This window comes from Lentilactobacillus kribbianus, from assembly GCF_013184075.1.
Classification (GTDB): Bacteria; Bacillota; Bacilli; order Lactobacillales; family Lactobacillaceae; genus Lentilactobacillus; species Lentilactobacillus kribbianus.
The window spans coordinates 517,325-574,995 of record NZ_JABEQQ010000001.1; the positions used below are offsets into that span (position 1 = coordinate 517,325).

The 57,671-nt window shown below is 39.3% G+C and carries 54 protein-coding genes, 1 tRNA gene and 2 pseudogenes (2 of these 57 running past the window's edge); 15 read left to right on the top strand and 42 right to left on the bottom strand.

Features of this window, described 5'->3' with window-relative positions; translation table 11 throughout:
- Positions 1-218: the 3' end of an ABC transporter ATP-binding protein gene (locus tag HII32_RS02735; RefSeq protein ID WP_172188060.1), read on the top strand. Its footprint begins 727 nt before the window's first position; only the last 218 of its 945 coding nucleotides appear in the window; its start codon lies off the left edge, out of view; its stop codon occupies positions 216-218.
- Positions 219-515: 297 nt separating this feature from the next.
- Positions 516-2,144, top strand: a complete 1,629-nt coding sequence (locus tag HII32_RS02740) for a peptide ABC transporter substrate-binding protein (RefSeq protein ID WP_172188062.1) — start codon at positions 516-518, stop codon at positions 2,142-2,144.
- A gap of 97 nt (positions 2,145-2,241) precedes the next feature.
- On the opposite strand, the gene HII32_RS02745 is transcribed toward HII32_RS02740, so the two are convergent.
- The 6 genes from HII32_RS02745 to HII32_RS02770 form a co-directional block, all read right to left on the bottom strand.
- A complete protein-coding gene (locus HII32_RS02745; protein ID WP_172188064.1) occupies positions 2,242-2,343 on the bottom strand; it encodes a putative metal homeostasis protein in 102 nt (33 codons plus the stop codon).
- Between the two features lie 122 nt (positions 2,344-2,465).
- Complete coding sequence (locus HII32_RS02750; RefSeq protein WP_172188066.1) at positions 2,466-3,425, bottom strand: 2-hydroxyacid dehydrogenase family protein; 960 nt, start codon at positions 3,423-3,425, stop codon at positions 2,466-2,468.
- A gap of 131 nt (positions 3,426-3,556) precedes the next feature.
- Positions 3,557-4,489: an NADP-dependent oxidoreductase gene (locus HII32_RS02755; protein WP_172188068.1), complete on the bottom strand. Its 933-nt coding sequence runs from the start codon at positions 4,487-4,489 to the stop codon at positions 3,557-3,559.
- A gap of 161 nt (positions 4,490-4,650) precedes the next feature.
- Entirely contained in the window at positions 4,651-4,992 is a 342-nt protein-coding gene (locus HII32_RS02760; protein ID WP_172188070.1) for a carboxymuconolactone decarboxylase family protein, read from the bottom strand.
- Between the two features lie 139 nt (positions 4,993-5,131).
- Positions 5,132-6,085, bottom strand: a complete 954-nt coding sequence (locus HII32_RS02765; RefSeq protein ID WP_172188072.1) for a sugar kinase — start codon at positions 6,083-6,085, stop codon at positions 5,132-5,134.
- 131 nt (positions 6,086-6,216) lie between these two features.
- Positions 6,217-6,405 carry a hypothetical protein gene (locus HII32_RS02770; protein WP_172188074.1) on the bottom strand — a complete coding sequence of 63 codons (189 nt, stop codon included), beginning with the start codon at positions 6,403-6,405 and terminating at the stop codon, positions 6,217-6,219.
- Between the two features lie 243 nt (positions 6,406-6,648).
- On the opposite strand from HII32_RS02770, the gene HII32_RS02775 reads away from it, so the two are divergent.
- On the top strand, positions 6,649-8,019 hold the full coding sequence (locus tag HII32_RS02775; protein WP_172188076.1) for an FAD-dependent oxidoreductase: 1,371 nt from the start codon (positions 6,649-6,651) through the stop codon (positions 8,017-8,019).
- 48 nt (positions 8,020-8,067) lie between these two features.
- On the opposite strand, the gene HII32_RS02780 is transcribed toward HII32_RS02775, so the two are convergent.
- The 4 genes and pseudogenes from HII32_RS02780 to HII32_RS02795 form a co-directional block, all read right to left on the bottom strand.
- Entirely contained in the window at positions 8,068-8,961 is an 894-nt protein-coding gene (locus HII32_RS02780; protein ID WP_172188078.1) for an SDR family oxidoreductase, read from the bottom strand.
- A 121-nt stretch (positions 8,962-9,082) separates the two neighbouring features.
- Positions 9,083-9,613, bottom strand: a pseudogene (rsgA, locus tag HII32_RS07900) (ribosome small subunit-dependent GTPase A); the annotation flags it as partial.
- Between the two features lie 34 nt (positions 9,614-9,647).
- Positions 9,648-10,853 (bottom strand): hypothetical protein, encoded by a 1,206-nt coding sequence (locus HII32_RS02790; protein ID WP_172188080.1) that lies wholly within the window; start codon positions 10,851-10,853, stop codon positions 9,648-9,650.
- 168 nt (positions 10,854-11,021) lie between these two features.
- A complete protein-coding gene (locus HII32_RS02795; RefSeq protein ID WP_172188082.1) occupies positions 11,022-11,351 on the bottom strand; it encodes a nuclear transport factor 2 family protein in 330 nt (109 codons plus the stop codon).
- A gap of 111 nt (positions 11,352-11,462) precedes the next feature.
- Here HII32_RS02795 and HII32_RS02800 point away from each other — a divergent pair, with 111 nt between their 5' ends.
- The 3 genes from HII32_RS02800 (at position 11,463) to HII32_RS02810 (ending at position 13,982) form a co-directional block, all read left to right on the top strand.
- Positions 11,463-12,161 carry a metal-dependent hydrolase gene (locus HII32_RS02800; protein WP_172188084.1) on the top strand — a complete coding sequence of 233 codons (699 nt, stop codon included), beginning with the start codon at positions 11,463-11,465 and terminating at the stop codon, positions 12,159-12,161.
- Between the two features lie 85 nt (positions 12,162-12,246).
- Entirely contained in the window at positions 12,247-13,299 is a 1,053-nt protein-coding gene (locus HII32_RS02805; protein ID WP_172188086.1) for an LLM class flavin-dependent oxidoreductase, read from the top strand.
- On the top strand, positions 13,299-13,982 hold the full coding sequence (locus HII32_RS02810) for an NADPH-dependent F420 reductase (RefSeq protein ID WP_172188088.1): 684 nt from the start codon (positions 13,299-13,301) through the stop codon (positions 13,980-13,982). Before HII32_RS02805 ends, HII32_RS02810 begins: the two co-directional genes overlap by 1 nt.
- Before the next feature lie 39 nt (positions 13,983-14,021).
- Here HII32_RS02810 and HII32_RS02815 read toward each other — a convergent pair whose 3' ends face one another.
- Positions 14,022-15,257 (bottom strand): MFS transporter, encoded by a 1,236-nt coding sequence (locus tag HII32_RS02815; RefSeq protein ID WP_172188090.1) that lies wholly within the window; start codon positions 15,255-15,257, stop codon positions 14,022-14,024.
- A 309-nt stretch (positions 15,258-15,566) separates the two neighbouring features.
- Between HII32_RS02815 and pyrF the strand changes: the two genes are divergently transcribed.
- From pyrF to HII32_RS02830, 3 genes are read left to right on the top strand one after another with little or no spacing between them, the layout of a single operon-like run.
- The gene (gene pyrF, locus HII32_RS02820; protein WP_172188092.1) at positions 15,567-16,286 is read left to right on the top strand and encodes an orotidine-5'-phosphate decarboxylase; all 720 of its coding nucleotides are present in this window, start codon (positions 15,567-15,569) and stop codon (positions 16,284-16,286) included.
- Entirely contained in the window at positions 16,273-16,920 is a 648-nt protein-coding gene (gene pyrE / locus HII32_RS02825) for an orotate phosphoribosyltransferase (protein WP_172188094.1), read from the top strand. The genes pyrF and pyrE overlap by 14 nt, the downstream gene beginning before the upstream one ends.
- The gene (locus HII32_RS02830; protein ID WP_172188096.1) at positions 16,910-17,854 is read left to right on the top strand and encodes a dihydroorotate oxidase; all 945 of its coding nucleotides are present in this window, start codon (positions 16,910-16,912) and stop codon (positions 17,852-17,854) included. Before pyrE ends, HII32_RS02830 begins: the two co-directional genes overlap by 11 nt.
- Positions 17,855-17,888: 34 nt before the next feature.
- Here HII32_RS02830 and HII32_RS02835 read toward each other — a convergent pair whose 3' ends face one another.
- The 3 genes from HII32_RS02835 to HII32_RS02845 form a co-directional block, all read right to left on the bottom strand.
- Entirely contained in the window at positions 17,889-18,635 is a 747-nt protein-coding gene (locus HII32_RS02835) for a sulfite exporter TauE/SafE family protein (RefSeq protein ID WP_172188098.1), read from the bottom strand.
- Positions 18,636-18,879: 244 nt separating this feature from the next.
- Positions 18,880-19,989, bottom strand: a complete 1,110-nt coding sequence (locus tag HII32_RS02840; RefSeq protein WP_172188100.1) for a lactate oxidase — start codon at positions 19,987-19,989, stop codon at positions 18,880-18,882.
- 133 nt (positions 19,990-20,122) lie between these two features.
- Positions 20,123-20,656 carry a cysteine hydrolase family protein gene (locus HII32_RS02845; RefSeq protein ID WP_172188102.1) on the bottom strand — a complete coding sequence of 178 codons (534 nt, stop codon included), beginning with the start codon at positions 20,654-20,656 and terminating at the stop codon, positions 20,123-20,125.
- A 263-nt stretch (positions 20,657-20,919) separates the two neighbouring features.
- On the opposite strand from HII32_RS02845, the gene HII32_RS02850 reads away from it, so the two are divergent.
- Positions 20,920-21,846 (top strand): NADP-dependent oxidoreductase, encoded by a 927-nt coding sequence (locus HII32_RS02850; RefSeq protein ID WP_172188104.1) that lies wholly within the window; start codon positions 20,920-20,922, stop codon positions 21,844-21,846.
- Positions 21,847-21,983: 137 nt separating this feature from the next.
- A pseudogene (locus HII32_RS02855) lies at positions 21,984-23,149 on the top strand (DUF2075 domain-containing protein).
- Positions 23,150-23,496: 347 nt separating this feature from the next.
- Here HII32_RS02855 and HII32_RS02860 read toward each other — a convergent pair.
- The 10 genes from HII32_RS02860 to HII32_RS02905 all read right to left on the bottom strand — a co-directional run bounded on the left by HII32_RS02860 (position 23,497) and on the right by HII32_RS02905 (position 34,384).
- Positions 23,497-24,447 (bottom strand): substrate-binding domain-containing protein, encoded by a 951-nt coding sequence (locus HII32_RS02860; RefSeq protein ID WP_172188106.1) that lies wholly within the window; start codon positions 24,445-24,447, stop codon positions 23,497-23,499.
- An 18-nt stretch (positions 24,448-24,465) separates the two neighbouring features.
- The gene (locus tag HII32_RS02865) at positions 24,466-25,431 is read right to left on the bottom strand and encodes an ABC transporter permease (RefSeq protein ID WP_246224804.1); all 966 of its coding nucleotides are present in this window, start codon (positions 25,429-25,431) and stop codon (positions 24,466-24,468) included.
- Positions 25,424-26,914, bottom strand: coding sequence for a sugar ABC transporter ATP-binding protein (locus HII32_RS02870; protein ID WP_172188108.1), 1,491 nt, complete (start codon positions 26,912-26,914; stop codon positions 25,424-25,426). Before HII32_RS02870 ends, HII32_RS02865 begins: the two co-directional genes overlap by 8 nt.
- 26 nt (positions 26,915-26,940) lie before the next feature.
- On the bottom strand, positions 26,941-27,336 hold the full coding sequence (gene rbsD / locus HII32_RS02875; RefSeq protein ID WP_172188110.1) for a D-ribose pyranase: 396 nt from the start codon (positions 27,334-27,336) through the stop codon (positions 26,941-26,943).
- 250 nt (positions 27,337-27,586) lie between these two features.
- Positions 27,587-28,324, bottom strand: a complete 738-nt coding sequence (locus tag HII32_RS02880) for an SDR family NAD(P)-dependent oxidoreductase (RefSeq protein WP_172188112.1) — start codon at positions 28,322-28,324, stop codon at positions 27,587-27,589.
- 426 nt (positions 28,325-28,750) lie between these two features.
- Positions 28,751-29,557, bottom strand: coding sequence for a sugar-binding domain-containing protein (locus HII32_RS02885; protein WP_172188114.1), 807 nt, complete (start codon positions 29,555-29,557; stop codon positions 28,751-28,753).
- A 178-nt stretch (positions 29,558-29,735) separates the two neighbouring features.
- Positions 29,736-31,235, bottom strand: a complete 1,500-nt coding sequence (locus HII32_RS02890; RefSeq protein ID WP_172188116.1) for an FGGY-family carbohydrate kinase — start codon at positions 31,233-31,235, stop codon at positions 29,736-29,738.
- Between the two features lie 24 nt (positions 31,236-31,259).
- Positions 31,260-32,276: a DUF4432 family protein gene (locus HII32_RS02895; RefSeq protein ID WP_172188118.1), complete on the bottom strand. Its 1,017-nt coding sequence runs from the start codon at positions 32,274-32,276 to the stop codon at positions 31,260-31,262.
- On the bottom strand, positions 32,263-33,636 hold the full coding sequence (gene fucP, locus HII32_RS02900; protein WP_172188120.1) for an L-fucose:H+ symporter permease: 1,374 nt from the start codon (positions 33,634-33,636) through the stop codon (positions 32,263-32,265). The genes HII32_RS02895 and fucP overlap by 14 nt, the downstream gene beginning before the upstream one ends.
- Before the next feature lie 205 nt (positions 33,637-33,841).
- On the bottom strand, positions 33,842-34,384 hold the full coding sequence (locus HII32_RS02905) for a dihydrofolate reductase family protein (RefSeq protein WP_172188122.1): 543 nt from the start codon (positions 34,382-34,384) through the stop codon (positions 33,842-33,844).
- A 210-nt stretch (positions 34,385-34,594) separates the two neighbouring features.
- On the opposite strand from HII32_RS02905, the gene HII32_RS02910 reads away from it, so the two are divergent.
- Positions 34,595-34,984, top strand: a complete 390-nt coding sequence (locus HII32_RS02910) for a tautomerase family protein (RefSeq protein ID WP_172188771.1) — start codon at positions 34,595-34,597, stop codon at positions 34,982-34,984.
- A gap of 59 nt (positions 34,985-35,043) precedes the next feature.
- Here HII32_RS02910 and HII32_RS02915 read toward each other — a convergent pair whose 3' ends face one another.
- From HII32_RS02915 to yycF, 10 genes are all read right to left on the bottom strand, one after another.
- Entirely contained in the window at positions 35,044-35,784 is a 741-nt protein-coding gene (locus tag HII32_RS02915; protein WP_172188124.1) for a glucose 1-dehydrogenase, read from the bottom strand.
- Positions 35,785-35,965: 181 nt separating this feature from the next.
- Positions 35,966-36,418, bottom strand: a complete 453-nt coding sequence (locus tag HII32_RS02920; protein ID WP_172188126.1) for a GNAT family N-acetyltransferase — start codon at positions 36,416-36,418, stop codon at positions 35,966-35,968.
- 67 nt (positions 36,419-36,485) lie between these two features.
- Complete coding sequence (locus HII32_RS02925; RefSeq protein ID WP_172188128.1) at positions 36,486-40,088, bottom strand: hypothetical protein; 3,603 nt, start codon at positions 40,086-40,088, stop codon at positions 36,486-36,488.
- Between the two features lie 46 nt (positions 40,089-40,134).
- Positions 40,135-40,614, bottom strand: a complete 480-nt coding sequence (rlmH, locus tag HII32_RS02930) for a 23S rRNA (pseudouridine(1915)-N(3))-methyltransferase RlmH (RefSeq protein WP_172188130.1) — start codon at positions 40,612-40,614, stop codon at positions 40,135-40,137.
- Between the two features lie 591 nt (positions 40,615-41,205).
- Entirely contained in the window at positions 41,206-42,450 is a 1,245-nt protein-coding gene (locus HII32_RS02935; RefSeq protein WP_172188132.1) for a S1C family serine protease, read from the bottom strand.
- A 77-nt stretch (positions 42,451-42,527) separates the two neighbouring features.
- A complete protein-coding gene (locus tag HII32_RS02940; protein ID WP_172188134.1) occupies positions 42,528-43,331 on the bottom strand; it encodes an MBL fold metallo-hydrolase in 804 nt (267 codons plus the stop codon).
- Positions 43,332-43,345: 14 nt separating this feature from the next.
- Positions 43,346-44,170, bottom strand: a complete 825-nt coding sequence (locus HII32_RS02945; RefSeq protein ID WP_172188136.1) for a two-component system regulatory protein YycI — start codon at positions 44,168-44,170, stop codon at positions 43,346-43,348.
- Between the two features lie 24 nt (positions 44,171-44,194).
- On the bottom strand, positions 44,195-45,511 hold the full coding sequence (locus HII32_RS02950; RefSeq protein WP_172188138.1) for a YycH family regulatory protein: 1,317 nt from the start codon (positions 45,509-45,511) through the stop codon (positions 44,195-44,197).
- A complete protein-coding gene (gene walK / locus HII32_RS02955; RefSeq protein ID WP_172188140.1) occupies positions 45,501-47,357 on the bottom strand; it encodes a cell wall metabolism sensor histidine kinase WalK in 1,857 nt (618 codons plus the stop codon). Before walK ends, HII32_RS02950 begins: the two co-directional genes overlap by 11 nt.
- Before the next feature lie 24 nt (positions 47,358-47,381).
- Positions 47,382-48,098: a response regulator YycF gene (yycF, locus tag HII32_RS02960; RefSeq protein ID WP_172188142.1), complete on the bottom strand. Its 717-nt coding sequence runs from the start codon at positions 48,096-48,098 to the stop codon at positions 47,382-47,384.
- Between the two features lie 239 nt (positions 48,099-48,337).
- Here yycF and HII32_RS02965 point away from each other — a divergent pair.
- Positions 48,338-48,410 (top strand) — tRNA-Lys (locus HII32_RS02965).
- Between the two features lie 108 nt (positions 48,411-48,518).
- Here HII32_RS02965 and HII32_RS02970 read toward each other — a convergent pair.
- Positions 48,519-49,454: a matrixin family metalloprotease gene (locus HII32_RS02970; protein ID WP_172188144.1), complete on the bottom strand. Its 936-nt coding sequence runs from the start codon at positions 49,452-49,454 to the stop codon at positions 48,519-48,521.
- Between the two features lie 301 nt (positions 49,455-49,755).
- On the opposite strand from HII32_RS02970, the gene HII32_RS02975 reads away from it, so the two are divergent.
- The gene (locus HII32_RS02975) at positions 49,756-50,064 is read left to right on the top strand and encodes a DUF2316 family protein (protein ID WP_172188146.1); all 309 of its coding nucleotides are present in this window, start codon (positions 49,756-49,758) and stop codon (positions 50,062-50,064) included.
- 91 nt (positions 50,065-50,155) lie between these two features.
- Positions 50,156-50,395: a hypothetical protein gene (locus HII32_RS02980; protein WP_172188148.1), complete on the top strand. Its 240-nt coding sequence runs from the start codon at positions 50,156-50,158 to the stop codon at positions 50,393-50,395.
- A 47-nt stretch (positions 50,396-50,442) separates the two neighbouring features.
- Here the strand turns inward: HII32_RS02980 and dnaB are convergent, their stop codons facing one another.
- The 7 genes from dnaB to gyrA form a co-directional block, all read right to left on the bottom strand.
- The gene (gene dnaB, locus HII32_RS02985; protein WP_172188150.1) at positions 50,443-51,819 is read right to left on the bottom strand and encodes a replicative DNA helicase; all 1,377 of its coding nucleotides are present in this window, start codon (positions 51,817-51,819) and stop codon (positions 50,443-50,445) included.
- Between the two features lie 111 nt (positions 51,820-51,930).
- On the bottom strand, positions 51,931-52,383 hold the full coding sequence (gene rplI, locus HII32_RS02990) for a 50S ribosomal protein L9 (RefSeq protein WP_172188152.1): 453 nt from the start codon (positions 52,381-52,383) through the stop codon (positions 51,931-51,933).
- A 25-nt stretch (positions 52,384-52,408) separates the two neighbouring features.
- Positions 52,409-54,433, bottom strand: coding sequence for a DHH family phosphoesterase (locus tag HII32_RS02995; RefSeq protein WP_172188154.1), 2,025 nt, complete (start codon positions 54,431-54,433; stop codon positions 52,409-52,411).
- Positions 54,434-54,677: 244 nt separating this feature from the next.
- On the bottom strand, positions 54,678-54,914 hold the full coding sequence (gene rpsR, locus HII32_RS03000) for a 30S ribosomal protein S18 (RefSeq protein WP_054710713.1): 237 nt from the start codon (positions 54,912-54,914) through the stop codon (positions 54,678-54,680).
- Between the two features lie 26 nt (positions 54,915-54,940).
- A complete protein-coding gene (ssb, locus tag HII32_RS03005; RefSeq protein WP_172188156.1) occupies positions 54,941-55,471 on the bottom strand; it encodes a single-stranded DNA-binding protein in 531 nt (176 codons plus the stop codon).
- Positions 55,472-55,503: 32 nt separating this feature from the next.
- Entirely contained in the window at positions 55,504-55,797 is a 294-nt protein-coding gene (rpsF, locus tag HII32_RS03010) for a 30S ribosomal protein S6 (protein WP_172188158.1), read from the bottom strand.
- Positions 55,798-56,015: 218 nt separating this feature from the next.
- A protein-coding gene (gyrA, locus tag HII32_RS03015; RefSeq protein WP_246224845.1) for a DNA gyrase subunit A crosses the window boundary here: on the bottom strand, positions 56,016-57,671 show its 3' portion. Its footprint extends 888 nt past the window's final position; only the last 1,656 of its 2,544 coding nucleotides appear in the window; the start codon falls outside the window, past its right edge; it ends in the stop codon at positions 56,016-56,018.

Here is a 57,671-nt window from a genome sequence, read left to right on the forward strand (position 1 = left end):
TTTACAGCCATCCGCTCCACGACTATACCCGTAGCTTGCTTTCTGCGGTCCCCATTCCTGATCCCCGTCTGGAACGAGCCCGTGAAGAGATTGCCTATGATCCCGCTGCAGAATCGGATGGTCAAAAGCGCGAGTTAGTCGAAATCACCCCTAATCACTTTGTGCGGGCAGCCCCCGCTGAAGTAGCTATGTATCGTGAACGAGCGGCAGCAAAATAATCATGAGCACCTAAAGAGTGAACCAAAGTCGTCTTGGTTCACTCTTTTTTATTGAAATCAAAGAGCCCTAAGCCATCTGCTTATGAAAATAATAATCTAATTTTCCGGCCTAAAATGAGAAACCAAAATTTTTTCACAACTTTTATTTAACCTTTTACTCCCTGATTTAATTGGATTTAACTTTAACTATACCAAAATAAATGAGAAATTTTCTCATTTACAACTCATCTTTCTTACGTTACTATTATTTCAATCTTAAATGTAGTTTAAACATCAATCAGAAAGAGAGTGGTAACTATGAACTTAAGAGCAACCGTGACCTTTGGTGTTGTTGCTTTATTCGGCACTACCTTATTAACCGCCTGTGGCTCCAATTCGGCTAATACTACTAAAGCAACCCATAAAACCGTTAACGTTCAAATTGCTTCGAGCTTAACGACGATGGACATTTCCAAAAGTACCGACGTGGTTTCAGCTCAAACCTTGAATAATACCAACGAAGGACTGCTAAAGTTCGGTAAAAATAGTTCCTTGACTCCGGCTCTCGCTAAAAGTTGGCATACCGCTAATAACGGTAAACAGTACATATACAATTTACGTCCTGCTAAATGGAGTAACGGCGATGAAGTTACTGCGCAAGACTTCGTTTATTCTTGGCGACGCACGGTGGATCCTAAAACCGCCTCTCAATACGCTTACTTGTTTGACAATATCCAAAATGCCACTAAAATCAATGCCGGCAAGCTAGCCGTTAATCAATTAGGAGTGCATGCCGCTGGTAAGTATAAATTAGTAGTTGATCTAAATCACGCCCAAAGCTACTTCAATCAGTTAGTCGCTAATATTCAGTTTTATCCTCAAAATGAACGCGCGGTTAAAAAATACGGAAGTAAGTATGGAACTACTAGTCAAGCCATGGTCTACAATGGTCCTTTCAAGTTAACTGGCTGGAACGGTACCAATGATACCTGGACGATGGTCAAAAACCCCAGTTATCGGGCTGCTAGCAGTGTTCGTTTGAATAAGGTTAAATACTGGACGGTCAAAGATCCCCAAACGGCACTGTCCCAATATGAAGCTGGCAAGTTAGATATCACCAATTTATCAGGTAGCCAAGTGCAACAATATACCAAGAATAAAGATTATGTCTTACGAAACTCAGCTTCCACTTATTACTTACAAATGAATGAAAAGAAACAACCATTTTTCAAGAACGTTAAAGCCCGCCAAGCGCTTTCTCTAATCACCAACCGCGAACAGTTCGTGGATAAGATTTTAAAGAATGGTTCCACCGTGGCTAACGGCGTCGTCCCCACTAAAATGCAATATCGCGATGGCCAAGATTTTGCGACTGCTTCAGCCGACAAGCAAATGACCGCATATAACGAAGCTAAGGCTAAGCAATTATGGAAGGAAGCTTTAAAAGAAAGTGGTAAATCCAGTGTTAGCTTTGATCTCTTAGCTGATGATACTCCGATCGGTAAAAACACGACCGAGTACTTACAGTCACAATTCGAAAAGCTACCCGGACTTAAGATTACCAACCAAAATCTTCCCTTCAAGACTCGGCTCACCCGGGAATCAACTGGGAATTTCGATATGGATATTTCCGCTTGGAACGCTGACTATCCGGACGCTAGCACTTTCTTGGATCTCTTCACCACCAACAATGAATATAATAACGGCAAGTGGTCCAACAAGCAGTACGATCAGTTAATGAAGACGGCGGATGGTGCGGAAGCCAATGACGCCACTAAGCGCTGGGATACTATGTTACAGGCCAACCGACTGCTTACTAATCAAGCCGGCATCGTGCCTATCTATCAACAAGCTGCTCCTCAATTAGTTAAATCCAATGTTAAGGGAGTTATTTACTTCCCTACTGGCGCTAACTGGGATTACAGCAAGGCTTACTTAACTAAGTAAGTGCCTTCAGACCTTCTCAAATTGGTATTAAGTTAATTAAAATCACAATAAAAAAGCAGAAACCCCTTGCTAAGGTTTCTGCTTTTTTATTAGCTTATTAACGTTTTAGATCATGCAAAGTCTTCAATGCTCGTTTGCGAGTCTTAATATTAGGACTCTTGAGTTTTCTTAATGCGGTAGCTTTATCTTGTTTTTCCATGTTAGTCTCCTTTGAGTTAAATAGTAATAATTACTTTTTAGAAGTATATTCTTCTATTTAAGTGTCAAGCAATTAGAAACACCTAAAAAAAGACAATCTCTGACTAAGATTGCCTTTTTAGCTTAATTAATAACGTACTGTGGTGCTTGCTGTGCCGCTACTGCTAACACATTATCAGCAACAATATTTCCCATGGCATTTCGAGCTTCCACCGTAGCGTTTCCCAGATGCGGGGTTAAAATAACGTTTTTCATGGCCGTTAACCCTGCGGTCACCTTAGGCTCATGTTCGTAAACATCAAGGGCCGCCCCACCAATTTCACCTGCTTGTAAGGCCGCTACTAAAGCGGCTTCGTCCACAATGGGACCCCGACCCACATTAATCAAAGCAGCGGTCGACTTCATTTGTTTAAAGGCAGCGGCATTGAATTGGTGGAAATTACTATCATTTAAGGGGGCATTGATACTAATATAATCACTAGTTTGCAATAGCTCATCCATAGAAACATAGTGCGCGCCCAAACTGCGTTCTTGTGGATCAGCTAATTGGTGGTGTTGCCAATAGTTAACCTTCATGGACAGACCCCGGGCCTTTTGCGCTACCGCTTGTCCGATATTACCCATTCCTACGATTCCTAAGGTCTTTCCCGCAATTTCGTGGCCTAAGAAAAATAATGGTGACCAGCCTGGAAAACCAGTGGTGCGCATCAGCATATCGCCTTCTACAATGCGATGACTTAAAGCCAAAATTAATCCTAGCGTTACTTCCGCTACGGCGTTGGTAGAAACTAAGGGCGTATTAGTCACCGGAATCTGTTTAGCCCGGGCATAGGTAAAATCGATATTGTTAAACCCAGCCCCGAAATTAGCAATTAATTTTAACTTAGGAGCACCATCAATGATTTCTCGATCAACCTGCGTCGATAATGGTGTGATTAAAAAATCCACATCGGTTACGGCGGCTAATAGTTCAGCGTGAGATATTAAAGTCTCACCAGAATACATCGTAACGTCTAAGCCGGCTGCCTGTAACTTGTTGACGGTAATTTCTGGTAATTGGGCTGATACAAATACTTTCATCATGATAACTCCTCCTATTAACTAGTTGGTGCCTTCTTAGTTAAAGTATAAAACCGCTTTCATGAAAGTACAATCTAAAAAAGACTAATCGCTGGATTACTCCTTAATTAGCCTTTTTATTTATATCGATTAAATTATTCGGCAATATTAATAATAATTTTACCAGAAACGTGACCATCTTGACTGGAAGCCAAAGCCTTTTTAACGGCTTCTAATTCAAAATCAAATTGTTCATTGATAAAAGTTTTCACTTTTCGGTCCCGAACAGCGGCCACAATTTCAGTTAATGCTTTTTGATTAGGTTCCGTTTTGTTAAATTTAGCAGTAATGCCAAAGTTGTTCGCTTCGTCATCATCTGGCATTTGGGCAGTTGAAACCAAAACCCCGCCCTTTTTAACCAATTCATAAGTGTGATCTAAGCTATCTCCGCCCACTAAATCAAGAACGGCATCAAATGGTTCCACGCCATCAAAAGCGTGAATGTTATGGTAATCAAAGACCCCATCAACGCCAACTTGTTGCAAGAAATCATCGTGATCAGGACTTGCAGTAATATAAACTTTAATGCCACGAGCTTTAGCAAATTGAGCAGCAAAAGTACCTACAGCACCAGCTCCACCTTGAATTAAGAGACGTTGTCCATCCGTAAGATTTAAAGCATCAAGAGCTTCTAAGGCTGTCAATCCAGCTAATGGTAAAGCAGCCCCCGTCTTAAAGTCAATTTCATCAGGTAATTTAGTCGCCCATTTAGCTTCGGTCACAGCATATTCTGCATAGGTTCCTTGGTAGGATGCCACGTAAGAAATAACCCGGTCACCAGCCTTAAAATCAGTTACATCATCCCCCACTGATTCTACGACCCCCGCGATATCTAAACCAGGAGTGATTGGAAATGGTAGGTCTAACATTTCTTTCATCAAACCATCTCTAACTTTCCAATCCATTGGGTTAACACTAACCGCACTAGTTTTAATCAAAATTTCATTAGGTTGGGGTTCTGGAATGGATACATCAGCCATTTCCAAAACCGAATTGTCACCATATTCATTATATTGAATCCTCTTCATATAAACTCCCCCTAACCATTATTAGTTACTTATGCTTTACGTGTATATGCTATCACACCTGGATATAATTTGTGAACTAACTCGATTTATTAAATTTAAAATGACAGGTATTACGATCAAAAAACAGGCTCGTCAAAAGTGACTTGCCTGCTTTAATTTACTTATTTTTGAAAAAATTCATCAGCACATGCCAGCGCTTTACCACCATATACTGTGGCTGGACCGCCACCCATCATGATAGCAACGTTAATTGTTTCCACTAATTCGTCGCGAGAAGCACCTAATTTCAAAGCACTTTTAACGTGTTGAACAATGCATCCTTCACAGCGCATCGCAACCGAAATGGCAATAGCTTGTAGTTCTTTGGTTTTACTATCCAAAGCACCCGCTTGAATGGCCTCACGGTGAAGTTGTCTAAACCCATTTCCGGCGGCACCAGCACTAGCAAATAATTTTTGATTATTAGCCTTAATTTCGGTTAACTGTTCCTGGTAATCTGTCATGATGAGCCCTCCTAATAGTCTTTAATTAGCCTTAGCATACCGCAATGTAAGCGCTTCGTCAAAGCTGCGTTTTTTACTAAAAAAGCCTCACAATAACTGAATTGTGGGGTTTTAATATTTAATATTTATTTTTTAATGTCTATACCCTGTTAAGCTGTAAAAAGCGATTCAATTCTAGTGAAGTAGGATAGCCATCATTATCGCCAGCACTTTGAATAGCCAAGGCTCCCAAAGCATTAGCTCTGACCAAACAATCCCGCATAGACAAATGTTCGAGCAAGCCAGAAATTAATCCGGCAGCAAAACCATCTCCGGCACCCACCGTATCCACTACATGATCAACGTTAAAAGACGCCACATGACAATATTCACCATCCCGATTAAAGGAATACGCTCCGGCTTCGCCACTCTTTAAAATTACCTGAGATGTCCGACCCTGCTTAAAGTAAAAATCAGCCATTTCTTGTGGTTTACTTAGTCCTGTTAATCGAGCACCTTCATTAAGTCCTGGGATAATAATATCCGCTTCTTGAGCCACCAAATTAATCGTTTCAATCATTTGTATCTCAGACGACCACAACGATTCTCGAATATTAGGATCAAAAATTACCATGACGTTATTTTCATGAGCCAGATTAATTAAGTGCCTAATCACCGTTCTTAGTTTTGGTGATAACGCAATCGAAATTCCGGTAATGTGTAAATAACTAACGCCAGTGAAATCAATTTGCGCAATTTCTTCATCGGTTAATTGATTGATAGCACTGTTATTACGGAAATACTCTATTTCCGGGTCCCCAGCATCTACTAATTGTTTAAAGTAAAAGCCAGTGTAAGAGTCATTAGTTTGAAAAACATATGATGTTCCGATTTGTTTTTGACTTAAATCGTCGAAAATAAATTTGCCAACCGCATCATTAGCAATTTTTGAAATATATTGGACAAAATGACCAAGTCTAGTAACTCCAGTGGCAACGTTTAATTCCGCACCGGCGGAAAACTTTTGGAAGTTATGCGCAGCACTTAGCGGCTGATTAACGTCTTGAGAAGCATAAACTGCCAGCGGTTCACCCACCGTTAATAGTTCATTCATAAGGGCCCTCTTTTCTTGCTTTCCCCTGAACAGCACTAATCATTCAATAACTGTTTATGGTGGCTACTTTTTTATCGTCACTAGTGATTATAATACGGTCACTATCCTTTAATAAAGGATGGCTTTACTTTTTAACTCCATCTGGTCCAGATAAATTTTACCAAATTAAACACTAGCATTAAAACTAGCACTGGTACCACCACTAAAATCAAAAAATTACCATCAGCCAACCAGTTACTGTTCACTAGCATTAACAAGGTTCTAACCACTAGGACAATTATAAATGAGGCCAACAACACTTTGACTTCAAAAGTTTTCATTATTTCTCCTTAAAAACTTATTATAGTTCACTCTAATAATTTTTATTTCATTAAAAGTAACCGACGTCTTTATCAAAATCACTACATCAACAACAAATTAATCCTTAATTAAAACTAATCGAACCTTTTTTTAAAACTTATGAGTTTATAATTTGACTTTTCTTTAGAATCATTATAATGTGAAAGCGTTAACAGGATTAACGCAACCCAATTGGTTGTTTAAACTTAGGAGGGTATTATTTTATGGAAAAAACAAAAGTTATTATTGTCGGGGCTTCTCATGGTGGTCATGAATCTATGCGTGCCTTGCTAGATAATTACGCTAATCTAGATATCACTTTATTTGAAGCCGGTGACTTCGTTTCCTTTATGTCTTGTGGGATGGAATTATTCTTAGAAAATCAAGTTACTAACGTTAACGATGTTCGTAACTTCTCACCAGAACAGTTCACCACTCAAGGCGTTAACATCATGAATAACCACGAAGTTACTAAGATTAACGCTGATAATAAGACGGTTACCGTAAAAGAGGTTACCACTGGGGCGACTAGTGAGTACGCCTACGACAAATTAATTTTAAGTTCCGGCGTTACACCTAACAACCTACCGATTCCTGGCACTGACTTAGCCAATGTTTATCTGATGCGGGGCTATGATTGGGCCCATAAAATTAAACAACAACTGGATAATCCAGCCATTCAAAATGTCACCGTCATTGGGGCTGGCTATATTGGTATTGAAGCCGCTGAAGCTAGCCGAAAAGCTGGTAAAAACGTTACCTTACTAGACGTGATTGATCGGCCTTTAGGCATTTATCTGGATCCAGATATGACCGATATTATTGAAAAAGAACTCACTAATAATGGTGTTCAAGTAGTAATGAAAGCTGACGTTCAAGCCTTTGAAGGTAGTGATAAAGTCACCAGTGTTAAAACAGCCACTGCCAGTTACCCAACTGACTTAGTTATTCAAGCGGCCGGCGTTAAACCTAATACTAAATGGTTAGATGGAATTGTTGAACTAGATTCCAAGGGCTTTATTAAAAATGATGAATACCTTCGGACTAACCTAAAAGACGTTTACGCTATTGGGGATGCTACTTTGGCTTACTCGATTCCCGCCCAACAAAAAATGCCCATTGCCTTGGCGACTGTGGTCCGGCGCGAAGCTCGCTATGTGGTTGAACACCTATTTGAAAAAACCCCTACGGTTCCATTTAAGGGCGTGGTCGGTTCATCAGCCTTAAGTGTCTTTGACTATCATTTTGCTGCTAGTGGTTTAAATCAAACAACCGCCAAGCGCGCTGGTCTCAACATTAAAACTTCATTTTATGAAGATACCTTGCGGCCTACTTATGTTCCCGCAGGAGCTGATAATCCAAAAGTTTACGTCCAATTAGCCTTTAATCCTCAAACTCACCAAATTTTAGGTGGCGCTGTTCTTTCTACTTATGATATTACGGCTCAAGGTAACGTCCTTGCGCTAGCAGTTAGTCAAAAGATGACGCTAGAAGAATTAGCCGATACCGATTTCTTCTTCCAACCCGGCTTCGATCGTCAATGGAGTCTATTAAACTTAGCCGCTCAAAATGCTTTGGGAGAATCTAAATTTTAAAATAGTGTATGTAATAAACGCCCGCCCTGAAACAGGACGAGCGTTTTTTTATAAATTAATCGCCTTGCCGCCAGTAACCCCATAAATTTGGGCAGTCACATAGCTCGCATCATTAGAAGCTAGAAAAACATAAACAGGAGCTAATTCTACTGGCTGTCCCGCTCGAGTCATTAGCGTGTTTTGCCCAAAATTAGGCAAGGCTGCTGGTGGTTGGCCATGGTCTAATTGCAGTGCTGTCCAAATTGGTCCCGGAGCGACCCCGTTAACCCGAATTCCTTTAGCGGCTAATTGTTTCGCCAGTCCCACCGTAAAGTTGGCAATCGCAGCTTTGGTGGCGGCGTAATCTAATAAATGATCCGACGGACTAAAGGCTTGAATCGAAGTGGTCGTAATAATACTACTTCCAGCCGGTAACGTTGGTAATGCGGCTTTAACAATCGCAAACATGGCCACAATATTGATCGTGAAAGTATCTTTGACCTGCTGCAGAGGCAGCTCACTAATATCTGCTTGAGACGTTTGGTGCGCGGCGTTTAGGACTAAGGTATCTAAGCCCCCTAACTCCGTGACCGCTTGCTGCACCAGAGCTTGAGGCGCATTCTCATCTAACAAATCATACGGTAATAATACCGCCTTGCGTCCGGCCTCTTGGATATATTGGGCGACTTGATCAGCGTCTGATTCCTCACCAGGTAAATATTGAATGGCCACATCGGCTCCTTCCCGAGCAAAAGCAATCGCGGCGGCGCGCCCAATACCGGAATCACCACCCGTGATTAATACCCGGCGGTTAAGCAACTTTTGGTGCCCCACATAACTATCTTCGCCACAATCTGGTTGGGGGTCCATTTTATTTTGCAAAGCCGGCGCTGATTGATCTTGGCGCTTAAATTTATCGTCATAAAATAGCTTTCGGGGGTCTCTCAAATTAGGTTCTGTCATCTTAAGTCCTCACTTTCTATTTCGAATTACCTTAAAGATAACCAATTTACGCTCTTTTTTGAAATTTGACGCCTAAGTAATAAGCCAAATGCTCGTCCCGGTAAAGGGACGGGCATTTGGCTTATTGTTTTAAATGTTTTAACATTTGCTTCATTTCGTGTTTACTACCGAACATGCGCTTGATTTTTTCGTTTTCCAACTCCCGAGAATTTAGGCTACTATAGGCCATTTCTCGTTGTAACTTTTGGTAACTTGCAAACCGTTCGGCAGATAATTCTCCAGCCGTAATTGCCTTTTGCACGGCGCATCCCGGTTCAGTTTGATGTTAGCAGTCCTTAAATTTACATTGGGCGGCCAATTGTTCAATATCTTCAAAGGTTTTCGCTAAATCACCAGTCTGAATCCGCAACTCTCGCATTCCGGGGGTATCAATGACGATTCCCCCTGTTGGTAATTTCAATAGTTGCCGTAACGTAGTGGTGTGCCGCCCTTTATCGTCATCTTCTCGGATCGCTTTGGTGGCAAACACATCTTGACCCATTAATCCGTTAATTAACGTGGACTTACCGACCCCTGAGGAACCCACGAAGGCCATCGTTTGGTTGTTATCAGTGTACTGGCGCAACTGCTCATAGCCCGCATTTTGCTTAGCACGATCAAAAGCAAACAGTCAATTTTAAGTAAACTCAGCGGTAGCTAACCTTAGTGACGGTTTGTGGTCTATGCATTTGTTTCGCTCGCACATAAATTTGGTAAGCGACCGTTTTTTTATAATTTTCAAAGCGGGCTTGAAAATGTTGTAAAGCTATTTCATATTCCAATGGTAAGTTTTCTGCTTGCACAAAAGCTAACATCTCCGTCAATAACTGGCGCCCTTCGCGGGCAAAGGCACAGCGATGCGTCACTGATTCCAAGGCAACCCGTTCATTAATTTCGTGAGCTAGCGCTAATTGGGCTGGTAGCTGCTTAGTATCTAAACGCGGTAAGCTCGCAAAATAAAGAGCCATGACTTGTAATAAGCGCAACTGATTGGCCGTAACGGCGCTCGCCACGAAAGGATTCGAGTCAAAAGTTCGCAATTCTAAATGCGTAATTCCTTGATTCAGTAAAGTTTGCGGTGCTTTGCTACTACCACTTTTTAAGCGCACCGCCTCATAATATTCCCGGGGTTTAAACAAACGGCCGCTTTGAATGGCCGCTTCAATGGCGGCCACATACGCGGCCACACTGCGATAATCTCCTCTAACATCATTAGTAAATCCTAGCGAGCTACTCCGGATACTACGGACTGGCCGGGTCAGTGGTTTATCAAAATAACTAGCATCAGCCAACGGCGTGGCGCCAAATAAATACGTTAATTCCCACCGATTTAACATGAAATACTGGGCAATTTGTAAATATAGTTCGTTGGCATCAGCGTATTGATATCGTTGCACTAAATATTGGACGGCGGTGGGGCTAAAACTTAAATTAATATGCACCCCATTGTTTAATAGCTGACGAACATCATATTTTTGCACACATTTTAAGCGGTACTGGTTAATTTCGGGCGTCGCCTCTCCAATCGGAATATAAGCCGATAACTTCGGCGGACAACTATAATGCCACAACTTTTCCGCCGGCATAATCTGGCGTTGGACTGCCTCTGCCAGTTCTGTAGCAAAGTTGACCGCCTCCGTTACCTTTCGGTATGGCGGTAAAACTAGTTCCATTTGGGCCGTACAAAATTCACCTTTGACGTATTGCTGCCACCGTCCCAGCGCTTGGGGAAACGGCCGGAGACTCAGTTCATTGTTAGCATTAACTCTGGTTTTTTCTATTTCAATGCCCATCTTGATTTGATTAGTGATAATCTGAGCTAAATTGGCTGATTCACTATCTTTTAAATCCATCCTAAGCACCTCAATCCTTAATTTATCATTTTCATTAATTATAAATTATGGTTTTTACCATAAGCAAATATAAGGATTATCTTCACAAGGCGCCTAAGAAGCGCCAACAACTAACGCTTACATAACCTGACGAGCGGTAAACAACCACCGGTTCCCTTGGTGCTGCAGTTAATGTTGGATCAATTGACAATCCACCACTGTCTTGGCGAGCGGATCAATAATTAGTAACGTTGATTGGGCAGTGACCGTGTTATCGACCACGGCCGTAATCAGGGGGGCCACCGTTAAATGCTGAGCATGAGCTGGTTCTTGCCCCCACGTTTTTTGCGTAAAATTAATTAAGTTAGCCGATCCCGTCACGGTTCCTTTGATGCCGGTAATACCACCATCAGTAGTAAATAACGCGGCGTACGCTTTTGCATTTCGCTGCGTGGCCAATTGATCGGCCTGAATGATGATTTTAAAAATAGCTAGTTGATCTTCTGCCGTTAATTGCATCTGTTCATCCCCCTTTTGGCCTCATTATAACCATTTAACTCCCATTAATGAGCTTTTAACCCCCGTCGATGAGCTACTCCTGCTACAATGTGCTCCAAAGGGGGCATTATTATGCGATTAGTTTTTCATGGACACGCATGTATCGAAGTACAATTAAATAACGGAACGGTTTTACTGGTCGATCCTTGGATTGTGGGTAATCCCCAAAGTGATATCGATTTAAATTTTCAGTGTGATGCCATTTTAGTCACTCATGGTCATCAACACCACAGTGGCGACATGATTACGCTCAGCCAGCGCAACCACGCTCCAATTATTGGGATGGGTGAACTCGTTTACTACGCTGAACAACACGGTGCGCCAGCTGGTCACGCTATGGATTTAGGAGGCCAATGGCAATTTGATTTTGGCACCATCAAAACCACCCATGCGCAACACAGTTCCAGCCTGATAGTAGACGGTCAACCCATCTATATGGGCGAAGCATGTGGCTTTTTGATTATGGCCGACCACCAAATTATTTACATAGCGGGCGATACTTCTAATTATGGGGATATGACCCTCTTTGGCAAAGCTTACGACATTGACGTAGCCGTGTTACCGATTGGTGATAACTACACCATGGGTCCTAAAGCCGCCGCGAGTGCCGCCCAACGAGTTCAAGCGCGATTCGTTATTCCGGTTCACTACAATACTTTTCCAGATATCCAACAAGATCCGCGGGCCTTTGCGACATTGTTGCCCGCTGGAATGGTTAAAGTCTTAAATCCGGGCGATCAATTCGACCTGCCGAACCAATCCCCCCAATAAAAATAATTGCTTTTCTAGAATAAATAGCATATGCTTATCTCATCAACTTACAAAAAGTAAGTAAAACGACTGGAGGCTTAATCTTATGGTAGACGTAAATAAATTAGAATTTGGGATCGAAACTTTTGGTGACATTGTTGCCAACGAAGACGGCAGTTTAACATCGGCTGCAGAGTCCATTCGCCAAATTGTCCGCGAAGGTGAACTCGCCGATCAACTAGGCATCAACGTGATTGGCGTTGGTGAGCATCATCGCCCTGACTACAGTGTTTCTAGTCCCGAGACCGTTTTGGCCGCAATTGCTTCCGTCACTAAGCAAATTAAGTTAGCGACTGCCGTGACCGTTTTGAGTTCTGATGATCCAGTGCGGGTTTACGAACGCTTTGCTACTTTAGATGGTCTCTCCAACGGACGGGCCCAGGTCATGTTAGGTCGGGGTTCGTTTACTGAATCATTTCCGCTCTTTGGCTATGATCTAACCGATTACGATGATCTCTTTAACGAAAAATTGGAACTATTTGATTTGCTCCGCAAGGAAGACGCCGTTACCTGGTCCGGTAAGTTCCGCCCCGGATTAAAGGACCAAGAAGTGTATCCTAAGACCGAAAAGGAACTCGAAACTTACATCGGTATTGGTGGTTCGCCAGAATCCATCATCCGCGCCGCTAAATTTGGCTATAAAGTTATCATCGCCATTATCGGGGGCCAAGCTGACCGCTTCAAGCCTTATATTGACCTTTATCACAAGGCTGCAGCCCAGTTAAATATGCCGGTCTATCCAGTGGCGGTTCACTCTCATGGCTTTATTGCCGATGATGAAGGTGAAGCTGTTGAAGTGGCCTTTAAAAACATCAAAGCTAACTTTGACCGCATTGGACTTACCCGGGGCTGGGCCCCTATGAGTCGCGAACAGTTTGATAACGAAACTAAAGTCGGTTCATTTTACGTTGGTGATCCCGAAACGGTCGCCCAACGCATTGCCCGCACCATTGACCTTTTGGACCTAGGTCGTTTTGACTTGGTCTACGGGGCTGGGAATCAAACCGCGGCGCAACGAGAACGGATGATTGAACTTTACGCTACCAAAGTTATTCCGCGGGTAAAAGAAATTCTTTTGGCAAAGGAGGCAGCTAAGTAATGACCTTCAAACGAATTGGGATTATCGGCGCTGGTAAAGTGGGGATTGTGCTAGCCGGCTTAGCCCTCAAAGCGGGTTACGAGGTGCGCATTGCTGGCTCTGGCGCTGTAAAAAAAATTGCTTTAACCATTGAAACCTTGGTACCAGGAGCCATCGCCACCGAAAACGCCGATTTAGTCGCGAACAGTGACCTAATTATTTTAGCGATTCCGCTCAGTCGCTATCACAATATTGCACCAGAACTACTAAAGGATAAGTTAGTTATCGACGCGATGAATTACTGGTGGGAAACCGATGGTATTCGTGAAGAAGTTTTAGCACCGGATTCTACTTCTAGCGAACAAGTCCAGGAGTACTTCAAGGATAGTACCATCGTGAAAACCTTTAATCACATGGGCTATCATAACCTGCAAGAAGAAGCCAAGTCGCACGGGGCGCCTAACCGCAAAGCGTTATTAGTTACTGGTGATAATCCGGCGGCAGTGGACCAAGTGGCTGAATTTGTAGACTCCATGGGGTTTGATCCCATTGTCCACTACAATTTGGCGGACGGTATCATGACCGAACCCGGCAGTCCCTTATTTGGTGCTAGTCTAACCGCGACTGAACTAAACAAAGTCATTGAAAACTTTGATCAAACCGAGTTTGGCAAGCAAATTAAAGCCGCAAAGAAAACTAATTAATAAAAAACGCGAACTAGGTTCGCGTTTTTTTAGTGGGTACTATTTAGAAACCGTTAAACCTTTAAGTCCTGGCAACGTCAACATAGTCACCAAGCTCAATAAGTATAATGCCGATAAAGAACCCATGACTACCGTCAGTGAGTAGTGATCCATCAAAATACCGATGACCACTGATGAGAATCCCCCCACCGCTCGGCCCACATTAACGATCACGTTGTTAGCCGTTGACCGAATTTCGGTTGGATAAAGGCGCGAAATTACGGCCCCGTAGCCGCCAAACATCCCGTTTGAGAAGAAACCGACCACCGCTCCGATAATTAAAAGGGATACTAAATTATGCGCTAAGGTAATGGTGTAAACCATTAAGGCGGACGCGATTAAGAAGATCCCAAATGCCCGCCGCGGACCAAAATAGTCCAAGATGGTGCCAAACGTCATCATTCCTAGACTCATTCCTATAATCGTCGCAATCATCCACAATGAAGAACTAGAAACATTTAATCCCAGTTGTTTCTGCACAATAATGGGTAACCAGTTCATCAAGCCAAAGTAACCGGCAATTTGAACGGTAGTCATCACCATCAGTGCCCCACTTTGATAGGCCACTTTAGGAGAACTGAACATGTATTTGAACACCGCTTTAATCGTGGATTCATGGTGTTCTTGTTGAGATTGAATGAATTCATCGGTTTCACTCAAATGCCGCCGTACAAAGTAAGTTAGAACTACCGGTACAATCCCCACTAAGAATAAGGCGTGCCACCCGAAGCGCGGAATAATTAGGGCCGCCAAGACAGCCGCTAAAATGGCACCAACTTGGCCGCCAATCGCCGCAATGGAGGTCATTTTGCCAATCTGATTTTTATGAAATGATTCCGCAATCATGGCAATCCCGACTCCGTATTCACCACCGGCCCCAATACCGGCTAGAAACCGCAGTATGTAAATTTCGGTGATATTATTGGCGACCGCCATCATCGCGGTCGCCAGGGCAAAGATAAAAATGGTATAGGTAAAGGTCTTCACCCGGCCAAAGCGATCTCCGATTAAGCCAAATAAAACGCCGCCAAACAGCATCCCGAGGTTAGTGATGGAGCCGATTAAGCCCGCTGCTCCGCCACTTAAATGCAATTGCGAAATCATGGAACTCATGGTAAACGATAAAAAAAGCACATCCATATTTTCCAGCGCAAAGCCAGAACTGGTCGAAGCAATCGTCCATTTCTGCTTAGTCGTCAAACTATGGGTGTGTTCAATAGTTGCGGTATCTTTCATACGCTATTCCTCCAAATGAATGCTCGCTGACATTCGTTATTTTTTACTGGCTTGATTATTTCACGAACTAAAACATAAATCAAGCCCATATTATTCAGAAAATCATTTTACGAAAATTACTTGACAGTTATTTTAGGTATGGTAAAGTTAACTACAAATAACAGAGCTTTAATTTGGTTCAGAGAAGCCAAAAGCGGACGAATAATAATCCAGTCCGTGAACTCGTGGGATTAGTAAGTTGAAATAAGCCTTGCTATAACTGCGTTTTATCGGGCTTTTTTTGTACCCAAAATTAGGAGGTTGACAGCAATGGGACCATTAATTATTTCTTTAGACGTCGCTCAACGGGCTGATTTATTTCAATTAATCGATCAATTTGACGCTAATGAAACTCTCACCGTCAAAATCGGCATGGGAATGTTTTATGGTGAAGGACCGCAAATTGTTCGGGATTTACTAAACATGGGCCATCATATCTTTTTAGATTTAAAGCTACATGATATTCCTAATACCGTAGAAAATGGAATGCGCCAAATCGGTCGGTTAGGTGTTACTTATACCACGGTACATGCTTTGGGCGGCGCTCAAATGATAGCTCAAGCAAAACGGGGACTCCTTAGTGGCGCTCAAGATGCTGGTGTCGCTCCCGCTAGACTGCTCGCAGTGACAGAATTAACCTCGATTACACCGCAAGAATTACAAGCCGAGCAAAATTGCCGCCTCGATATGGCGGATCAAGTGGTAAGCTTAGCGCAGCTGGCTAAAAAAGCGGGCGCAGACGGCGTGATCACCTCCCCGCTAGAGGTTCCCACGCTTCAAAAGCAGGTCGGAAAAGATTTCTTGTACGTAACTCCGGGCATTCGCCCCCATGGTGCGCCCCAAGATGATCAGGCGCGGACGGCCACCCCGCGGGAAGCAGCCTTAAAGGGCAGTAATGCACTGGTCATCGGCCGTCCCATTATTCAGGCCGCTAATCCCGTTAATACCTATCATCAACTTTTAGAGGAGTGGGAAAATGCAGAACGCTAAAATTATTGATACTTTAACCGCCGACCAAATTATTAGTTTATCGTTAACCAAACCCTTTCAGTATGCCAGTGGGATGTTAGCCCCGATTTACACCGATTTTCGTTTAACTATTGCTAATCCCCAATTAAGAGAGCTAATTGCTACTGGTTTGGCTGAAATGATTCAAACCTACTATCCCGATGCTACTGTTATTGGCGGCGTCGCCACTGCCGGGATCCCCCATGCCGCTTGGGTAGCTCAAAAGCTTAACTTGCCCCTCATTTATGTTCGTTCTAAGGCCAAGGATCATGGGGCTAACAAACAAATTGAAGGCCGTTTAAGTACCACTGATCAAGTTGTTTTAATTGACGATTTGATCTCGACGGGCGGCAGCGTCTTAAAAGCCGTCCAAGCTGTGCGGGATGCTGGTTACCACGTTGCGGGAGTGGCCGCAATTTATACGTATCAGTTTCCCGATGCCCAGCAAAATTTTGCTGATGCCCACACCACCTTGCATCCCTTGTTAACTTACACCGATGTGATTCAACAAGCTTTTGATCAGGGCCAAGTTTCCCAAGAACAATTTGACTATCTTAGTGCCTGGCACAAGGATCCTTGGCATTGGGTCAGTCAGGAGGTTAAAAATGAGTCCTAAACTAAACTTGCAAACTACTATTGCTGGCATTGATTTTAGGAATCCTATTCTTAACGCTGCTGGTGTTTGGTGTCAGTCTACTGCCGAACTCGATACGCTTTTAACTTCTAGTGCTGGTGGTGCCGTCACTAAAAGTGCTACCGTCAAATCTCGTTTGGGTAACGCTACCCCCCGATTAAAATCATTACCACTCGGTAGCATTAACTCGATGGGTTTACCTAACTACGGCTTTCAATATTATTTAGATTACGTTACCAAACAGCAAGCAACTGATCAGCATAATCTCATTTTATCCATTGCCGGTCTCAGTGTGGCCGATAATTTAACCATGCTAAGACAAATTCAATCCAGTGACTATACTGGACTAGTCGAACTAAATCTTTCCTGTCCCAATGTCGCCGGTAAATCTCAGGTCGGTTATGATTTCGCTGCTGTTGCTGATTTATTAGCCACCATTTTTACGTTTTTTGACGGTAAATTAGGACTGAAATTACCACCATATTTTGACTTACATCAGTTTGATGAACTGAGTGCCATCTTGAATCAATACCCGCTAGCTTATATCAACGCCATTAATTCAATCGGAAACGGCCTAATAGTTGATCCCCTCACCGAAAGCGTGGTTATTAAACCAAAAGGTGGCTTTGGAGGGATCGGTGGAAATTATGTTAAACCCACCGCTTTAGCTAATGTCCGGGCCTTTCGTTTACGACTTAACCCAACTATTAAAATTATCGGAACCGGAGGGATTAGTTCGGGACAAGATGTCTTTGAACATATCTTATGTGGCGCTGATTTAGTCCAAATCGGCACAGCTTTAGGTACTGAGGGTCCTGCTATTTTTGAACGGGTAACCAATGAATTAAGCGACTTAATGGCAGCAAAAGGTTACCAAAACCTCGCTGATTTTCGCGGTAAATTAAAAACGCTATAAAAAAGCTCGAAGCCATGGCTTCGAGCTTTTTAGGTTAAAAATACGCTTGATAGCCTAACACGACTGCCAAGATCAGCGCAAAAATACCGACAGTAGTCTTGATAAATCGTGAAGGAATGTAGCGCACAATCACCGGACCGAGGTACCCGCCCACAAATAACCCGATTAATAGCGGAATAATGACCTGCCAAGCAATCGTCAGTTGCCATGCGAACAGACTAGCGGAAACTACGTTATTAGTGAAAGTAGCAAAATTACGCATAGAATTATAAATTGCGTAATCTTCGTGAACCAACTGTGATAAGACGGCAATCATTAACAAGCCCGCTGCAGCACCAAAATAACCACTGTAAATTCCCACCAAGAAAACGGCCATCCAGCGCAAACGGTTCCACCAAGGATTATTTTCCGTAGTTGATTTCGCGATGGGGCGAGGCGTTAAGATTAAAATTCCCGCCAGCAAAATAAAAATCGGGACAACTTTTTGAAACCCTGCGTTAGAACTATGAATTAAAATCAGGGCCCCTAATACCCCACCGGCAGTATTTAAGAGAGCAATTTTTAAGGCTAGGCGCCAATGGTGTTTAAGTTCAGGTAACGAGGACAACACGGTACCTAACCCACCACCGACTTGAGCAACGGTAATCGTAGCGTTAGCGGTAATCGGCGCGATCCCCACCGATAGTAACACTGGATACAAAGTTAACGAGGCCATCCCGACGATGCCCGTCAGAATACCAGCAATTAAACTCATCATGATTAAGAAAATTAAGGTTCCCATTTTAGCTCCTTATGAATTATTCTGCCCCAAATTGACCCAAACTAACCCGAATAAACCGCCACACTTCCGGTTGTTTAGCATCAAAGTCCGATGGCAAAAAGCCAATTATTATTCTTATTGTACCAGAAAAACTTAATAATTAATGGTTAAAAAATAATGAATCCCGAAATAAAACTGGGTGGTAAAAGTTCAGTCCAAGACCAAACTTCACCACCCAAAAAATTATTTTTATTGTTGTTATTGGTTAGTAGTTAAAGTCCGCTAATTTAGCTTGTTTAACTTCAGCAATCGTCTTAGTACCCGCCAATTGCATGGTAGTCGCAAATTCATGATTGAGTTCTTGAATGGCATCTTGAACCCCTAAGGACCCACCCAAGGCGAGAGCATAAACAAATGGGCGTCCTAACGCTACTAAATCAGCTCCGGCAGCCAAGGACTTAAAGACATCGGAACCACGGCGAACCCCACTATCAAAGATAATCGGAACTCGACCAGCAACCGCAGTGGCAATCGCACTAAGCGCATCAAATGAAGCGGGACCACCATTTAATTGACGGCCACCATGGTTAGAAACATAAACGCCAGCGGCACCGGCCCCAATAGCTAATTCAGCGTCTTCAGGAGTTTGAATTCCCTTGACAATCACCGGTAAACCACTGTATTCCGCAATTCTTCTCACGTCATCTGGACTAATTTTTTGCGCAGCAGCGGCATAAATTTCCGCAATACCTTGCCCTTTACCAGCCCCTTGACTAAACTTCTCTAGGTTGGCCATTGGGATTGGGAATTGGAAATTATTAATAATATCAGCTTCCCGATAGCCATCAACCGTGGCATCGGCGGTTAAAATAATTCCTTTGACCCCGGCCTTTTTAGCTTCATCTAAAATCGCTTCATTGAATTTCCAATCTTTACTCATATAAAGTTGGAAAAATTGGGGAGCGCCAGCCCCAGCGGCAGCTGTATCTGCAATAGAAGCAGAAGAATAAGTACTTTGAGCCATCAAAGCGCCTTCGTCGGCAAACGCCTTAGCTGTAGCCACTTCCCCTTTAGAATGTGCTAACCCTTGCGCTGCTAAAGGTGCCATCATTACTGGTGTTTGCAAATCAATCCCAAAAACATTCGTACTTAAATCAGGATTATCGATATTAGCCAAAGTCCGGGGATAAATTTGCTTATGAGTAAAGGCTTTTCGATTTTGGGCTAAGGTCCAGTCATCTTCTGATCCACCAACTATGTAACCAAAACCACCCGTAGGAATAATAGCTTGTGCTCGCTTTTCTAATGATGCTAAGTTTAAAACATTAATATGTTCTTCACGGTCACTTTGTTCGTATCCATTAATAACTGTCATAATATAGCCTCCTAATAAATTGCTTAAGGCTATTCTAGTTCACTTACTTTTAATAAGCAACCGTTTTGTTGATATTATCGTTAGCTTTAACTAAAAAAACTGCTAGTTTCCTTAGTCCTAGCAGTTGGGGCCGTTATTTAGCTAAGGTTTGAGCTACTGAGATAATTTGAGCCCCGTACATCGTTTTAATATAATCTAAGGCCGTTTGATACGCTGGCTCATTTAAGGCTTCAGTGGTTTCTGTCGGTACCGTCACCGAATATCCGCGTAAATAAGCGTCTGCGGCTGAATGTTGGATACAAATATTGGTGACCACTCCCGTTAAAATAAGGTGATCCACCTGCAGATCACGTAATAAAGTATCCAAACCCGTTTCAAAAAAGGCACTGTAAGTCCGTTTTTCCAATGAATAGTCACCGGGCTGTGGAGCTAATTCAGGGATAATCTCGCTGCCCCACGTTCCCTTCATACTGTGTTCTCCCCAAATTTTCAATTCGTGATCGACTGGATAGTGCGCATCAGATACATAAATAACTGGCAGTGATTGCTGGTGGGCTCGCTTTATCAAATCATTAATGGGTTGAACCGTCTTTAAAGCCCGGTCATTCTTTAATGTGCCAGTCAAAAAATCGTTAGTCATATCAATTACCAAAACTGCTGATTGCATTTGAAGTCTCCTTTAAAAATTGATAAATGAGTTACACTAATTAGTATTAAGATACCATAAATGTTAGGACTTGATAAGCTAACTAATAAGCGAGACGATCAATTATCAAGATATACCAATCCTTGTATTCAGGTCATTAACGGCGTAAGTTAGCTTTAGCCATTACCAACAGTCCTGGCAGGGAAACTTTGAAACTAAATAATTGAATTCCCCCGGGTTATCCCCTACACTTTAGGCAGCTGAATACAGAGGAGGATTTCATTATGCAAGCATTTGGATATGATCACAGTGGGGGCCCAGAAGTATTTGAAGAATACGACGTGGCCCTTCCTACGTTAAAAGATACCGATATTTTAATCGAAAATAAAGCGTTTGGGTTAAATAACTTTGAACGTTCTCAGCGCGCGGGAGTCTTTGGTGCCACCACCCAGCGCCGGATTCCAGGTCGCGACGTTGCCGGCATCGTTAAACAAACAGGATCAGCCATTACGAAATTTCACCCCGGCGATCGTGTAGTAGCGCATGGCCATCATTCCTATGCTGAATATGCTACTAGTAGCGAAGCCAATACCGTGCTTATCCCAGCCCAGATCTCCTTTGCCGCAGCGGCCGCGATTGTAACCCCAGGGATCACTGCTTATAATGCACTGCATTACTTTGGTCAGGCACAACCCGGGCAAGTCGTGATTGTCAAAGGCGCTTCCGGGGGCGTGGGTTCGCTGGCGGCTCAATTAGCCCTCAACTTGGGCGATCAAGTGATTGGAATTGGCTCTAGTAGAAATGAAGCATACGTCAAATCATTAGGGGTCACTGAATACGTGGCCTACGATCAACAAGATCCGGCGAAAGTTTTACAGGATCAGGCCGACCTGGTAATCAATGCCGCAATGAACGGAGCCTCTAGCCAGGAAGATATTGCGATGGTTAAGCCCGGGGGAATTATTGCCACGGTTGCCCATGATGAAGCCGTGGTGACCGATAAAAAAGTGCAAATCAACCATATCAGTCCTACCCGAGAAGTACCTGATACTAAAGCCCTGCAAACGATCATGGATTTAATGGCAAGCCAAAAATTAACGATTAAGATTGGTGACGTCTTACCATTTACCCTTGCAGGAGTTCGGCAAGGTCATACGATCCTAGAAAACCCCCATGCGGGGCGCGTTATTATCGCTAAGGACGCTAACTAAATTAATTTCACAACAAACCCCCAAGCCTAACTTGGGGGTTTTATTGTGGGATAATTGTGAGAGGCGCGTTTAGATTTAACTGCTATAATAGATCATGACTTTTTTCACAATCAAAAATTTAATCCTAGGAGCAACTCATGAACGAAATTCTCAAAGAACAATTTCTGGTCGACGACCTCTCTGCTGATCAACAACACGTTATTGCAGATATCAACGACTACATTAAACATAGTCTTAATCAAAAACAACATTCGATTGCTATCATTGACGGTGCTGCTGGTACTGGTAAATCAGTGGTTTTAATGGAATTGGTCCGTAAATATATGACTGATCACCATTATAAAACGTCGCTAGTAGTGAACCATCCTGAACTCTACAAAGCTTATCGTGATCTGGGTTCAGCTATTCCTAACTTAAAAGTAGGTGACATTCGTCGCCCGACCTCACTGATTAACTATGCGCAAAAAAATCACAAAAAATACGATATTATTTTTGTCGATGAAGCTCATCTTTTATACTCTAAATCCGAACCCTACGCGCATTATCGTGGGCAAAATCAATTAACAGATTTGATGGATTTAGCCAAAGTCGTGGTCGCCGTTTATGACTTCGACCAAGTCTTTCAATCCAAGATGTATTGGGATAAGGACTTATTGATGAAAACCATCGGCAAGCACCCATACAAATTATTTAATATGAATTTCCAATACCGGATGGTTGCTAGTGACGAACAAGTACAGTGGATGGATGATTTGACGGCAGAAAAACCAATTAAAGCTTTCCCTAATAATAGTGATTTTGAGTTTCAGGTATTCGATCAAGCCGGCGTGATGTTTGATGCAATCAAGCAACGAAACCAAGAAGTGGGGATGAGCCGAATGGTGGCAACCTCAGGATTCCCACGGATTGATGGTCGTCACAACGTCGAAATGGATACCTTCAATTTACCTTGGGATGAGTGGGACCCGCAACGTACCCATTGGGCCAAGCGAGAAGGCTCAATTACTCAAGTAGGAACCATTTACACGTTGCAAGGCTTTGATTTGAATTACGTAGGAATGATTATCGGCCATCATTTGGCTATGATCCTAAAACCGATACCATGACGATCATTCCAGAAAAGTATTCTCACAAAGAGATATTCAAAAAACGTAAGGATATCAAGTTCACTCCAGCAGAATACAAGGTCTTCATCGCTAACGTCTTAAACGTATTGATGAAACGTGGTAAGTACGGTTTGTACTTGACCGCTTATGATGATGCCTTACGCCACCGCTTATTAGAATTAAATTCGCAATCGTAATTTCAATTAGCCTGGCAACGGGCTTTTTTATTTTGTCTCTTTTAAGCAAGCAAAGTTAAGATAAACTGACGAATTAATTTTAAGTAACAGCCCCCACGGTAATTGATAACCACTGCTTCTCATGCTCACTGTGACACTAATAGCTTAGTTCCCCTTGGTCTCCCAAATGTAATCTTTTTGCTACACCGCAACATCCTAAGATAACTGATTTTATTCATCTACAAAGCATTAAGCTTTAATAAATTAAATAAAAAACGGACAGTAAAATATCAGTTAAATACCGACTTTTTTACTATCCATAAAATGATTCGATGTTTTTTACTTTAATTCAACTACCAAATTTTTAATTATTTAGCTTCTTTACTTGTAACTAATTTAATTGGAGATTTAATATTTTTATCGATCTTTTTGCCTGAGAAATAATCATAAATAGCTTGTAAAGCCAATTTACCTTCTTGTTTGGGTTCTTGGGCTACAATACCGTCAATTGTACCGTTCTTAACGGCGGCTAATCCATCTGGAGTTCCATCAACAGAAACAATTTTGATATCTTTATTTTTAATGGCTTTTGCAGCACCTAATGCCATTTCATCATTTTGAGCGAAAATTCCCTTGATATCACCATGAGCTTGTAAAATATTTTGCATAACACTCAAACCTTTAGCTCGATCAAAATTAGCGCTTTGTTTAGTAACCACATCGAGTTTTCCTTTAACTTCTTTTTCAAATCCTTTTCCACGTTGAACCGCAGCATCGGCACCGGGGGTTCCTTCTAATTCAGCCACCTTAGCATCTTTACCAACAATTTTTTCTAGATATTGACCAGCCATCTTACCAGCCAAAACATTATCAGAAGCTACCGTTGTCAGTAACTTACCACCGTTAGAGCCACGGTCACAAGCAACAACGGGAATACCGGCATCATTAGCTTTTTTAATTGCAGGCACAATAGCATCAGAATCTACTGGATTAATAATAATTACGTCTACTTTTTTAGTAACTAAATCAGAAATTTGGTTGTTTTGCTTGGCACTATCATTTTGAGCATCAAATGTTTGAACCTTAGTATCGTTTTTCTTAGCTGTCTCATCCACACCTTGTTTTAAATTAACAAAGAATGGATTACTTAATGTAGATAAAGACATTCCTACTTTAATATCTTTTTTAGCTTTTTTAGTAACTTTAGTATCATTACTATTTTTTTTGCCAACTGTAGCATTGCCACAGCCAGTTAAAAGAAATAATCCTGCCGTTAACACAGTAAGTGAAGTTAAGAATTTTTTTGAATTTTTTTTCATGATTAATTTCCTCTTTTTTTAGTTTTTAGCTTGTTTGCGATCTAATAAAACAGCAATTAAAATAACAATTCCTTTGACGATTTGTTGATAAAAACTTGAAATTCCTAATAAATTCATCCCATTATTTAAAACTCCAATGATCAATGCCCCAATAAGAGTTCCTGATATTTTACCAGTCCCTCCTGCCAATGAGGTTCCACCTAAAACTACGGCCGCGATTGCGTCCATTTCATAACCACTACCAGCATCTGGTTGAGCCGATGATAACTGCGAAGTTAACACCATTCCTGCAACTGCCGCTAGCAGTCCCGCAACAACATAAATCCAAATTAAAATATGATTTACTTTTACTCCAGCTACAAACGCTGCTTTTTGGTTACCACCAATAGCAAAGGTTCTTCGCCCAAATGCTGTTTTATGCATTAAAATATAAAAAATTATATAAGCGATTAACATTAAATAAACTTGAAAGGGAACCCCAAACAAATATCCTTGCCCAATGAATTGAAAGGAAAAACTATCATTCATTTTCGGCCCAGTAATTGGATTACCATTAGTTAATACATAAGTCATCCCCCGAAAAATTGACATTGTGGCCAACGTAACGATAAAAGGTGCTGCTTTTCCGTACGCAATTAAAAAGCCATTAACTGCTCCAAAAACTGCCCCAAAAATAACACCAATAATAAACGCTAAAATAGGTGATATCCCGTTTAAAATTAACTTCGCTGATATTGCTCCACTCAATGCTAAGATGGCACCTACAGATAAATCAATACCACCAGTTAAAATAACAAATTGCATGCCAAAGGCAATTAAGGCATTGATAGACACTTGTTGCAGCAAGTTCATTAAATTAGGAATTGTTAAAAAAGAAGTATTTAAAATACTAACAATTACTACCAATCCAATTAAAGCCACTAGTGGACCCATTTTCGTATAAAATTGCCCTAGGTTAAAAGGTTGTTTTGTTTCACTACTCATCTAATTTACCTCCTGTGGCTAAAGTCATTACTTTTTCTTGCGTTGCCACCGATGTTAGAATTTCGCCGGTAATTTGGCCTTCATATACCACTATAATTCGATCAGAAAAACCAATTACTTCTTGTAGATCACTAGAAATCATGATAATTGCTACACCACGATCAGTTAGCTCATTCATCAGGTCATAAATTTCTCGTTTAGCCCCGACATCAACTCCACGCGTAGGTTCATCTAAGATTAATATTTGTGAACCAGTTCCAACCCACTTAGCTAAAACTACTTTTTGTTGATTACCACCAGATAATGATCGTGCTGTTGCCGTTCGATCAACTGTTTTTATAGTTAATCTTTTGATTAATAAATCAATAAAAGTATTTTCATTCTTCTGATCTAAAAGACCATGTTTACTAAACTCATTTAAACTAGGCAAACCAATATTATCAGCAATGGCTGCGTCTAAAATCAAACCTTCTTCTTTTCTGTTCTCTGTTAAAAAGCCAATACCGTGTTTAATAGCATCACTAGGGTTATATATTTTAACTTCTTTATTATTTACCCATATCGTACCGGTATCATAGTGATCAATTCCAAACAGAGCCCGCATTATTTCAGTTCTACCAGATCCCATTAATCCTGAAAATGCTAACAGTTCGCCCTCTTTAACGGAAAAAGAAATATCTTGAAACACCCCATTACTAGTAAAATTAGCTATTTTTAATCGTGTTTTACCATAATGAGGTTGCCGCTCTGGATAAAAATCAGCCAAATCACGTCCTACCATATCCTTCACAATTTGATGAATATTAGTTTCAGCAGTTTTATAATTGGCCACCGTCAAACCATCTCGCATCACCGTGATTTCATCCGTAATTTCAAAAATTTCTTGCATACGATGAGAAATATAGATTATTCCGACACCTTGTTGCTTTAATTTACGAATAATCGTAAACATTTTATCAATTTCGGTTTCGGTTAAAGCTGCTGATGGTTCATCCATAATCAGTATTTTAGTATCATTCATTAGGGATTTGGCTATTTCAATTATCTGCTGATTACCAACACTTAAATCACCAATTTTAGTCGTTAAATCTATGTTGGCATCTAATTGCTCAAGCGTTTGGGTTGCTTTGGCTATCATTGATTTATCATCTAGCATTCCGAATTTTGTTTTTAATTCTTTATTTAAAAACATATTCTCGATAACGGTCATTTCAGCAAAGTTATTCATTTCTTGATGGATAAAGCTAATACCATGTTGCTCGGCGTCAAAAGCATTTTTATACGTTAACTCCTGACCATCAACAATGATTTTTCCACTATCAGCAGTTAATAAACCCGTTAAAATATTCATCAATGTTGATTTTCCGGCACCATTTTCGCCCATCAACGCCTTAACTTGACCGCCATTTATTGAAAAATTAACATCTTTTAAAACGTGATTTTGATCAAATGACTTAGATATTCCTTTTAATTCTATTTTCAAACTATCACCTCGATTTCAAATATTATTTAAAATGTAACTCCACTTTCTAAAATAATATTAGCGTAAGGTGTCATTTCTCCTGTTCTAATAAAGGCTTTTGTTTTTTTCAGATTCTTTTTTAACTCTTCATGTGTTACAAAATCAATTGAAACATCGGGAAGTATCTTCTTTATAACCATTAATTGATCTGGGTTATATTTTTTAATTTCTTCTGCTAAGTAAACTTTTTGAACTTCCATTTCTGAAAGAAGATTTATCAATACCTCTTCTAAACTGGGAGTACCAGCAGATACTGCCAAATCAATTTTAGAAATATCATTAGGAACAGGCATACCCGCATCACCAACTGAAAGCCAATCATTATGTCCCATATTGGCAACCACTGCAGCTATATTGGAATTAATAATGCCACGCTTTTTCATATTATTCCTCACTATTACTTATATATTTTTAAACAATGAAAGCGTATACAGCATTTCATATGGCTATATTATAATATTAAAAGAGAAAAATCAATAGAATAATACGTTTTTTTTATTTTATATATCATTATATAAGCAAGTATAGACCACTTTTGTATGCAATATATATTTTCACAAAAAAATATGATCACATAAAAATAAATTATTTTTACATTTATCTTTACATGATCATATCAATTAAATTTTATCTTTATTGCGCTGACATCCCACCATCAACCACAAACTCTGAACCGGTAGAGTAACTAGAATCATCGGAAGCCAAGAATAAGACCATTTGCGAAACTTCCTCCGGTTCTGCAATCCGACGCAGCGGAATCGCTTTAGCAAATTGTTTAACAGCTTCGGCCGTTCCTGCTTGCGAAATCATTGGTGTTTCAATAACACCAGGGTGAATCGAATTAACGCGCACGCCGCTAGGGGCCAGTTCTAAAGCCGCCGCTTTGGTCATGCCCCGAACTGCAAATTTGGTATCAGTATATCCGACGGCTCCCCCTACTAGACCGTTTAAAGAAGAAACATTAATAATGGAACCAGCGTGTTGTGCCACCATTTCCTTAGCCACTGCTTTCAGACCTAAAAAAGTACCTAATTGATTAATCTGGAAAATCTTAATATAGTCGGCTTCACTAATCTCTTGCAGGGGTTTGGCAAAAGTAATGCCCGCGTTGTTCACCAAAATATCGATCTGGCCAAACTGCGCTTTAGTGGCCGCTACCACGTGCTCCCAATCAGCGGCACTAGCAACGTCCTGCTTGATAAATAAAGCCTTGTCTGGTCCTAACGCAGCTGCTAATTGTTCCCCCTCGGCTTGCTTAACATCAGTAATAACGACTTGAGCTCCCTCACTAACAAATAGCTTTGCGTGAGCAGCCCCCATTCCTTGAGCAGCACCAGTAATAATGGCGACTTTGCCAGCTAGTTTTCCCATAATTGTCAGCCTCCTAATTGTATTCGATTACATTGAGCTATTATAACGTATTTCAATTTTGCCGGCTATAGCTACCAAAAAAGACGATGTTACCATCGTCTTGACTGATTATTCTGTTTTATCCTTCATTTTTTCGGCCAAGGCTTTAGATGGATAATATTGATCCCCGATATCAATCTGGGCACCATAAGCATCATACAAAATGGGAGTAGTCTTCCCCCAAAATAAAAATATTATCTATTACGTTTAACTACTTATTATTAAACCATTACCTAGGCTCTTTTTCAATGAAGCGCTTACGTTAGAGTTATCTGATGTAGCTTTCTGGTAAGTCCAGTCATATCTAATTCTAATTATATTAATTTATGATAAATAAAAACGCCTCTCAGAAAAATTTCTGCGGAGCGTTTTACTGTTCATAATTATTTAAGTAGTTGCGTGATTCATTTCCAACAATAATTGAGCACTTTGTTGATCAATAAAGACCTCGTTTGCATAACCCGAACGCAGTACCGTTGCTAAAGCTGTAACCTGTGTCGTTTTGTTCACAATCACCATGGAATGTTCTTTATAACGCAAATTCTCTAGTGGAATTGAAACCGTTCGTTGTTCGATTTCAGATACTACTGGATTACCATTGCCATCAATAAAGTGGGATAAAACTTCACCGACTGCCTGATCCTGGACTTGCTGTTGTTCAGTTGCAGTAAAATAATTATCATTATTTAAAAAGTGGCTTTGCGAAACATCTTCAATGCTAAAGATAGCAATATTAGAAACTCGACCTAATTTTTCAACATATCTAACATGATTTTCTTGTTCAGCAAGCGCCTTATTTTTAGGATCAGCAAACATAATTGGTAACGGTAATAGTTGAACCATTGCATTATAAGCCTGTGAGAATTGACTTAGCGCTTCTAACCCCATGAAATGGTCAACCGGATCGGTAAAAATACCATCTAGTTGAACAACTTCGACATCTCGCACCGTTTTCGGCAGTAGTCCCTTAGCCACTTGAAGAATACTTTGACCACGACCCAAGCCAATAATGTCACCGTTTTTAATTAAATTATTTAAATAATCAGTGGCAGATTCACAAACTCGTTCTAATTTCATTTTTTGGTCATCTTGAGAAGTAGAGACAACCGTAAAATCTACATCATCATAGAGATTTGTAAGTTGATTAGATAACGTTTGGGCATCACGCAAATGATCATTTACCGTAATGGTCACAAGTCCTTTTTCCCTAGCAGTGGCTAATAGGCGCGAAACCGTGGTGCGCGAAATGGCTTCCTTTTTGGCAATTTGGTTTTGTTCGATCCCATCAATATAATATTGACGAGCTACTCTGAGGATTTGTTCACGTCGTTTTAAATTATCTATTGTTCTTACTCCTCCCTAAAGATTTATTTTAAATATTTGAAAACTCTTGGTAAAAATCCTTAAGGTTATTATACGCTTTTTTGTACATATCAAAATAACGATTATAGATTTCATGTTTTTCTAGGTTAGGGGTAACCTTTTCATCGATTTTAATCCATTTCGATGCATCTTGAGGATCAATGCTATTAATACCAACACCAGCTAAAATGGCACTCCCTAAATTAGCTTCTCCGCCAGACTTGGTGGTTAAAATAGTCTTACCAGTTACATCTGCGATCATTTGATCCATTTTCTTGGAGTGACTGACACCACCAACTAGTGTGATAGAATCGCCCACTTCATCCCCAAATTGTTCAATACTTTGACGAACTGAGTAAGCAATCGCTTCTTGAAAGGCGTTATAAATTTCATATTTGGTAGTTTTAAGAGATAGACCTAAAATGGTTCCTCGAATATCTGAATCCCACAATGGACTTCGTTCTCCCATAAAAAATGGTAGCACTAGCAAGCCGTTACTACCGGCTGGAACATCACTACTTTGAAAATCGAGCTCTTTAGGGCCATCATTTTCATCAAATTCAGTAGCAAATTCTTTAACAAACCACGCCACAATTGCCCCAGCTGTATTAGCTCCAGCAAAATTATAATAGTAATCTTTAGGCTTATAGGAATAAGGCCAGATGATCAACTTTTTATCTCTAAGGGGTTTTTCAGTTACTAATGCCGCATTCATTGAAGTACCAAGAGCCACCGTAACTTTTCCGGGTTCAAAAACACCAGTTCCAACGGTAGCAGGGCCCACATCAACCCCAGTATTAAAGACTGGTGTCCCTGCCTTTAATCCTAATCGAGCAGCCCATTTATCATTAACCCGACCAGCTACATCGGTACTTTCAACAAATTTTTGCGGTAATTTATCGATATCAATTCCCAACTTATCAGCTAATTCTTGTGACCACTCGTCTTTATTAATATCAAAGACTCCAGCTAAATTACCAGCAGCCGAGTAATTAATACTTTGTTGACCGGTCAGTTGATAAATCACGTAGGATTCAGGTGGTAAAAATTTAGCGGTTTGTTGATACAATTCCGGCTTGTTTTTCTTTAACCACATTAATTTAGTGTACCCATAGTAAGGATCTGACAAATTAGCTGTAACATCCATTAATTCAGTATCACTAACTAAATCAGCTACTTTTTTTGTCTCTTTAGTGGCTCGGCGGTCCATCCAAATCAATGCCGGTCCCAACACTTTACCAGTTGTATCTACCGGAATACCAGAACCACCGTAAAGACCGTCAATTCCAATTGCCACAATATCTTCGTCATTAACTTTAGAAGCTAAGGTTCTAATTAGTGAGGCAACGGCATTAAACCAATCTTGCGCATTAGCTTCAGCCCAACCAGGATGTGGCGTTGCAAAAGAATAATTATCCTTCTTTTGAGCAATTATTTCGCCTTCAGTCGTTAACAAAATGGCTTTGGTGCCTGATGTTCCAATATCAATTCCTAAAATATATTTAGTCATTCTTTGCTCTCCTCGTTAAACTTATTAATCCTTTAAACCGGTAGTAACTTCAAACTGCCGACTCTCACCGGGTTGCAACATAATTAAAGTCCCGGCCTTTTTAGCGGCTGTTCGACCTTCAGTGCGACTAGTGGCTGGTAATGCAAAAGCAGCGACTTGTAAATCGGGATTATACATTAACCAACGAGTGACATTAGGAAATTCCTTAGTATTAAAAGAAACCATAACTGTGTGCTGACGATCCATTTTCATTTCAAACTCTGCTTGGTCAACTTGTTGATTTAAGTCATCACCAAAATAAACAATTTCTGGATCAAAATGTTCTTCTTTATCCAATTCGTTAATTAGTTGGCCTGATGCCGCAATTTGTTTAGTGAAGGCTAGCCATTCTTTAGTGGGATGAATGTGATCCGGAATGGATTCTCGCAAATGAAAGGCTGTCTCGGGAATGTTTTGGCTAATTTGGGCGCCCTTAACAAACTTATAATTAATGTGAGTTAAATATTGTAATGGCATTTCTTGATAATCAGACAAGTTCTTTACGAACATTTTAATGTCCAATAAAGCACTTCCCTTTTTCAAGGTAACTGATGGATTAGCAAAGTAATGATCACCAAATCCTTTCACATATTCAACTTGGCTGCTGACCGTAACAGCATCCTCATTAATTTCAATAAACGAGCTATCCATGGAAGTCAATGGGAACTCACCATGAGCATAATGATCATCTTCTGGACCAGGATTACCGCTAGCCAAGAGACCAGAATGAAATTGAAATGGTCCGTAAGAATCGGTAATTTGTTTACCAGGGTAAGGTTGCTTGAAGGTGTTTTTCATTTTTAAATCAAATCCATCAAAAACAGCATCCCAAATCATTAAACCTTCGAACGGTAAAATAGTTAAATATCCTCTTGAGTTTTGAACCTTAAGGGCTTCTACCCCAGAATCATACTTAAAACTGGAAATTATAAATTCATCATTTTCCATCAATACTCGTGCTTGCTCTTGAAAATTATCTTTATATAAATTAATTTTGGTCATTTTTTGCTCCCTCTGCTAAACCGTCAAATGGATGCTTGATATAGTGATAGGCATAAATAATCATTGCTCCAAAGGTAAAGAAGTGCACTGCAAAGGAAATGGTCATTGAACCCGTAATATCTGCAACCCATCCTTGAATGGCAGGCCATACCCCACCACCGACAACCATCATTACTAGCATTGCGCCGGCAGTTTCGGTTTGGTGTGGATCTTCAATAAAGCCAAGTGTTTCAGTATAAATAGTAGCGTAGCCAGGTCCCATTAAGCCAGAAACTAAAATAGCAATGTACACACCGCTAAAGTTGCGATCAATCATCATGGTACCAATGGCAATAAAACCAAGAACAGAATACCAGAAGAGCACTTTAAGATGCGGAATTTTTCTCATTAAATAATCAGCTAAAACTCGGCCGATGAAAAAGGCAATGTAACTTCCAATAACATAATTAGAAGAAGTTCGTTCATTAATAGCTGGGTTTAAGGTTAATGCCAAACGAATAGTAAATGACCAAACTGATACTTGAAGACCAACATACATAAACAAAGTGAACATGCCATAAGTAAAGTTGTGATTTTTAAGGAGTTGCATCACAGTTTTACCAGTACTTTGCTCTTTAACTGCCTTATTTTTAGTTGGTTTACCACTTGGAAATTGAGTAATCATAAATAAGATAATCATGATTGCAATCACAATAATAATGTACTTATATGGTTGCAGGGTTTTTTGGAGTGCTTCTTCACCCAAACGAACTCGAGCACTACCAGATACTTTGCTGAGTTTTTCATCTAGATTTGCTCCATTAGTAAAGATCAAATATTTACCAAGTAAAATACCAACAATTGAGCCAATTGGGAGGAAGGTTTGCGAAATATTAAGCCGTAAAGTTCGTTGTTTTTCCGGTCCTAATAAAGCTGAATACGTATCAGCCGAAGTTTCGATGATAGTCAATCCAGTGGCCAAAACAAACAATGCCAATAAAAAGAAACCATAAGTAGCGGCAGCCGAAGCTGGGAAGAATAAAGCACAACCAATCAAATATAATAGCAATCCAATAATAATAGTTACTCTGTAAGAAGTCTTTTTAATTAGCCATGAAGCGGGAATCGCCATCACAAAATAACCTAATGAAAAAGCACTTTGAACATAGGCAGAAGCCAAGTTACTCAATTGAAAGATGGATTTGAATTGAGTAATTAAAATATCATTTAAACTAGCGGCAGCTCCCCACATTGGAAATAATAATGATACCAAGATAAATTGAAGGACCGGGGCTTTACTCAAATAGCCATTACCTAATTCTTTACCACGAAATTTAAAAATCCCAAATTCGTGTGGCCCATTGTTCGTAGAATGTTCCATATAATTTACTCTCCTTAAAAATAAAGTGTCTGTCATATGTAATCGATTACATGAGTCATTGTATCATAAAATGAACATATTCCCACATGTAAAATGAAATTTTTCCCATTTATTCCAAATAACTAACTTAAAATTAGCAAAACATTGCTTAATTGTAATAAAAAAGCCCGCCATTCTGGCAGACTCTCCTCATTGTGAGTGGTTTTTATATTTTAGCTCTAGTATAAGTTAAATAAGCATAGTTATTAATCTTAGTAGCCGCTTCTAATTGTAAAACGCGTTGTTTAGTCTCCCCCGTAAATAGTGAAATGCCACTACCTAAAATGACCGGAACCGTCGTGATTTGGTAAATATCAATCAAGTCAGCATTGATAAGTGCTGGAATTAAGCTGCTGCCACCAATAATCCAAATGTCATTTCCAGGTTCTTCTTTCAATCGTTTCACCAAATGAACAATATCCTCATGTACAAAGTGCCGGTGTGGAATTGATTGTGACTGCAGCTGACTAGTTAAAATATAGCTTTCTTGTCCCTCGTATGGATAAGAAGCAGGCGAAAGTTCGTTAACTACCTGATCATACGTTGTGCGTCCCATCACTACGGTATCAACGTGTTCCATCAATTTAGCATATTCATGGTCGACTTCATTAGTCGTGGCGTTGAATTCCAAAAAATCGATGGAACCATCCTTACGGGCAATATAACCATCTAAACTTTGGGCAATAAATAGAATTACTTTGCGGGCCATGTTTTATACACCATCCTTTTAAATTGTAAAAAGTGATTATTATTAATAATAATCACATCACTACCAAAAAGGTTGTAAAAGCTCCTAAGCTTAGCCAATTTATGGTTTAGCTTATGTTTCTGAAAATTTATTAATGCCACCCAGATAATGGTATAATTTGTAGCGATAAGAATGGCTGAAACCTCGGCCGATGATAAGGAGAATGAAACCATGCCAGTTATGCGAATTGATATGATTAAAGGGCGTCCCGAAGCCGAAATTAAGCAAATTATGGATATTGCTTATGAAGTAATGCTTGAAACTTTTAAGGTGCCTGACAAAGATCGTTACCAAGTAGTTACTCAACACGAAGCCTATGAAATGAACATTTTAGATACCGGTATCGGCATTGAACGGACCGATAAAGTTTTACTCATTAGCCTCACTTCACGGGCCCGGACTCGCGATCAAAAGGAACTCTTCTACAAGCGCCTCGTCGAAGAACTTGAAACTCAAATCGGTTTGCGACCAGCAGACGTAGTGGTAAACCTCACTATTAATGGCGATGATGATTGGAGCTTTGGTAACGGCGAAGCTCACTTTGTAAATGGAAAATTGTAATCAAATAAAAATGGTATTTTGACGTTTTCACGTTAAAATACCATTTTTTGTCTTTAAGTTTATTGAGCGGTGTAACCACCATCAACGACGAATTCTGAACCAGTCGAAAATGACGATTCATCTGACGCTAAGTATAAAGTTAAATTAGCAATTTCTTGCGGATCGGCTAAGCGTTTCATAGGATGTAAGGCTTCCAAATCTGTTCGCATTTCTGGATAAGCATCAACCATTGGTGTATGAGCATATCCCGGATGCACAGAATTAATTCTGATTGGGTAATTTTGATCAGTACAATAAAGGGCGGCTGATTTAGTAATCATTCGCACCCCACCCTTAGAAGCATTATAAGAGAATAGATTAGGAATCCCAATTAACCCAGCAATCGAAGAAATATTAACGATAGAGCCACCATTAACTTTCATGTTCTTAATACCATACTTGATCCCTAACATGACACCATCTAGGTCCACCGCTAATAATTTATGCCACTGGTCTAACTCAACATGTTCAGCATCATCGAACTGCAAAACACCGGCATTATTAATTAAAATATCGACCTTATTAAATCGCTCTATTGATTTTTTAAAAACATTTTCCCAACCGGATTCATCTGCCACATCTTGTTCGATAAACATGGCGTTTTCTGAACCTAGTTCATCTAGCACCACATTTGCCTGTTGGACATCTAAATCCGTAATAACTACTTTGGCACCTTCGTTAACGAAAGTTTTTGCAATTGACGCACCAAATCCCTTGGCCCCACCTGTAACGATTGCAACTTTTCCACTGAGACGGTTCATATAAAAGCCTCCCATTATAGTTTTTAGGTAATGAATTCAATATCTTTTAATCAATTTTATGTTAACGCTAAATTCATATAATGTAAACGCTTTTACAAGTTTTGATTATGCTTTACTCTATAAATGATGACGATCTGGTCACGGTTAACTTAGCAAAAAGAGTAACCACTCAACTGAGTGGTTACTCTTTTTTAAGACGCTTCATGTATAAAAGGGGATATGGATTGCCCTGCTCATCATGGGTTGTTTTCTTATAAGTTTCAAATCCCATATATTCATAAAATCCCTTAGCTAACGGATTTTGCTCATTCACCGCAAGATCATTAACTGAGTAGTTTTTAATTCCGTAATTCAATAATTTTTTGCCGTACCCCTTGCCTCTTTCCGTATCAGCAACAAAAAGCATTTCAAGATGTTGGTTATTAACTCCCATAAAACCTACCGGAACATGAGTTTCATTTTCGATAATAATTAACCGCTGCACTCCCATTAATGCCTGCGGAACATATTGTTTAATGTGTTTGATTTCTTTTTCGGATAGGAAAAGGTGGGTTGCCTTAACTGAACTTTCCCAGACTAATAAAAGTTGTTGGATCAGCCCTTCGGAGCGGTATTTTATTTCAGTAATTTTCATTTATTACCTCACTGGTTGTGATTGTAATTTAAATAATCCTCTATCCTATTCATAATTCTATATTAATTTAAAACCTTTCAATAAATTCCCTCATAAGAACATCCTGAATTTTATCTTTTAACTTTTCTTGTAAATTTTTCAAATACACTACGTCAGAAGGATCTTTAAATATAGTCAATAATTTAGAAACAAAATTAAGATCTTTTTTTATTTCTGGAACTTCAGAACCTGACCAGTATTTATTAAACTTCAAAATACTAAACTCTTTTAACGGATAATTTTTATCAGCAATAATTTTAAAACAATAAAACATATCATCATATGAAAAAAATCTATTTTCTAAATTTAAAATTTTTTTAATTGTATTGATATCATTAGTATTTCGAAGTATTGTAGCTAACCATTCTTTCTTTGCATCTGTTCCTATAGCAAAAACTGCTTGCCATCCATTATTAAAATATGAATACATAGGATTTCTATCTTCAATTTTGAGTTTGATTAAATCTAAGAATGATGGAGCTTTCCATAAAATCATTATTTTAGATTCAAGCATACCTTGACTCCACCAATAGTTAGAATTTAAATCATTAAAAAGGAAATTTATTATTTTCTTCTGAAAAATATCATCGTCTTTTAGTAAAATAAATAAAGAATTATTGATATCAATTTCATTAGGCAACCCAGCTATATAGAAATCATATAGTTTATTTTTTTCATGGATATTATCAAAAAATATCTTTGCATCAATATCTGATAAGAACCTAAATGAAAAAAACTGGCCATAATTAATTGTTTTGTCAATAATTAGTTCATTAATTTTACTATTTTCTTGTACTATTTTAGCAAGATTATCATACTGTACAATACCCCATTCTTCTTTATTAAAATTTTTTATCAATGAATATAGTATTTCTATATCATTTGCATTAGGATTTTTTATTGATGAATATATAAGATAAAAAAGCTGTTTATTTTCCCAATAACATGTTTTGAAATCATTTAAAAAACGACGAATTCCATACATACAGACTAATCGGTAAAGAATATGTGTATTTACCTTTTCCAATCCTGTTTCTAAAATAGATTTAATAAGAAATTCCTTTTGATCTTGATTTAATATTTTTAAACCATTTTCAAAACTTTGTTCAATCCTATCAACATTTACAAGAGGATTAGATTTCATACATTTCGCAATACAATAAGAATACTTTTTTGATTCCATATAGGATTTATCTATCAAATGATTAATTTGTGGATTTTTCTTTAAATAAGGAATTTCTCCAGATATATTAGAATAATTGTTCATTATCCAATAACATTCTTGCAAAGAGTCAAATGAGTTCATCACTTGTTTTACAGAAATATCATTATTAATATAATCTAATCGTTTAGCCTCTACAGCTATAAATTTTTTATTGTCACTACTAATATTTGATGAAGCATTTGCTGCATCCAAAAATGTGTTAATATCTACATCTGCAATTTTTTTCGTTTTATTTGTATAATTAATTTTTTCATGTACTAATGTTAGAAATGTATTTTCAGGAATAAGATTGTTCTTTACCAAATAACTAATAATATTTAAAATTTTCTTTCTAACAACCATATCGATAGAATTATCATCAAGATTATATTTTATATAACTGAAATTTCCATTATCATTCATAACGGAATACTTACTACCTCGTGTATTCAAAAAAGAGCGGCATGTAAATAAAAGACATTCTGATACAACCAGATTATTTCTATGCATTTCTCGTTCAAAGGCGTTTATAGCTATTTTTAATATAGCATTAGGATCTAAAAGTTCAGGATTAAATCCAAATACTTCAATAAAGAAATTAGTAATATTAATTACATATTTACCATTTTTTTCCAAATAGTTTAGGCATTCGCTAACTACTATGCTAGTATTTTCCTTTATGTTTGCCCGTGTTAAAGTGCGCATAAGTTTAAGGAAATCATTATATTCACCTCTTGCACTCCTATCAAAATCTTTGAATTGAAAAGATGGTACATAATTAGTTAATGGTAATTTATTAATAATACTCATTTCCATTTCGATAACCTTTGATTCTAAAAAAATACCAAACATCACTAAATAATCAATTTTGTTTTTTTCTGACATGCTAGAAATTGTTGAATCATAAAAGTCACGTGCAATTTTTCCTAATTTATTTTCATTTATTTCATTAATTTCGATTGCACTTGCACGATTTAAAGATGACACTAAATTATGAAATCCATAACTATATATCGTACTAAATAAATCTTTCAAATAAAAACGATGTGATTCAAAAAAATAATAATATAAGATATAATCTCGTAATGATTGGTCCTCTATACTAACTGCCTTGTTTTGAAAAATATTACAAATTTCTTTATCATTAAGCCACACCACATCGTTTACAAATTGATTCATTTCCAAATCAAGAACTTTTAAAATAGAAGAAAGATTATTATTATCACGAAATTTAATTCGTTCAAAAACGGCTACGATAAATAAAGAACGCATACATGAATCTGATATTTTTGCATCATTTATTACGTATTTATAGTAATTGACCATAATAGAATGAGTATTTTTTAAAACATTAATCCCTTTTTCGCTGACTAACTTTGCTGCAATAACTGCTTGTCGAGGGTTATTATGTGATAATTTAACTATTTGATTTCTAACGCCTTTATTTTCAGGGAAATATTCTTTCATTATTTGTCCAATAGTTTCATCATTTAACTCTTTTAAATAAAATAAATCTACATCATATTTATAACTAATTTTTTTAATATCAGATAAAGCGTAATCTCTAACTGTAATAATAAAATGCAAATTAATATTTTCTTGTAGAAATGAAAAAATGCTTGCGAGGTCTTTCACCTCATTAACGTCATCAATTAATACATAATTATTTTTTGTCTTCGAGATAAAACCATCTAAATCATTGTATAAAAGTTGCCCATTACTTTTAACAAATAAACATTGATTATTAGGAATATCATCAAGTTTTCGTAATGATTCAATTGCAATTTTTGTTTTACCTGCTCCTGGTTTACCTGTAATAATTACAATTTGTTTGCTAATTATCAATTCATTTAATTTATTTACCTGGTTATCTTGGTCAACATACAGCGTATCTATTGGAGCATTAGTTTCACTTTTATCATGTTTTTCAATAAATTTATTAAAACTATTAATTTGTCCTGTCCAATTAGATAATTCAAAAAACTCTATAGCTAGTGTATGATACTCATCGATTAAATCCATTGCAATCATCGTTGAATTCAAAATAATCAGCGAATATGGTTTAGCCAAATTAATAAGTTCTTCATGTTTTTGCACTGAAATATTAGATCCTTCATAACAACAAACAATTTTATCAATTTTGCCATGTTCTAATTTAGACTTTGTTTTTGCATCTCTAATATCAGATTCTAATTTTTTAACTGCATCTTTTCGTGTACCAAACATTGTCAAAATATACTTATCTGAATTATCTAAATATACATAAGTATCTGGTGTGCCTGGTGTAGTTTTATTGGAACCATCCATGGACCCAGGAGTGTACAATTCCCATCCATATTTTTGATGTAAATATCTATCGCAAAGTTTCTGAAATCTTCCTCCCTCCATTGATCGAATTTCACTTTCAATTTGGTTTAAACGATCCATATTGCACTTCCTATCACTTAAAAATCAGTTATATTAAAAATTCTCATCACTTATGATACGGACTACCCTCATTAATCATAAACGCCCGATAAATCTGCTCCGTCAACACAGTACGCATCAATTGGTGCGGCATCGTGAACTTACCAAAGGAAATCTGGGTATTGGCTCGTTTCAAGACGGCTGGATCCATTCCTAAAGAACCACCAATCACAAACGTTAAATCAGAGTGACCGTACGTGGTTAGTTGCTGTAATTCTGCCGCGAATTCTTCGGAGGTCCGTTCTTTACCTAAGATGGCAAGTGCAAATACGTACTCGCGATCTTTTATTTTGCTTAAAATGCGTTCGCCTTCCTTTTGCATAACAGTGGCCATTTCGGCTGCACTCAAAGATTCCGGTGCTTTTTCATCGGGAACCTCAACGATTTCGAATTTGCAAAAACGGCCCAGTCTTTTAGCGTATTCCACAATCGCTTGTTTCCAGTATTTTTCTTTTAATTTTCCAACTACTACCAATTTGACGTTCATTTTTATTCTCCTCGTTATTATGTGTGGAAAACCCACCACTTTTTAACAGGTTGTCCACAGAGTTATCCACAGCTTTATGACAGCCTGTTATTTTTCTTGGCAAGCATTTTTTTTGGATTTGTCAATAATCAAATTATTTATCCACAGTCTTATGCACAACATACGTTCGCATCTATTTTTTACAAACCTTATTATACCAGCATTTTACTATCCGAACAAACCACTTTCATAAGCTATAAAAAAGTTATCCACAGGCAAAAACGACTTATCCCCTTTTGCTAACCACAGCGAAATTACTTGGTATTTCAGCTTTTAGTTACGTAACTGACAGTTATGCACAGACTTGTCCACATAAGGTGGGATAACTTTTATTTTGAACTGTAAATTATCAGCTCACCTATTTATTTCCGTTCGTAATTTGGATTAAATTACCAAAATGATTTCGATTACATTAAGTTTCCGTTCGGATTTTAAACGTTAAAACTATTCACGGCTTTAACTAATTGCTGGTTTTAGCGCTATGGCGCTGTTTTTAACCAACAAAAAAACCGGTTCGCAAACCGGCTTTGATCATATTAACGTTTTATTTAGTTATTCGCCCGCACTTGAGTTAGAAGCGGTCGTTGTTTCAGACGCTTGTTTAGTTAATTTAACGGTAGTGGTCTTTTCCTTACCTTGATGGTAATAAGTTACCGATACCCTATCACCAATTTGGTGTTCGTATAACAAGTCTCTCAATGAGTTTTGCGTGGTGATCTTTTTATCACCCAACTTGGTAATAACGTCGTACTTCTTAATTCCAGCTCGACCAGCTGGTGAAGTAGCACCCGCCTTCATCACCACTACCCCTTGGGTAACGGAACTAGGTAACTTCAATACTGATTTTTGTTGATCAGCCGAAATGTTAGCTAGGTCTACGTAAGAAATCCCTAGCGCCGGACGAACTACCTTTCCATTTTGAATTAACTGGTTAATAATCGTCACAACTTCGTTACTTGGAATGGCAAAGCCCATCCCCTCTACGCTGGTACCAGAACTATCGTTAGCCAACTTCATTGAATTAATTCCAATAACTTGACCGGCCATGTTTACTAATGGCCCACCCGAGTTCCCAGGGTTAATTGCTGTATCCGTTTGGATAACGGTCGCATTTCCAATCTGTTGGTTATTACTGTTAGTTTGCGGTACTTCTCGTTTTTTCGCTGAAATAATTCCTTGGGTGACTGATGTAGCGTAATCAGATCCTAGCGGTGAACCAATTGCAATGACTGGTTCAGCGACTTTAATAGCATCTGAATTACCAAAGGTCGCCACTTGTTTAACTTGACTAGCATCCATTTTTAAGACGGCTAAATCAGTAACGGAATCTTTACCAACTACCTTAGCAGAAACCTTCTTACCATTGCTCAAAATGACTTCAATCGCACTAGAACCACTGACAACGTGATTATTGGTAACTATGTAGGCATCATTACCGCTCTTTTTATAAATAACCCCAGAACCTTCACTAGCCGTTTCTAGCTCGTCACTATCTTTAGAATTACTACTGCTGTTGCCACCACCAAAAATAGAAGCTAAGCTACCGTCTTGTGACTGGGCTTTTTGCATATTAATAACCGATACCACGGCATTTTTATTATTCTCAAAGGCCGTTTCGGCTTGCGTTGACACGTTCACCTTAGTATTACTTACCTTGGCCGTACCATTTGAATTATTGGTCGACACTAATGAAGTCCCATTATTATTAAAGTATGAAATGCCACCATATGCAATTCCCCCACCCAAAGCACCGGCTAGGGCAGCTGTGGCAACTATTTTCCCAAAACTATTACTCATTATTAGTATTCCCTCCTAATAAATTCATCGCTTTGTCGATGTTTACTTTCATTTTACCTTAAAATAACTGATTAACCTTAAACTACGATTAAACTAGAGGCATTTGCTACATCGGTATCAAATAAATTAAAGTCATGACCAACTCCCAGGTCATGATCGCTCAAAATGGAAGCCACGGTTAAGTGCGCCAATGATTTTAAATTATTATGTTGGCTGCGATGGCCGAGAAACACTTTTTTAGTTCGATCACCAATCACATCCAGCATTGCGTTGGCTCCATCAACGTTAGATAAATGACCGCGATCACCTAAAATACGCTGTTTAAGAGGCCATGAATACTCACCATTTTGCAACATTTCGACGTCGTGATTACATTCTAATAAGTAGCCATCCGCGTTTTTGATGACTCCTTCAATATGATCTGACACATACCCAACATCCGTTAAAACCACAAAGGACCGGTTATTATGATGAAAGACATAAAATTGGGGTTCGGCGGCATCGTGAGATACGGCGAAACTTTCGATATCTAAATCACCAAAATCCATGACCGTATCCGCGGGAAAAATATTCATTTTATCTGCTGGCATTTTACCGATTTTACCATCCATCGCCGCCCAGGTTCCTTCGTTAGCATACACGTTTAAATCGTATTTACGAGCTAAAACGCCCACACTTTGACGGTGATCTGAATGTTCATGCGTAACTAATAAGGAATCGACGTCGTTAATATCGCGATTGATTGATTTCATTAAATCAGCAATCTTTTTACCACTCAAGCCGGCATCTAGTAGCACCTTATGCTGCGGCGTTTCGATGTAGGTAACATTTCCTGCACTACCACTAGATAGCACGCTAATTTTTAAATCATCATTTTGCATTAAGCTCTTCCTTTTTAGTCATTGACTGTCTCTTTAACATTACTTGCCGTGGAACTTTTAATCAAGGAACCCGTAAAAGCGTTGATCCGCTTGATTTGAATCGTGGAACTGTTGTACTTAATGGCAATCACCCAGGTAGGGATCATCACCACATTGTTATCGATATCAATTAGCTTAGTGTAACCCAGCTTTGACCAAGCAATCTTGGTATTATTAGGAATTTCGTTATATTGATACAACCAAATAACGGCTCGCTGTTCCGAAATAGTTTCGGATTGTTCTCGTAAGCTCTTAATATCTGTTAAATACTGTTGCGTGTAGCCGATTAATTGGTGATCGCTATTTAAGTTAAAAATCAACTGACCTTTAGGGGTATAAATATCACGTCCCATAGCAGTTTGTGCGTACACCAATTGATGACTTGACGATAGTTCTGAATTGTAGTGATACTCAGTACCATAAAGCACAAAAGTGGAATCGGTCAGCATCTTAGAAATCGTTTTTTGGGGGGACTTAGCCGAAATATCGATTGGTTCGTTAAAATTACTCCGTAACTTATTATCAACGAAACTTGTTTGTTGATTAGTTAACTGGCCCATCTTTTCACGCAGCAAATTATTTTTGGTACCCGCAACGTAATAAGCAGTTTGATTAATATCGCTTAAATCACCGACTTTGATTTGATCATTACGCATTTCTTTAATAATGGTGGCATTCGAATTATTTTGCGATACGTTTTCGGTCTGCATGTTTTGATTCTGCCGGACCATCCCGAACAAGAAAATATCAATTGCCAAAAAAGTTAGCAAAAAGATTAATTCAATTCGTTTGAAGTTCACCTAGTGGTCCCCCTTTCTAAGGATTTAATAGCTGACAGGTGTTTTAATCAAATCCTGATAACTTTGCCATTTTTGATCATAAAAGACATACCAGTCTGGCGTTAATCGGACTAAATTATCGGCTGAGTCGTCTTTAGACCACGTGTAGCCAATGTGTAATTGCTTAATTTTATTCTTTTTATAACCCAAATTAACTAAGGAATCAATGACTTCTTGCGTTGTCTTTAACTCGACGCTATCGCCACTATTAGGAATAGGGACTTGCGGACTGTTCAACGAGAAACGGTAACTAACTGACGAACTATTAATATTTTTCATCATGATCGCCCCTTGGCCCTGTGTAGCAAAGACCGGAAAACCTTCTACAAAGTAGCGGTAGGTTAACGTCTGATTTTTGGTAGTGTACCCAAACATGCGCACGTTATCAAGTGACAACCCGAGTCCCGTTAAATCTTCGTACGCCCCAGTTAATACACTAGAAAGGTCGCTACCACTAGCAGTAGCTTGGTAATCATCGTAATTAACCATTCTTTGTTTATTATCAATAGTCAAAGTACGATCGTTTTGATCGGTATAAATAGTTCGGTCACCTTGTTTTTTAACCCGAATATTTTGCGAGTTATCATCATTTAATAACCGACTTACATAATAATCTTTAGTTTGAGTATTAACTAAGTAACGGTAAGATTGCAACGTCATTTTAGCATCAACAAAAGTATTCATGACACCGTTAAGATCACCAAAATGCGCCGCAATTTGTTCAGAACCACCGGTAGTTAAAATCTTTTTAAGTCCGGCTAAGCTATGTGCAGCTACCGTCACCTTATACACTTGCCAGTTTTTATCGGTTAATAAATACAAGTGACGTTTATCATTAATTGGCACCACAATTCGGTTAACCATAATATTATCTAACCGATTAAAGCTATCATTAACGATTTCATTCACCATTTTCATCGGCACCGCAGCAGAATAATTCAGCATAAAACTATTTTTGCGATTAGCAATGGTCAAGTACTTTTCTTCAGAGTCCCGACTCATTTGACTCATCCGCACTTGCTTGTAGTTTTTCATCTGTTTTTTTACTTCACTGACGGTATTTACCGATTGGTTGACCATTAAATGTTGGGACCCATTTTCATCAGTATAAAGTGCCTGAGTGGGGCTATAAACGTAACCTAGTGATTTATTCACTTCTTCATTTTTAGCTGTATTGGGGTTACTATTTTGGCGACTACTGCCGTAACGAGCTGGATTAAGCCACATCCCCACTGACAGTACCAAACTAATAATCACGGCAATCGTGAGTAAGACGGGTATGACGTATTTTCTAAGTTTCATCCCACAAGTCCTCCTCTGCTAACGGTTCATATGGTAAGGCAATATAGAAGGTCGAGCCCCGGTTATAAACACTTTCGGCCCAAAGTTGGCCACCTAAGGCTTCGACTACTTCCTTAGAAATCGCCAATCCCAACCCACTACCACCTTGAGCTCTAGAACGAGCTTTATCAACCCGATAGAAACGGTCAAAGATATGTGGTAGATCTTTTCTTGGAATCCCTAAACCTTGGTCACTGACGCTTAAAATCACCTTATTTCGGGTTTCATACAAACGACAAGTAATGACCCCACCATCTGGCGAATACTTGATGGCATTATTCATCAAATTATCCAACACTTGTGTGAAGCGATCGGTATCCAAATCAACCCACAAATCCCGTTTAGTAAATTCCCGTTTGATTGTGTAGTTTTTCTCGGGCTTGTCGTCTTTTTCCAAAATCATATCAAATCGGTTCAAGACGTAGTTAAATAATTCATTGATATTAACCAACTCTGAATTGAGTTGTTGCGTCCCTGAATCCATCCGTGACAAGGTTAACAAGTCATTAATCATTCGAATCATCCGATCCGTTTCATCTTCAGTCACCTTCAAAAACTTCGGTGCTAACTCAGCATCCTGCCAAGCACCATCGGATAAAGCTTCAATATAAGAACGAACACTGGTCAACGGCGTTCTTAATTCGTGCGAAACGTTGGAAACAAATTGGCGCCGGTCAGCATCAATTTTTTGCTGTTCGGTAACGTCTCGTAACACGCACACTAACCCACTAATAAAGCCGGATTCTCGTTGAATTAACGAAAAATGAGCGTGCAAAATAATCTGGTGATCATCATCGGAAAAATCAAGAATCAGTTCATCAGGTTTTTCAAGTAATTCACGTAAACTAAAGTCCTTATGAATATCCAACACATCTAAAATAGACTTGCCTAAGGCATCATCTTCTGACATGTTCAAAAATTCCGCCGCCATTTCGTTAATAATGGTGACATTTCCTCGTCGATCGGTGGCGATCACGCCATCCGTCATGTTAGCTAAGACCGAATCCAGTCGTCGCCGTTCCGATTCGGTGGATTCATAAGATTCCTCTACCCGTACCGACAAGTTATTAACGGCGCCGGCTAGTTGGCCCAATTCGTCGTTACCATACACATGTACCTGGCCAGAGTAGTCCCCTCTTGCAATCCGCATGGTCTGTTTCTTCATTTCTTCAATCGGATTAGTAATTGCCCGTGAAATCACAATGGCAATAATTAACCCTAAAATGATCGCAATCGTTGCCGCAAACAAGTAAATAACCGTAATGTTATTAATGTTAGCGTAGACCGGATCAAGGTTGGCTTTGGTATAAACTACCCCGACTACTTCACTATTGTTACTCCCGGAAGTTTTAATTAGCGGGGTAATCACGGTGTAGTAGCGGGTATTGCTATTGGAATCATAGGTATTTTTTTCAATAGTTCGACTATTATAAATCGCACTCTTGATATTATTATCGGTTGTTTTTTGGCCCACAATCGCTTGATTGTTAATTTGATTGGTGCCTCGAATGGTTCCCTTATTATCAACAACCTGAATTTGAGCTGAATTAGTATTATCCGAGTCGTTTAAAATAGCTCGAATTTGCTTATTAGCCGCTTCTTCATTGGTCCGCTCTAATTCCGTAGTCAATGAATTCGAGACGTACGATTGCAGCTGGATTTGGTTTTTAAAAGTAGCTAAGTTTTGGTGCTCCAATTGCCTCACAAAAACGGCGCCCACAATTTCTAGGGTCACCAATAGAACTAGAGCAAAAACTAGCGCGATTTTAAATTTAATAGATTGATAAAACTTAATTCGATTGTTCAACTAGCTCTTACTCCCTTACATAAATTAAGCTTGATCAGATTCGGGGTTGTGTAGGTAATAACCAACACCACGACGGGTCACTAACCAAACCGGATGGCTGGGCGTATCTTCGATTTTTTCTCGCAATCTCCGCACGGTCACATCCACAGTTCGCACATCACCAAAGTAATCGTAACCCCAAACAGTTTGTAGCAAATGTTCTCGGGTCATTACTTGGCCAATATGTTGAGCTAAATAATGTAATAATTCAAATTCACGGTGAGTTAACTCGATATTTTCCCCGCGCTTAGATACTGAGTAAGCTTCCGGATGAATTACCAAATCACCAATTACAATGTCTTTGTTGTCATTATCCGCATCGTTATTAGCACTGGCAGAGTTTTGGCGTCGTAAATTAGCTTTGACCCGTGCCACTAATTCTCGATTAGAAAACGGCTTGGTAACGTAATCATCAGCCCCTAATTCTAGTCCCAACACCTTATCTAATTCTGAATCTTTAGCAGTTACCATGATGATCGGTGTCTCTTTGGTTTTACGAACCTCACGAGCTACTTCTAGGCCGTCAATTTTAGGTAACATTAAATCCAAAATAATTAAATCCGGATCAAAATCAGTGACCTGTTGCAAAGCTTCTTCACCATCATAGGCCACACCTACTTCATAACCTTCTTTTTCCAAGTTGAATTTTTCAATATCAACAATCGGTTTTTCATCGTCAACTACTAGCACTTTTTTTGCCATGTAATATTTCTCCATTCATTGATAAAATTTATGTTGCGATTTTATTTGGTTATCTTTAAATTGTGTTTGGACAGTTTACTAACTAGAGAACATTATAACACAGCTCCTAAATTCGATAAGGGGACCACTATAAGTGACAGCCGTCTGAAGAAAAAAATAATCTTTTTTGAATTTTTTCTTAAAAAATAGTTGCACAATGTCAATTTACATGATACTATTATTAAGTCGATTAGTGATATGGGCAGTTAGCTCAGTTGGTAGAGCAACGGACTCTTAATCCGTGGGTCCAGGGTTCGAGCCCCTGACTGCCCATACAAAAATAGTAATCACGCTGTCCTTGAGGCCGTGATTACTATTTTTTTAGTTAAAAAAAGCAAAGACCGGACACTCAAAGTGCCTGGTCTTTTTTATTATTAATTTTTAGTGAAATGCTTTAAAAATTTGAAGAGCTAACTTAGCCCGTGACACATCAGTCTTGGTCAATGGGTTGTAGCCACTCTTAGGAGCTTTTAAAACATCTTCATAGTCGTGGACTTCTGGCGAATCACTAGTAGCATTCATTGTATCATCAGCTAATGGTGAATGACCCAAGCCTAAAGCATGACCTAATTCATGAGCTAAAACCGCTCCGTAATATAGGTTACGAGAAGCATAATCTAATTTATCTTTTTTGATATTTTGTTCTGCTTCACTTAATTTAGCTTTATTTTGTGCTGTAAGAGAATCGCGGTAAGCTTGGACTTTTGCTGTAGTATCAGGGGTGGTTGATCCTAGTGAATCAGAATAAGTCTTTACTTTGGCTTCTAGTTCTTTATCTAACTTATCAGAGTAATTCTCCGTTAATTGTTGAGATAATGAACTTAGTGATTTATTATATGGTTTCAAATCAAGGGCTAAGGTACGGCTGTCTTGATCCCAATATGCGTCTTCTTCCGCATCGGTACTCTTGCTTGCAACCTTAAATTCAGCAGAATGCCCTTTTTTAGCATTCAACTTAATTACATTAGTACCTAATTTTTGATTCCAGTAACTAACGGCTAGGCGTAAGCTTGTTTTCATATCTTTAGTGACGCCCTTGGGATTAATGTAAATTTTAATTTGACCATTTTTGGCAATCCCCGATTGATAACTCTTGTAAACTCTGTATTGTGAACGGAGTTTAGTGTAATTGGTTCTGTAATACTTTGCACTTTTATGTAACAGCGCATTGGATGGTGTAAATTGATTTTGCGTAGGTGCTTTGGTAGCAGTGATTGCAGTAGTAGTATCGGCTGCATGCGTCGTAACCATTTTACCGCCAAAAAATAACGTTCCTGCAAAGGCAACCGCAGCAATTGCCATTTTCCTATTTTTCATAGATACCCCTCCTAAATATTTTTTAAATCCCCCGTAAATAATTAATTGGTAAATTATGTTTATTATTTAATTGTTTATGGCATTAATCTACTATTTTTTATCATTAATATCCATTATTTTCCCTTGAAAATTGGTGATTTTGGTAAATTTATCATTGTACTAAGTTGAAATTAATATTGAACTAGTATTTAAGTTTCAACTAATTTCGCAGTAACAATTATGGACTAACTTGCTTTTTATTCTCATTATCCTATAATGGGGCTAAGTTGGGACCTCTCAACTGCAAGGAGGTTTTTTAGCATTGTCACTTGATGCAACAGACATGCAGGCCACCATGAACGAATTAAAGGCCAACTTTCAATTAAGTGGTCTATCAACCGAAGAGGCTAGTGCTGATCTTGGGATTAGCCCCAAAGAATTCAAATCCTTGATGGCTTTACGCATCGATGCGCTTGAGGACGTATGGATCCTCAAAGATTACCTGACTGAACAGGTAATCAACAACGGCGAAGAACCCGTTGAGTTCAGCGCGCTAACTGGTGATTATCATGATTACTGGTATTTAAACAGTCGAACAATTGACGACAGACTCATTTCGGTGGTCTGTTAAACATAAAAGACGCTTACTATATTGGTAAGCGTCTTTTTTTATTCAATCAGGCCATGGTATAATTTAGATAAATTAAACAGCAGGAGACAGTATGGCTAAAAATAATAACAATGGATCATCCAGAATTTTATACATCGTCACTTATATTGCTGGTTTTTTAGGTTTTAGTTACCTAAGCGCTTATTTTCAACCCGCCGGCGTCAAAATGATTGCGGGTTGGGGAATCAGCCATGCTAACGCCATTTTTGGCTATTGGATCTTATCATGTTTGGTCCTAGTCGTTGCATTATGGGTGATTATTAAATTAATTGACTTATTTACTAATAAATAAAAGAGGTTATGACAAACGGTTTAGTTTTGTCACAACCTCTTTTTTATTTAACCATTTTCGGGTAAATAAGCGATTGAAGAAAATTTATTATACGATTTTACGAATAATAATTTAATTGTTCCCCGCGCTCCCGAACGGTTTTTTTCCAAAATAACTTCTACTTCACCAACATTTTGGTCGTCTTCGTCAACGTCATCATCATCGTCTTCATTTTCATCCCGGTAATAATCATCCCGGTACAAAAAGGCCACGATATCAGCATCTTGTTCAATGGATCCCGATTCCCGAATATCAGATAAGACGGGGCGTTTGTCTTGGCGTTGTTCCACTCCCCGAGAAAGTTGTGATAAGGCAATTACGGGGACGTGTAATTCTTTGGCCAATTTTTTTAATTGACGGGAAATATCGGAAACTTCTTGTTGCCGATTTTCCTTGTTGTTACCTTCAATCAATTGCAAATAATCGACAACAATCATCCCTAAATTACCGGTTTCTTTTTCCAACCGGCGACATTTAGCCCGAATTTCAGACATTTTAATACCGGCCGTATCATCAATATAGATGCTGGCCTTAGACAAACTTCCCATTGCCACCACCAAATTTTGCCATTCAGATTCGTCTAAGTTACCGGTCCGCAAATGATTAGCATCAATACTACCTTCCGCACACAACATCCGGTTTACTAAGGATTCGGCACTCATTTCCAAACTAAAGATAGCTACGGTTTTATCCGTTTTGGTAGCAATATTTTGAGCCACATTCAGGGCAAACGCCGTTTTTCCGACCCCGGGACGAGCTGCCAGGATAATCAGTTCATCTTCATGCAACCCAGTGGTGATCTTATCTAAATCGGGATAACCAGTCGATAATCCGGTGACTTCATCCCCATTTTGCGATAGTCGATCAATTTCAGCAAATGTGGCATTTAAAACGTCTTTAATGGGCTTAAAGCCAGCTTGGCCCCGATTCTCGGCCACGTTCATAATATCGCGCTCAGCGTTGTCTAAAACGGTGGTTACGTCATCTTCAGTCGCATAACCAGTGGTTACAATGTTGGTCGCGGTTTGAATTAACCGCCGTAGCATCGACTTATCTTTAACGATCTTGGCGTAATAACTAACGTTAGCGGCTGTTGGAACCGTGCTAGCTAAGTCAGTCAGGTACTCAATACCGCCAACGTTTTGCAGGTTATTTTGATCCGTTAATAGATCCGTAACCGTCACGATATCCACGGCGTCGTCACGATCGTTTAACTCGGTCATAGCGGTAAAAATGAGTTGGTGTGCACGTTTATAAAAATCGCCCGCCTCAATCAATTCAGCTGCTTCAATTAAAGCATCCGCACTCAAAAAGATGGCCCCTAAAACCGCCTTTTCGGCTTCTAAATTCTGGGGTGGGATTTCATTTACCATTTCGTTGTTCATGTGATTTCTCCATTTGTTCTTTTAACCCACTACGTTTACCCAATTAGGTTCTCTTTAATAAAAAAATGCATGAGCCAAGCAAACTAAGCTCACGCATTCATTTAATTAAGTTTACTTTTCTGAGACATGTACCCGAATGCGGGCAATCACATCACTATGCAGCTTAACCGGAACATTGGTAAAACCAGCCACTCTAATTGGTTCTGGTAGTTCAATCTTTCGTTTGTCGAGCTTAATGCCATATTGTTGGTCTAAAGCCGTGGCAATTTGTTTACTAGGAATGGAACCAAATAAACGGCCATCCGTTCCCGCTTTGGCGCTAATTTCCACTACAGTGTCATCAGCTTCAAGCTTGTTTTTAATCATTTTAGCACTAGCAAATTCTTCGTCTTCGTGGCGTTGTTCGGCCCGCTTCTTACCAGCCAATTCACTCATTGCCTTTTTGGAAGCTTCTTTAGCCTTACCATTTTTAATCAGGAAGTTTTGAGCATAGCCATCCGGTACGTTCTTAACTTCGCCGCGCTTGCCTTTACCGCGAACGTCTTCTAGAAAAATTACTTTCATAATCTAACACCCACTATCCTCAAAATTAATTGTTGTTTATTTCATTATCTTCGATATCGGCAATAGTTTCAAGCAATACTTGTTTGACCTCTTCTACCGATTGGTTAGCAATTTGAGTGGCGCCACTAGACAAGTGGCCCCCACCGCCCATTGCTTCCATGATAATTTGAACGTTAACCGCACCCGTACTTCGAGCAGAAACTCCCACGAGTTGATCCTTGCGACGGGTAATGATAAATGAAGCGTCAACGCCGGACATGGTTAGCAGTGAATCCGCTGCTTGAGCCGCCGTAACTGAATCATAATCGATGTTGTCTTCGCCCACAATCATCGCCATATTACCGTTAAAGAATTGTACCAAAGAAATCAAGTGGTTTCTGGCCATATAACTATCAACGTTTTCCTTCATAAAGGATTGCATCTCATCAGTGTCCGCTCCTGCTGAACGCAAGTAACTAGCTGCATCAAAGGTTCTAGTCCCCGTCCGCATTTCAAATGAGTGTGTATCAATAAAGATCCCTGCCAGCATCGCAGTAGCTTCCAATTTGTTAATTGGTTCGCCTTCGTGAGGTTGATATTCAAACATTTCGGCAATCAACTCACAAGTAGATGATGCGTATGGTTCGATATAAACCAGCATAGGATTATCTGGAAATTCTTCGCCTCGGCGATGGTGATCAATAATTACGATGCGGTTCTTTAACCGTTCATCCAGTGCGGTTGAAATACTGATGGACGGCTTAGAATGATCAACCATCAATAACAAACTCATATCAGTGGCCTTTTCTAGGGCCTCTGCTGGCGTAATGATGGCATCAGCAATTTCTGGATATTCACTAGCCGCTTCTAGGAGTTTAGCCACATCCGAATGCATTTTTTCGCGATCCACAACGATCCAACATTTTTTATTGTTCATTTGGGCAATCCGCCGAATCCCTAAACAAGCACCCAAGGAATCCATATCCGGATGGCTGTGACCTTGAACAAAGACTTGATCAGACTCATTCATCAATTCATTTAAGGCTTGAGAAATCATCCGAGCTCTAACTCGAGTCCGTTTTTCCATTGGATCGGTCTTACCGCCATAAAAACGGGCGTCACCATCTAATGATTTGACCACGACTTGATCGCCACCACGACCAAGCGCTAAATCTAGGTTAGATTGTGCTTGATCAGCTAATTGGTTTAAGTCGTCATCGCCATAAGCAATTCCCATACTTAACGTTAACGGGAAGTTTTGCTTAGAAGTACTTTCTCGCACGGAATCAAGTACGCTGAACTTATCATCTTCAATAGCCGCCAGTGATTTCACGTAAGCTAATAAGAAGAAATGATCGTCATCGATTTGCTTGAGATACATGCCATATTGCTTGGACCAGGTAGCTAAAGCGTTAGTAACGTAGTTATTTAAGTTAGAAATTTCTTGATCGGTCAGTGGTTGCGTCACTTCATCATAATTATCGATAAAGATTTGACCAACTGAGACTTGTTCTTCTTGATACTGTTCTTCAATTTTAACGTACTTGGTGATATCTAATAAATACACCGTATTATATTCTGATTGCACCAAAATCGAAAAGCGGTGGTCACGCCAGTTAATGACGTGTTTTTCACTGCTACCTTCTAAGTCATCAATAAAACGGGCCAAATCTTCATCCACGTTTTTAATTTGTTTTCCTAAAACATCTTCGTTACCAAAAAAAGATTGCATGAACGGATTAGCCCATTCAATGCGATGGGCATCGTTATATACAATCATCCCAATTGGCATTTCTAGTAACGCTTCTTGTTCCCCGCGATGAATGCGGTACGATAATTCGGTAATATAGCGATTAGTTTGTGAACTCATCATGTTCATCGTGGTAACTGTATAGACCACTCCGATGACACTAATAACCCCTAAAATAATCCCAACAATCGGATCATACAAGAAGGAAACGACGACACCGTAGATCACCATAATAGCGATAAATATCAAAATCCGTCGAAAACGTTTGTTTCCAATAAGCGAAGGTTGTTGATTTCGCTTTTCATCTCGCTGATTTTTCATTGTTCATCCTCTTATTTTGTAAAGTCTACTCCCATTTTACCATAAAACCGACCTGTAATTTTTAAAGTAACGGACCGTTCGCTTCTAATAATTTGATCAACGGCTTGTTTTATTAGCTCAAAAAGCTTATCCACATGGGGATAACTCGTTTCTCGTTTGGTAACTTTTTTAAATAAAAAAGATTTCTGGGGATAAAAAAAGTATCCAATATCATTTTGATATTGGATACTTTAATGGCAATTAACTAGTCTTCTGCAACGAATGGCATAAGTCCCATAATACGAGAACGCTTGATAGCGATAGTTAACTTACGTTGGTTTTTAGCACTAGTACCAGTAACACGACGAGGTAAAATCTTGCCTCGTTCTGATACGAAACGCTTCAATAAATCAGTATCTTTGTAGTCGATGTATTCGATGTGGTTAGCAGCGATAAAATCAACCTTACGACGGCGACGGCCGCCACGTCTTTGTTGAGCCATGTGAATTCCTCCTTACGTATATTTACCTAAAATGGTAAGTCATCGTCGGAAATGTCAATGGAATCACCAGTATTAGCAAATGGATCAGCAGGGGCGGCATTATTGCCGGTGCTACTGTTACCATTGTTATTATTGGCGTTATTTCCAAATGGATTTCCGTTATTCGTAGGAGCGTTATTTCCTGACGGCATACCTGGGTAGCCACCACCGTTGTTATTGCTATTATTGTCTCGATCAGAACGAGATTGCAATAATGCAAAATTATCAACGACCACTTCAGTCACATAAACTCGTTGGCCTTGTTGGTTTTCATAGTTCCGGGTTTGAATCCGGCCATCAATTCCCACAAGCGAACCTTTATGAACGAAGTTAGCGAAATTTTCAGCTGATTTGCGCCAAATGACGCAGTTAATGAAGTCGGCTTCACGCTCGCCTTGCTGATTAGTGAAGCTCCGGTCAACGGCTAAGGTAAAAGAACCTACCGCTGTTCCGTTTTGAGTGTATCGTAGATCAACATCGCGGGTAAGGCGTCCCGTCAAAACTGCTCGATTAAGCATGCTGAATTGCTCCCTTCAATTAATAGTTTGTCTTAGTTGCGAACAACGATCATGTGACGAAGAATGTCATCGTTGATCTTTGATAGACGGTCGAATTCGTTAAGAGATTCGTCGTTATCAGTGGTCATGTTAACGATATGGTAAATACCTTCGTTGTAGCCGCCGATTTCGTAAGCGAAACGACGCTTTGACCAATCTTTAGAATCGATAATCTTAGCACCATTGTCAGTCAAGATCTTGTCAAAACGTTCAACTAAAGCAGTTTTAGCAGCGTCTTCCATATCTGGACGGATGATGTAAGTAATTTCGTATTTCTTTTCTTCCATGTTTTTGCACCTCCCTGTGGACTTATGGTCCCTAGCCAATCTAGGGACAAGGAGAGTTTCTGTACATACAGATACTCACAATTAGGTATCATATCACGAATTTGTAAATAGTTCAATTGCCTTTTTCTCGATCTTGACGATACATAGTTAAATACGTTAATTACAGCGCTATTTATTTAACTAATAAAAAATGCCGCTAAAAAGCGACATTTCTTAAATTATTCGTTATCTGTTGATTCATCATTATCTGATTCTTGTTCTTGTGCTAATTCTCGATCCGCTAAATCAGCGACTGCTTTAGCAATTGTTGGATCAGCTTCAGCTGGTTCTACAATCGATGTCGTTTCATCAGTGGTAGTGACTTCGACTTCTTCTGGAGCTTCTTTTTCGACCTTGGCCATTGTTGCCACTGTCGAATCAGCATCCATCTTAATCAAGTGCACCCCTAAAGTGGCCCGACCGGTTTCAGAAACTTTTTCAATCCCAAACCGAATCATGACCCCTTTATCAGTAATCAACATAATATCTTCATCACCCTTAACAGTCGTTAAACCAGCTAAAGGTCCGTTCTTTTCGGTAACGTTAACGGTCTTAATTCCTTTACCACCGCGACCCTTAATAGGGTATTGAAGCGCTGGCGTCTTTTTACCATAACCCTTTTCCGAAATTACGAAGACATCGCTATCCGGTGCTAGGATGTCAGAGCCAACGACATAATCGTTTTCTCGTAAACGAACCCCACGCACCCCAGTAGCAGAGCGACCCATTGAACGAACCGCATCCGTACTGAAACTAACCGCATAACCGTGATGCGTTCCGATAATAACGTTTTGATCTTTAGCGACGATTAATACGTTAATTACTTGATCGTCTTCCTTGAGGTGAATAGCTTTAAGACCGTTGCTACGAATATTAGTAAATTCAGCAACTGGTGTCTTTTTAACTGTTCCTTTAAGGGTGGTAAAGAAGAGATCTTTGGCTTCGTCGTTATTTTTATTAGAAATATTGATAACGGCTTGCACTTTTTCACCAGAATCGATATTTAAGAGGTTAATAATCGGAATTCCTTTGGCAGCCCGGCCGTATTCTGGAATTTCGTAACCTTTCATTCGATAAACTTTACCGGCATCAGTGAAGAATAACAGCACATCATGCGTTGAGGTCGAAACTAAGTGTTCAATGAAATCATCATCGTGAACTCCCATACCTTGAACCCCACGACCACCACGGTTTTGTGATTTAAATTCTGTCGTTGGTAGTCGCTTGATGTAGCCATTGTGAGTCAAGCTGACGATGACATCTTCTTCTTCGATCAAATCTTCATCTTCTAAGCTTAAGACTTCACCGATTAGTAATTCGGTCCGGCGTTCATCCCCAAATTTAGCTTGAATATCAAGTAATTCTTGGTAAATGATTTCGTTAACGCGGTCTCGACTACTTAGAATCAACTTAAAGTCTTCGATGGCTTTCATCAATTCATTGTATTCTTTTTCAACTTTTTCACGTTCCAAACCAGTCAAACGAACTAACCGCATGTCCAAAATAGCTTGGGCTTGTTTATCACTCAAACCAAATTGACCCATTAATTCGTTTTTAGCAATTTCACCAGTTTGTGATCCCCGAATAATTGCAATGATCGCATCGATATGATCGAGGGCAATTCGCAATCCTTCTAGAATATGTGCTCGAGCTTGCGCTTTCTTTAATTCATAAGCTGTCCGGCGTTTGATAACTTCAACTTGGTGTTCCAAATAATAAGTCAAAATTTCTTTCAAGCTCAACACTTTAGGAGTGCCATCAACAATCGCCAACATATTAAAACTAAAGGATGTCTGCATCATCGTTAACTTGTATAAGTTATTTAAAATAACTTC

Bases quoted from the DNA above. Each gene is read 5' to 3' on its own strand.
- HII32_RS02740 (WP_172188062.1), top strand. From the start codon at position 516: ATGAACTTAAGAGCAACCGTGACCTTTGGTGTTGTTGCTTTATTCGGC.
- HII32_RS02745 (WP_172188064.1), bottom strand. From the start codon at position 2,343: ATGGAAAAACAAGATAAAGCTACCGCATTAAGAAAACTCAAGAGTCCT.
- HII32_RS02750 (WP_172188066.1), bottom strand. From the start codon at position 3,425: ATGATGAAAGTATTTGTATCAGCCCAATTACCAGAAATTACCGTCAAC.
- HII32_RS02755 (WP_172188068.1), bottom strand. From the start codon at position 4,489: ATGAAGAGGATTCAATATAATGAATATGGTGACAATTCGGTTTTGGAA.
- HII32_RS02760 (WP_172188070.1), bottom strand. From the start codon at position 4,992: ATGACAGATTACCAGGAACAGTTAACCGAAATTAAGGCTAATAATCAA.
- HII32_RS02765 (WP_172188072.1), bottom strand. From the start codon at position 6,085: ATGAATGAACTATTAACGGTGGGTGAACCGCTGGCAGTTTATGCTTCT.
- HII32_RS02770 (WP_172188074.1), bottom strand. From the start codon at position 6,405: ATGAAAACTTTTGAAGTCAAAGTGTTGTTGGCCTCATTTATAATTGTC.
- HII32_RS02775 (WP_172188076.1), top strand. From the start codon at position 6,649: ATGGAAAAAACAAAAGTTATTATTGTCGGGGCTTCTCATGGTGGTCAT.
- HII32_RS02780 (WP_172188078.1), bottom strand. From the start codon at position 8,961: ATGACAGAACCTAATTTGAGAGACCCCCGAAAGCTATTTTATGACGAT.
- HII32_RS02790 (WP_172188080.1), bottom strand. From the start codon at position 10,853: ATGGATTTAAAAGATAGTGAATCAGCCAATTTAGCTCAGATTATCACT.
- HII32_RS02795 (WP_172188082.1), bottom strand. From the start codon at position 11,351: ATGCAATTAACGGCAGAAGATCAACTAGCTATTTTTAAAATCATCATT.
- HII32_RS02800 (WP_172188084.1), top strand. From the start codon at position 11,463: ATGCGATTAGTTTTTCATGGACACGCATGTATCGAAGTACAATTAAAT.
- HII32_RS02805 (WP_172188086.1), top strand. From the start codon at position 12,247: ATGGTAGACGTAAATAAATTAGAATTTGGGATCGAAACTTTTGGTGAC.
- HII32_RS02810 (WP_172188088.1), top strand. From the start codon at position 13,299: ATGACCTTCAAACGAATTGGGATTATCGGCGCTGGTAAAGTGGGGATT.
- HII32_RS02815 (WP_172188090.1), bottom strand. From the start codon at position 15,257: ATGAAAGATACCGCAACTATTGAACACACCCATAGTTTGACGACTAAG.
- pyrF (WP_172188092.1), top strand. From the start codon at position 15,567: ATGGGACCATTAATTATTTCTTTAGACGTCGCTCAACGGGCTGATTTA.
- pyrE (WP_172188094.1), top strand. From the start codon at position 16,273: ATGCAGAACGCTAAAATTATTGATACTTTAACCGCCGACCAAATTATT.
- HII32_RS02830 (WP_172188096.1), top strand. From the start codon at position 16,910: ATGAGTCCTAAACTAAACTTGCAAACTACTATTGCTGGCATTGATTTT.
- HII32_RS02835 (WP_172188098.1), bottom strand. From the start codon at position 18,635: ATGGGAACCTTAATTTTCTTAATCATGATGAGTTTAATTGCTGGTATT.
- HII32_RS02840 (WP_172188100.1), bottom strand. From the start codon at position 19,989: ATGACAGTTATTAATGGATACGAACAAAGTGACCGTGAAGAACATATT.
- HII32_RS02845 (WP_172188102.1), bottom strand. From the start codon at position 20,656: ATGCAATCAGCAGTTTTGGTAATTGATATGACTAACGATTTTTTGACT.
- HII32_RS02850 (WP_172188104.1), top strand. From the start codon at position 20,920: ATGCAAGCATTTGGATATGATCACAGTGGGGGCCCAGAAGTATTTGAA.
- HII32_RS02860 (WP_172188106.1), bottom strand. From the start codon at position 24,447: ATGAAAAAAAATTCAAAAAAATTCTTAACTTCACTTACTGTGTTAACG.
- HII32_RS02865 (WP_246224804.1), bottom strand. From the start codon at position 25,431: ATGAGTAGTGAAACAAAACAACCTTTTAACCTAGGGCAATTTTATACG.
- rbsD (WP_172188110.1), bottom strand. From the start codon at position 27,336: ATGAAAAAGCGTGGCATTATTAATTCCAATATAGCTGCAGTGGTTGCC.
- HII32_RS02880 (WP_172188112.1), bottom strand. From the start codon at position 28,324: ATGGGAAAACTAGCTGGCAAAGTCGCCATTATTACTGGTGCTGCTCAA.
- HII32_RS02890 (WP_172188116.1), bottom strand. From the start codon at position 31,235: ATGACTAAATATATTTTAGGAATTGATATTGGAACATCAGGCACCAAA.
- HII32_RS02895 (WP_172188118.1), bottom strand. From the start codon at position 32,276: ATGACCAAAATTAATTTATATAAAGATAATTTTCAAGAGCAAGCACGA.
- fucP (WP_172188120.1), bottom strand. From the start codon at position 33,636: ATGGAACATTCTACGAACAATGGGCCACACGAATTTGGGATTTTTAAA.
- HII32_RS02905 (WP_172188122.1), bottom strand. From the start codon at position 34,384: ATGGCCCGCAAAGTAATTCTATTTATTGCCCAAAGTTTAGATGGTTAT.
- HII32_RS02910 (WP_172188771.1), top strand. From the start codon at position 34,595: ATGCCAGTTATGCGAATTGATATGATTAAAGGGCGTCCCGAAGCCGAA.
- HII32_RS02915 (WP_172188124.1), bottom strand. From the start codon at position 35,784: ATGAACCGTCTCAGTGGAAAAGTTGCAATCGTTACAGGTGGGGCCAAG.
- HII32_RS02920 (WP_172188126.1), bottom strand. From the start codon at position 36,418: ATGAAAATTACTGAAATAAAATACCGCTCCGAAGGGCTGATCCAACAA.
- HII32_RS02925 (WP_172188128.1), bottom strand. From the start codon at position 40,088: ATGGATCGTTTAAACCAAATTGAAAGTGAAATTCGATCAATGGAGGGA.
- rlmH (WP_172188130.1), bottom strand. From the start codon at position 40,614: ATGAACGTCAAATTGGTAGTAGTTGGAAAATTAAAAGAAAAATACTGG.
- HII32_RS02935 (WP_172188132.1), bottom strand. From the start codon at position 42,450: ATGAGTAATAGTTTTGGGAAAATAGTTGCCACAGCTGCCCTAGCCGGT.
- HII32_RS02940 (WP_172188134.1), bottom strand. From the start codon at position 43,331: ATGCAAAATGATGATTTAAAAATTAGCGTGCTATCTAGTGGTAGTGCA.
- HII32_RS02950 (WP_172188138.1), bottom strand. From the start codon at position 45,511: ATGAAACTTAGAAAATACGTCATACCCGTCTTACTCACGATTGCCGTG.
- yycF (WP_172188142.1), bottom strand. From the start codon at position 48,098: ATGGCAAAAAAAGTGCTAGTAGTTGACGATGAAAAACCGATTGTTGAT.
- HII32_RS02970 (WP_172188144.1), bottom strand. From the start codon at position 49,454: ATGAAAAATAGGAAAATGGCAATTGCTGCGGTTGCCTTTGCAGGAACG.
- HII32_RS02980 (WP_172188148.1), top strand. From the start codon at position 50,156: ATGGCTAAAAATAATAACAATGGATCATCCAGAATTTTATACATCGTC.
- dnaB (WP_172188150.1), bottom strand. From the start codon at position 51,819: ATGAACAACGAAATGGTAAATGAAATCCCACCCCAGAATTTAGAAGCC.
- rplI (WP_172188152.1), bottom strand. From the start codon at position 52,383: ATGAAAGTAATTTTTCTAGAAGACGTTCGCGGTAAAGGCAAGCGCGGC.
- HII32_RS02995 (WP_172188154.1), bottom strand. From the start codon at position 54,433: ATGAAAAATCAGCGAGATGAAAAGCGAAATCAACAACCTTCGCTTATT.
- rpsR (WP_054710713.1), bottom strand. From the start codon at position 54,914: ATGGCTCAACAAAGACGTGGCGGCCGTCGCCGTCGTAAGGTTGATTTT.
- ssb (WP_172188156.1), bottom strand. From the start codon at position 55,471: ATGCTTAATCGAGCAGTTTTGACGGGACGCCTTACCCGCGATGTTGAT.
- rpsF (WP_172188158.1), bottom strand. From the start codon at position 55,797: ATGGAAGAAAAGAAATACGAAATTACTTACATCATCCGTCCAGATATG.